Below are 42,881 nucleotides of genomic sequence, written 5' to 3'. Positions count from 1 at the left end.
GAGCGGTAGTTCAGTTGGTTAGAATACCTGCCTGTCACGCAGGGGGTCGCGGGTTCGAGTCCCGTCCGTTCCGCCACTTATTAAGAGCCCTGAGCATTAGCTCAGGGCTTTTTCTTTGCCTGTCATTTAATTATTGCTCAATTCGCAAAAATCCTCTGCATTTCTCGCTCTTTTTCTACAAAGCGCTGAAGGTCATAATCCCCTCAGTTAACGAACATAGTGATTAAAAAGAGGAATTCTATGACTATCCCTGCATTCGGTTTAGGTACTTTTCGCCTGAAAGACGACGTGGTTATCGCTTCTGTTAAAACGGCGCTTGAACTGGGCTACCGTGCTGTCGACACTGCGCAAATCTATGATAATGAAGCGGCTGTTGGACAGGCGATTGCTGAGAGCGGCGTACCGCGTAATGAGCTGTACATCACCACCAAGATCTGGATTGAAAACCTTAGCAAAGACAAGCTAATCCCAAGCCTGAAAGAGAGCCTGAAAAAACTGCGTACCGATTATGTCGATCTGACGCTGATCCACTGGCCATCTCCGGGTGATGCCGTGTCTGTCGAAGAATTTATGCAGGCATTGCTGGAAGCTAAAAAACAAGGGCTGACTCGCGAAATTGGCATTTCAAACTTCACCATTCCGTTGATGGAAAAGGCTATTGCCGCGGTGGGCGCAGACCATATCGCCACCAACCAGATTGAGCTATCTCCGTATCTGCAGAATCGTAAGGTGGTTGACTGGGCGAAAGCGCACGGTATCCACATCACCTCTTATATGACGCTGGCATACGGTAAGGCGCTGAAAGATGAAGTGATTGCGCGCATTGCGGCTAAACATAATGCGACCCCGGCGCAGGTTATTCTGGCATGGGCAATGGGTGAAGGTTACTCCGTGATCCCTTCATCCACCAGGCGTGAAAACCTGGCAAGCAACCTGCTGGCGCAGGACCTGCATCTGGATGCCGAAGATAGAGCAGCGATCGCGGCACTGGATTGCAACGACCGCCTGGTTAGTCCGGAAGGTCTGGCTCCTGCCTGGGATTAATTGCCTGACCCTTTGTACCCTTTAACCCTCTTTCACAGCTCCTTCGGGAGCTGTTTTTATATGTTCACTTAAGAAGTCGATAAATGCCCGGATCCGTGTACTGACGGCACGATCGCTGTAGTAAACGGCGCTGAAAGGCATTTCTACCGGCAGACGTTTATCGGCCAGCAGTTCCACCAGTTCTCCCCGCGCGATCTCTTTATCAATCATATAATCTGAAAGACATGCAATGCCGTTACCGCTCAGGCAAAGTTGTTTTAACGTTTCCCCGCTGTTGGAAGAAATCCCACATTCGATCTCATGGAGCTGCCCATCGCTACAGGCTATTGGCCAGGTATTGAGCGAGATGGGTTCAGAAAACCCCAGGCACAGATGCCGTTTTAACTCTTCAACGCTCTCAGGCTTGCCAAAGCGGGCAATATAGTCAGGTGAAGCGATAATCTTGCGATAACTGGTAAATAACGGACGCGCGCGCAGACTTGAATCTGTCAACGTGCCTGCGCGTATCGCAACATCCACTTTTCGTTCAATAAGATTAATGAACGTTTCTGAGGAGACAAGAGACAACGTTATTTCCGGATATCGTTCACGAAAAGGTTTAATCAGCGGCATCAGGAAATGCAGCATTACCGGCGTTGCCGCATCGATACGCAGTAAGCCGCGCGGGGTATTACGCGACTCCATGATTTCCGTTTCTGCGGCGGCCATTTCTTGCAGTATCTGCTGCACGCGCCTGAAGTATCGCTCTCCTTCTTCAGTCAGGCTCAGCTGTCGGGTCGTACGATTAAGCAGACTGACGCCGAGCTTCATCTCCAGCTTTTTAACTGCCCGGCTGACAGCGGAATTGGCCTGTCCAAGCTGCTCTGCCGCCCGGCTGAAGCTGCCGCTTTCCACGACAGCGACAAAAATTGCGAGTTCTTCGGAGGTGGCTTTCATTTTTGCTCCTGCAGCAAAATTAAATTGATATTTTGGCTATTTTTGTCATTAAAACATCCAGGCATACTGCGTGTCATCTGATTACTGCTGTTATGGAGTTATGTATGCCTCTCGCTTTATTTGCACTGACAATAAGTGCTTTCGCTATCGGTACGACTGAGTTTGTGATTGTCGGCCTGGTGCCGACCATTGCTCAACAACTGGCTATCTCGTTACCTTCCGCCGGAATGCTGGTTTCAATCTATGCGCTGGGTGTGGCTATTGGCGCGCCGGTGCTAACCGCGCTGACCGGACGCCTGCCGCGTAAACAGTTACTGGTCGCGCTGATGGTCTTGTTTACGGCGGGGAATTTGCTGGCATGGCAGGCACCGGGCTATATGACATTAATCGTCGCCCGTCTGCTGACGGGCCTGGCGCACGGCGTGTTCTTCTCGATTGGATCTACCATCGCGACAAGTCTGGTGCCAAAAGAGAAAGCGGCTTCTGCTATCGCTATTATGTTTGGTGGTTTAACGGTAGCTCTGGTCACGGGCGTGCCGCTGGGGACATTTATCGGTCAGCATTTTGGCTGGCGTGAGACCTTCCTTGCGGTATCACTGTTAGGGGTGATTGCGCTGATAAGTAGTCAACTGTTGATCCCGGCCAATATTCCCGGTAGGGCGGCCGCCAGCATTCGTGACCAGGTGAAAGTACTGACTCATCCTCGTCTGTTGCTGATTTACGCCGTTACGGCGCTGGGCTACGGCGGGGTATTCACGGCATTCACCTTCCTGGCGCCGATGATGCAGGATCTGGCGGGATTCTCCCCGGCAGCGGTAAGCTGGATCCTACTGGGGTATGGCGTATCTGTGGCTATCGGCAATATCTGGGGCGGTAAACTGGCGGATAAGCATGGTGCCGTGCCGGCGCTGAAATTCATTTTCGCCGCGCTGTTTGTTCTGCTGATGGTCTTCCAGGTGACGGCCTCCACGCAGTATGCCGCGCTGGCTACCATTCTGGTGATGGGGATCTTTGCCTTCGGTAACGTACCGGGGTTGCAGGTCTACGTGGTACAGAAAGCGGAACAATTTACGCCCAATGCCGTTGATGTGGCGTCAGGTCTGAACATTGCGGCGTTTAACATTGGTATTGCGCTGGGCTCCGTGATTGGCGGGCTAACGGTGGCGCATTACGGTTTGGCGCAGACGCCGTGGATTGGCGCCCTCATTGTTCTGGTGGCTTTCCTGCTGATGGGTGTCAGCGGACGTCTTGATAAACCTGTACGCATTGCTCTGGAGTAAATTATTGATGTAAGCGCCTACTTACAAAACAAACTGCAATTGTTCGTTGAAAGTGAGTGCTAAAATCCCTATAACAGAAGAACCAGTCCGGTTGAGGACTGGTTGACGTTACAGAGGTTTGAAAGTCAAAAGTGCGAAAAAACACCTATGCGATGCGCTATGTTGCCGGACAGCCCGCCGAGCGGATTTTGCCGCCAGGGTCGTTTGCGAGCATTGGACAGGCATTGCCCGCCGGGGAACCGCTAAGCAGTGAAGAGCGGATCCGTATCCTCGTGTGGAATATATTCAAGCAGCAGCGAGCCGAATGGTTATCGGTGCTGAAGAACTACGGCAAAGATGCGCATCTGGTCCTGTTGCAGGAGGCACAGACGACGCCTGAACTGGTACAGTTTGCCACCGCTAACTATCTTGCCGCCGATCAGGTTCCCGCTTTTGTATTACCTCAGCACCCGTCTGGCGTCATGACGCTTTCTGCCGCCCATCCTGTTTACTGCTGCCCTTTACGGGAAAGAGAGCCGATTTTACGTTTGGCGAAATCAGCCCTGGTGACGGTATATCCCTTGCCGGATACCCGTTTATTAATGGTAGTAAATGTTCATGCGGTAAATTTTAGTCTGGGCGTGGACGTATACAGTAAGCAGTTACTTCCGATCGGCGACCAGATTGCGCACCATAGCGGCCCTGTCATTATGGCGGGGGATTTTAATGCCTGGAGCCGTCCACGTATGAAGGCGTTGTACCGCTTTGCACGTGAGATGTCGCTGCGCCAGGTGCGTTTCACTGACGATCAGCGCCGTCGTGCGTTTGGACGACCGCTGGATTTTGTTTTTTATCGTGGGTTAAACGTGAATGAAGCCTCCGTACTGGTGACGCGCGCTTCCGATCACAATCCGCTACTCGTTGAATTCAGTCCCGGCAAACCTGAGCAATAAAGGTGCGTCAGGTCTGCCGTGGGGCAGGCCTCTTCGGGTGCTGCCCTCTATTTTTCTCATAACAGAAGGGCACTACCATGACAACGCATTCCCATCATGACAATGTTGAAAAGCAGTTTGGTTCACAGGCGAACGCCTATTTACATAGCGCCGTTCACGCAGCGGGTCGTGACTTAGCGCGGCTGGCGCAAAGGTTGTCTGATTTTTCCCACGCGAACGTACTGGATATGGGATGTGGGGCTGGACACGCGAGTTTTGTCGCTGCGCAACATGCCAACTCGGTCGTGGCATACGATTTATCCGCCAGCATGCTTGAGGTTGTCGCTGGAGCGGCGGAAGAAAGACATTTAAGTAATATTACTCTCCGGCAAGGCTATGCCGAAAAACTGCCCTTTGAAGACGCATCGTTTGAGGTGGTGATTAGCCGCTATTCCGCGCACCACTGGCACGACGTTGGTCAGGCATTGCGTGAGGTTAATCGTGTCTTAAAACCCGGCGGCGTGCTGATTATCATGGATGTCATGTCGCCTGGACATCCTGTACGCGATATCTGGCTGCAAACGGTGGAGGCGTTACGCGACACGTCGCATGTCCGTAACTATTCCAGTGGCGAATGGCTGGCGATGGTCAATAACGCGATGCTGGTAACGAATACCGTGATAACCGATCGTTTATCGCTGGAGTTTTGCTCATGGGTAACGCGGATGCGTACGCCAGCGCCGTTGGTTGAGGCGATTCGATTATATCAGGCGAGCGCCCCGGTAGAGGTGAAGCGTTATTTTGAGTTGCAGGATGACGGTTCGTTTAGCAGCGATACTATCATGCTGGAAGCGCATAAAGCGGTATAACAATTTAAAAGGCGCCGGGGGAAGCGGCGCCTTTTGGCTTTTTCGTCGGACAATATCAGGAGTCTGGCGTGCTATTGTCCTTCACAAACAACGTAAGCTGATCGCCCGGTTGTAGATTATCCGTATCATGGTTCCAGCGCATCACATCTTTGATATTCACCCCGTGACGTCTGGCGATACTGGAAAGCGAATCGCCTTTACGGACACGATAGGTAATGCTATCGCTATTGTTTGCCAGTCGTTGCGCGCTGCTGCCAGCGCCCACTGTCAGGCTTTGCCCGATTTTCAGGCGCGAACCACGCAGATTGTTCCACTGCTGCAAGTCCTTCGTGCTTACGCCAAGCCGCGAAGCAATACCGGAAAGCGTATCGCCAGAGCGCACCTTATAGCTACGGCTATTCAACGGCGTATTGTCGGCGATCAGTTGGGACTGAACGGCGTCAATCTCACCGGAAGCCAGCGACTCACGCAACTGCTCGGCATGCTTTTTGGGCACCATAACATATTGCGGGCCGCTTACGCCTAAGGTAGAGCCTTTTACACCGGCATTAAACGTCTTCAGCTTGCTGATAGACATACCCGCCATATCCGCAACCTGGGCCATTTCAACTGGACTGTTTAAACGAACTCGTGCCAGCGCTCGGCTTTCATCTGTTGTTGGCAGACGTACGCCGTAGCGTTTGCTGTTTTTGAGAATTTCACTCAATGCCAGCATCTTAGGTACGTAGAGTTTCGTTTCTCTGGGCAAAGAAAGCGACCAGAAATCCGTCGGTTTTCCACGCGCTTTGTTTGCTTTAATTGCCCGCATAACACGGCCTTCGCCGCTGTTATACGCTGCAACGGTTAACAGCCAGTCGCCGTCAAACATTTTGTTCAGACGCTGCATCATGTCTAACGCGGCGGTCGTAGAGGCTACAACATCGCGACGCGCGTCATAATTACGGGTCTGCTTTAAACCATAATTGCGCCCTGTGCTCGGTATGATCTGCCAGATGCCTGCGGCATTGGCGCCAGACGTTGCGTGAGGATCAAAAGCGCTCTCCACTATGGGTAGTAGTACCAGCTCCATAGGCATGTTACGTTTCTTAACCTGCCCCGCTATCCAGTACATATACGGCTCTGCCCGTAAAGTTACATCGTGGAGATAGCTCTTATTGCGTAAATACTTCTGTTTCTGTTCGCGAATCCGGCTGTTTTCCGGAATTCCCATCTTTAGCTCGTCGCCAATGAAAGCCCACAAGTCCTGATCTGGCGCGATAGACGTTCCGTCGTCCATCCATCGTGCCTGACTCGTAAACTTTCCTGCTTCCCCTTGACCAGCTGCAGAAAGGCTCTGTGCGTGCTGTTGGACGTTGCCAGTGTTCTGAGACGTCTGGCACCCCACAAGCAGGACAGAGGCGAGTAATATCGCTTTTGCCTTCATGTGTGTGTCAATAGTTGCTTAAAAGACGACCGATCATAACGGCGAAGTTAGCGAATGACAAGTAAGAATTATCAGAACGTGTCTTTCTTTGACCTTAACCATGCAAAACGCGCTTCTGGTTGTTGCAATATTGTTTCTTTGTTTATTTCGTTAATTAAATCAATATCTTCAGTTCTTAAAAAAAGATTAATCTTACGCTCATTTTTAAGAATAACGGGTAATGTCATTTGTTTTTTTACACGTAACTCTTTAACTTTACGATAATATTCATTTATGAACGAATCGTGCGGAAGTATGCTCAATGCGAACTTAATGTTAGCTAAAGTGTATTCGTGAGCGCAGCAAATGAGCGTGTCGTCAGGCAGAGAATTAATTTTCATAAGTGACTGATACATCTGTGATGGCGTGCCTTCAAACAGTCGACCACAGCCGCCAGAGAACAGCGTGTCGCCGCAGAATAAGTAAGGATGGCTAAAGTAACAGACGTGTCCTAACGTGTGGCCCGGCGTGGCAAAAAGAGTAAATTTCTCGCCTAAAACGCGAATAGTATCGCCATCGCCAACAAGATGGGTTGCTCCCTTGTCTTGTGTTTCCGCCGGTCCATAAACCGTCATTTGCGGGAAGTGTTGCAACAGCTCTTTGACTCCGCCAACATGGTCGTGATGGTGATGCGTCAGAAAAATCGCCTCCGGCATCCACTTATGTTCAGCAATGGCCTTTAAGACGGGTGCCGCTTCGCCGGGATCAACAATCACACAGCGGCCTTCATCATTGGTCAGCACCCAGATGTAATTGTCCTGAAACGCGGGAATACTGTTAAGATTCATATATTACCTCTCAAATAATTAGCGGAAGGTTGCGATGAAACCGGCAAGGCTCTCTCAAACTGTCGTTGCGCCCGGATGTTGGGGTGAGTTGCCCTGGGGCAATTACTACCGTGAGGCGCTGGAACAGCAGCTAAATCCGTGGTTTGCAAAAATGTATGGTTTCCATTTGCTTAAAATCGGTAATTTAAGCGCAGAAATCAATTCCGAAGCGTGCGCGGTCTCTCATCAAGTGAATGTTTCATCGCAGGGCTCACCGATGCAGGTTCTGGCCGATCCGCTACACCTTCCTTTTGCAGATAAATCCGTCGATGTTTGTCTGCTGGCGCATACTTTGCCGTGGTGTACCGACCCGCACCGTTTATTGCGGGAAGCCGACCGCGTATTGATTGATGACGGTTGGCTGGTCATCAGTGGATTTAACCCGCTGAGTTTGATGGGGTTACGTAAACTGGTACCTGTTTTACGTAAAACACCGCCCTATAATAGTCGGATGTTTACCCTTATGCGGCAACTGGACTGGCTGTCTTTACTCAATTTCGAAGTGCTACATTATAGCCGTTTTCATGTCTTACCCTGGAAAAAGCAGGGGGGGCGGCTTTTAAATACGCATATCCCGGCGCTGGGCTGTTTACAGCTCATTGTGGCCCGTAAGCGGACCATCCCGCTTACGCTTAATCCGCTGCGACATAATAAAAGTAAAACCCCTATCCGCCAGACCGTTGGCGCCACCCGGCAATATCGCAAACCGGATGGCTAAGCCTCCGCCTGGTAGCCACTATCTTCCTGCGTGGGGTTCATTGCCGCGGCGCGCGCCAGTTCATCACAACGCTCGTTTTCGGGATGGCCTGCATGGCCTTTGACCCATACCCATTTGATCTGATGCTGACCTAACGCAGCATCGAGACGTTTCCACAGATCGACATTTTTTACGGGTTTCTTTTCCGCTGTTTTCCAGCCGCGTTTCTTCCAGTTATGAATCCATTGGGTAATTCCTTGCCGCACATATTGGCTGTCGGTGCTCAATGTCACTTCGCAATGTTCTTTTAACGCTTCAAGCGCGACGATCGCCGCCATCAGTTCCATACGGTTATTGGTGGTCAGCGTGTAACCTTCACTAAACGTTTTTTCATGACCGCGATAGCGTAAGATAGCGCCATAACCACCAGGCCCTGGATTCCCCAGGCAAGAGCCATCGGTGAAAATTTCTACCTGTTTAAGCATCTCTGGTAGACTTCCTGTAATTGAAATCGATAACAAAACGCAAGTCTGACATAAATGACCGATATGAGCACTGCAATTACACGACAGATTGTCCTCGATACCGAAACCACCGGTATGAACCAGATAGGCGCGCACTATGAAGGTCACAAGATTATTGAGATCGGTGCGGTTGAGGTGATAAACCGTCGTCTGACCGGTAATAACTTCCACGTTTACCTGAAGCCGGATCGGCTGGTGGATCCGGAAGCGTTTGGCGTACACGGCATCGCCGATGAGTTTCTGCTGGATAAGCCGGTTTTTGCTGATGTGGTCGATGAGTTTCTCGATTATATCCGCGGCGCGGAGCTGGTCATCCATAACGCATCGTTCGATATCGGCTTTATGGATTATGAGTTTGGTCTGCTTAAACGCGATATTCCTAAAACCAATACTTTCTGCAAAGTTACCGACAGCCTGGCGTTGGCGCGGAAAATGTTCCCCGGCAAGCGTAACAGCCTTGATGCGCTGTGTTCGCGTTATGAGATAGATAATAGCAAACGTACTTTGCACGGCGCATTGCTCGATGCCCAGATCCTTGCTGAAGTGTATCTGGCGATGACGGGCGGGCAAACGTCCATGACGTTTGCGATGGAAGGAGAGACGCAACGGCAGCAAGGTGAAGAGACCATTCAGCGAATCGTTCGCCAGGCCAGCCGGTTACGGGTCGTTTTCGCCTCTGATGAAGAGCTGGCTGCGCATGAATCGCGGCTTGATCTGGTGCAGAAAAAGGGCGGAAGTTGCCTTTGGCGGGCGTAATTTATTCCTTTTTAGGCTATAAAAATCATCCTTCGGGCGATTTTTGCAGCAACTGATTCAAAAGGTGAGAAAAAGCGTTGACGGGCGACACCGCAAACCGTAATATTCGCCTCGTTCCCAGCGGGAACATAACGGAGCGGTAGTTCAGTTGGTTAGAATACCTGCCTGTCACGCAGGGGGTCGCGGGTTCGAGTCCCGTCCGTTCCGCCAGATACAAATCTCAGGGTGTTTTTATACATCCTGTGAAGTAAAAAAAACCGTATCACTGTAAAAGGGATACGGTTTTTTTTCGTCTTCAAGAAGTTTCACCGCCTATCGTGGAATCTGACGCAAATGGGCCTACACCTGGATGACGAGCAGGATATTACAGCCACTTCTTTCACTGCCATGGTTATTTTGATCCCACTGACATTTAAGGCGCGGCCTCATGGCGGTGCTTAACCGGGATCGGGACATGTTCTGCGCAGAAGCAGACTGCGTAATGTTGATGTCACTCAGATAATCACGGACAACCGCCAGACATGCGTATCATCATTCCAGGGCATCCCACTTCTCCAGTAACTCCACCGGGATCTCATTGATCACCTCCGAGAACCGTTTTCCCACCAGTCTTTCAGCCTGGCGTAACAGTGGGATGGTCGGGCTGCTGGGTTCACTGCTCTCAAACCAGCGACGAATGCACCGCAGGCGTTCCAGCGCATCATTACGATCGCGAATTGGCCCCGGTTCAGCATTGTGTGGGAGGGATATATCGGGGGGCGCGTTGACAGGCGGCACATCCTCTGCCCGTGCCGGAACGGCATTATCCATAACCGTGCCTGCGGGGGCTGGCGCTGGCGACGGAGGGATTTCCGGCGTGGTTGTCTGTACCACGTCAGGCAGCAGCGCCAACAACTGCCGCAGGCGTGAAAAATCTGGAGCCAGATCGCCTAATGTCTCACGCGCCCACACTTGCAGGCGTTCTGCGCTTTCTTGCGCTTCGCGAAACGCCGCCAGCGGTAATGCCCCACGGGCTTCGAGGTCGGCCAGTTGCTGGCGGACGGATTCGGGAGCCAGCGCATCAGCCGGGCGGGGAGCGGATAACGCGCGCTCGACATCCCGTACCTGCAGGCGCAGGGCGGCACTGTTTGACAGCGTAATACCGCGAATGTCTGCCATCACGCCTTCGTGATCCAGCAGCGCCGCCAGGGCATTACTGCGCGCCAGCGCCGCATCTTCAATAGACTCTGCGGATGCGCCTTCGCCGGTAAGCAGCTGCGGATGGAGTGCATCAGACCAGATTACGCTCAGTTCTGCCAGTTGCGTGAGCATTTCCGCCAGTCCCTGTGCGCCAGCCTGCTGGATGCGACTGCGCAGCAGCAGGATCAACACCCGGATATCCTTACTGCGCGTGAGCAGACGGCGCGCATCACGCTCAATTTCCGGCCAGTTCACGGCTTCCGGCGTACTGACAAAATCACCATATTGCGCCTCCGCCTGGGGGGCGGCGCGGCTGAACAGCAGCAGGTACTCCGGATCGTACTCCGGATCGGGGCCGCAGGGTTGTTCCGCGCTTACTGGTTTAGTCAGGCACATATCCATATCATTACTCTCAGTGGGTTAAGCCGTGTTCAGGTTCAAAAATCATGCCGGTCACCGGACGGTCATGCATCGCTTTACCTGCCCAGGCCGTCCAGCCAAGCCGCTGCGCGCCGCCGATCACCGCAGGCGGTGCGGCATGGGGCTTCAACTGCAGCTCAATTTCCCAGCAATATTCAAAACCGATGAACGTACGCACCAGTTCTGTCAGCACGGGCAGATTGTTGCCGCCGGGCAGAAAACGCAGGTAATCCTCCAGCGTGAGCGGGCCGATAATTAGCCGGAATTTGTACTGCATATCCGGTACGGCCTGGCCGATAAGCGCCCCGTTGCCCAGCACCGAGGACTGCGCGGGCGTGCCCAGATGGGTGATTTCATCGTCCGCCACCGTTATCCAGTGCAGGGCGAACTCTTTTACCGCAAAAGGCACGCTGAAATAGTGCGCCAGCGTGGCGGCCAGCCCGTCAGGATTGCGCGATTCGCGTACCAGATGGGCGGAGGCCGCCAGGCGAACATGATCTGACAGCGGGCTTTCGGCGCTTTCCCGTAGATCCTGCCCGCTGAGACTGGCGATATAAAACGCAAAACGGTCGTGTTCCGGTTTGTCCAGCCCGCCACCAGCGGACTGGGCGCTGCGCCATGCCTGCCAGAACTGCGTCAGCCAGCGGTGGTGAAAAATATTGGAAAAATGAACCAGCGTCGGATCGTGACGGCTCTCTGAGCGGTTCAGTGCCAGCTCGGTATAGTGCAGAGGCAACGGGCCGTTTGGCCCCCATAGTCCGAGGCTGTACAGGCTCAGGTGCAGGCGTCCATCCTGCCAGCTGACCTGGGCGATTTCCCGTGGCGCAAAGGTCATCGTCGGCGTCTGTCCCAGACGGAATTTTTCCATCCGTGGCTGCCAGATACTGCCTGCCGGAGTATCACAGAGCTGGGCATCCACGCGCCGCATCAGGTTCAGGAATCCGTAACGCCAGGGGGTTTTCTGCGCCTGGTCGAGAGCGCCGGTCATACGCTCCCCCGTTGCCCGGTTCTGACCGGCCAGGTCATGACATGCCCGCGTTGCATCGAGTGCAGCGTCATCTGCGAGAAGGTATTAATGGAAACATGGCGGGCAATATAGTGTTCCAGCACCAGACCGAACAGGTAAGGACTGATACCGGAAAACCCTTCTTCGTCCACGGTCAGTTCGCAACTGACGCCCCGGCCATAGACCAACAGGCCGGAGCCGGGCAGGCGGCGGGTCACCGGGGTGGTTTTGCAGCCAATCAGGCTGCGCACCTGGCGCGACTGCGGGCTGTCGTGAGCCGGAATAAACAGATTCAGCAGATCGCGCAGCGCCTGGCCGCCGGTGCGGTGATCCAGATCGGCCAGCGGCAGATAATTAAACGACAACTGCCGGATCAGCCGCCAGGCCATTTCGCGTTCAGCCAGCGGCGGCTGCGGCGGGCGCGGTGGTCTGATAAGACCCACGCCCGCCACCGGAATCGCCGCATCTACGGTCAGATCATCCCGGCCATTACGTGGAATAAGGCAGGGCAGATCGCGGTTAGTCACCATTGCCGTGACGGTGATATGGCGCAGATTTTCCGGGTAGGGCGCTTCATGCTGATCAACCAGCGACAGGAAGACTTCCGAGCCGGTATAGGGGGTTCGGGTGCCATAGCGGCGGGCGTTTTCTGACGAGCGGCGCGGCTCACGACGCAGTGAAAAATAACGCCCGTGGTTGCCTTCGTCATTATTACGGGTGTGATACAGCGGACGAAAAATCATCTTCCGTGTGGTTTCCGCTTCCAGGCCTTCGACTTCCTGAACAGAAAACACCTCGTAATCCAGCGGACGGGTACGATCCACCACCAGATGCTGTTCCGTCATGCTGTGAGTGACTTCAATCCGGGTGGTAGTGCGAGGAAACAGGTTGATCACCGGCGTACAGAACAGGCTGAACTGTGCAGCGTCCGTCTGATGAATCAGCCAGTCCGGCGGCAGGCGGTTAAGCAGTATGACAATTTCCGCCACATTGCCCTGCACCTTTTGTAGACCGGCAGACAATCCGGTCGGGGTGAAGAAGTAAAACCGTTCCGGACAGGCGAAAAATTCATGCAGCAGATTATGGCCGTGAAACACGTTCCAGGCGAGCGGCAGCAGCCCCTGCCCTGGCTCCAGCCCTTCGTGCGCCACCGGGTGTTGAAGATTCACATTCAGTTCGCCGTCAAAGTGACCGGGTTCTCCGGCCAGTGTGGCGACGGCGCTGGTATGCAGCAGCTCAAACAGGTGTGACGCAATGCGTTCTTCGCCGCAGAGGTAAAAGGGCAGCCGTGCCGGACCGGCCAGCTCGCTGAAAGTCAGTTCCCCGAAGGTTCGCAGGGTGATGCGCAATGCCCCGGCGACATGAATATTAGGCGGCAGATAGCGGTGCAGGGCGGGCATATCCGGCGGCGCGGCGGTCAGGCGTACCTCCTCAATGGACAGCGGCCACAGCGTGACGTCCTGGCTGCTGCGAAACTGGCAGGCGGTATTTTCGCCTTCCGGGATGGGGGAAATGAACGCGGTATCGCGCGGTACGGTGACCCCTTTCGCCAGGTCGCCTTCCTGCGTATCGGGATACAGCTTTACCACTGCCATCGATGGCGTGGGGGTGACGTAATTGGGGCTGACGACTTCCAGTAACCGCTGTGTGAAGCGGGGAAACTCGGCGTCAATTTTTAGCTGAGTACGGGCGCTCAGAAAGCTGAACGCCTCGATCATGCGTTCCACATACGGGTCGGCAATATCGGTTCCCTGCATCCCCAGCCGGGCGGCAATTTTGGGATGGAGGGTGGCGAACTCAGCACCGGTCTCCCGCAGGTAGCTCAGTTCGCGGTTGTAATACTCCAGTAGCCGTGGATCCATGAATAATGCCCTGTATTAAAAGAACGTAATGCGGCTCAGCTCCATATCCAGCGCGCTGCGTACCAGAAACTCCGTGGGATACGGCTGCGTCAGAATTTGTCCGCGAATTTCAAACTGTAGCGTGTTATAGCTACCCTGCCGGGTTTTATCGAGCAATGGCGTGACCCTGAGTGTGGCGGCGTTCAGCCGGGGTTCGAAACGAATAATGGCGCGCCGAATCGCCTCGCTGATATCGTCCCACTTATGCTCATACATAAAGCTGCCCGCCAGCGGCGGCAGGCCATAGTTGAGCACTGACGCCGCCGCCTGCGGATAGCGCCGGGCGTCGATGTCACCCTCGTGGCTAATGGTATTGAGCAAAAAGGAGAGATCCCGACGAATGATCTCCTTCAGTTGTACCGGCGTGACGCTGATATCCCGGTCAATTTTCTGATACGGGGCATTGTCACACAGCCGATCAAATAGGGTGGGCAGCAGATGGTTAGCGGGTGTAAAACGGGACGTGCTCATGCGCCATCGTTTTCCTGAGCATGAAAGGTACAATGGGCCATGTCCAGCAGGCTGATATCGCCGTGGCTGGTCAGCCACACTTTCTGCCCCAGCGCCCGCACGGTGGTTTCGCCGGGGCCATCCTGCCAGGCGGTTTCCCGGCACAGACGCAGGGCGTCAGATGCACTTTCCGAACCGCTGTAACGGGTAAAGAGCCAGGCGCCGTGCGTATCGCCATTCACCAGGGTGATATTAACGGGTTTCCACAGCAGATCGGTCAGGCGCGCCGGTTGCGGCGATTCCAGCGAGCATATTTGCGAAAACGGCAGCCAGATATACACGCCGCCGGTGACCAGCTCAAGTACCGGGCCAAGGCGGGAATCGCTGTCGCTCGCCCAGTCAAATGCGCCGCCGTTCCACTGCCCGCCCGTGTCTGTTATGGCTTCCAGTGCGGTATTACGGTGTTTATCAACCTCACCGGTATCGTCATGACAGGCGAGTGCCGCCAGCAGTGACTCCACCCAAACGGGCTGCGGCAGAAGGAAACCGGGTCGTTGTTCACCCTGAAAAACGGTGCGGCGGAACATTTCGCAGCGAACCAGCTCCCGGTACAGCCGGGCCTCCTGGGTATAATTGGCCTCCATCCTGGCGCATAGCTGAAGCTGGTGTAGCGCCCGCGACCAGTCTCCGGCCACACACAGCAACTGAAACAGGCTGTGGCGGCAGAGCGCTTTCGCCGGATTTTCCCGAACCTGCTGCTCCGCCATCTGAATCCCCTCCGCAATAGAGTATTCCTGTATCAGCGCGGACAGGGTAGCAGGAAGCGTGTCAGTTTTTTTCATGGGCGGTATTTCCATTTTTCTGTGTCGGAGTGATTCGGTAGTGGCTGTCGATGCCAATAATACGATGCTCGCGGCGGGTCAGATCGGGCAGTATCTCGCTATGTGCGGTTTTCCCCGCCAGTTCCGGTGAGAGCAGTTGCAGGATATCGGGCATTGATTCCATCGCCAGCCAGTGCATTTCACCCTCACCGGTCGTGTCCAGCGTATCCAGAATGGCATCAATACCGGGCGCGCCTGCCACCATATCCTGTAACGTGTCGGTGTCGCCCTTTTTATCGTATAACGACGTCAAATCCTGGGTGACAGCGTCTTCATTTCGGGGAAACGGTTTAGCACGGAGGGGCTTTTCCTGCCCGGAGGGCTGCAATGCCTGCTGATATTCCTGGTAAAGCTGGTGTAGCGTGCTATCCGCTTCATGGCCGGTGTAAGAGGGCACGGTTTCCCGGACGGGAATAATATCGAACGGGTTCTGCGGATTGAGCTGTTGTTGTTTAAACCAGTCCAGATCCAGGTACTCAGCAACGGATTCAGATGACTGAACCAACAGAGGAAACGAAACATCGGGACGGGGCTCATCATTGGTGCGGGCAAGGCACCAGGATGACAGACCCCATTCAATCGTATCTCCATCATTCAGCCGCATACGGTGATGAGGTTCCATCACCTGCTCATTGACGGCACAGCACAGTTCATCAGAGTGATTAACAATCCACCACGCCTCTTCGTGGCGAACAAGACTGAGCGCGATATCGTCTTTCCCATGTTGCTCAAAAAGCGGAATGTAGGGGGCGGCGGCAGTAAATACGATGTATGTCCCAGCGGGATACTGTGCGTTATCCGTTATACCCTGCGACTGTATTTTCCGTAATTCCCACATGTCTTGTTTCATTATGTCCCTTAAATGTATTTATTTTTCTGGAGGAAACGTTTAGGGAGTTTTAATTCATAAATAATTTTAACTAAATCCATAGGGGGCATTATTGATGACACCCTTTTTATTATTTTCGTCGTGAATGAATTGTTGTATGCATAGATGTCTTTTTTGAAATATTATTTCTTTTAATTCTGCAATTGCGATTTTTATCTTGCTGTTCATTGATTATTTAATATTAACGGCTTAGTTGCTAATTAGTCCCTGATCTGTATCATTGTTTTGTTTCGATATTTTTTTCGAGGCTATCAATAAAGAATTGTTTATATATTTATATGCATTAATGCATTATTTTTATGAATTTTTATGTCACAAGGCATAACACATGGAAACTCCTGTTTCACGCAGTGCGTTGTATGGAAAACTGGCCGGCCCACTATTCCGGTCGCTGGAATCGGCAACGGCATTTTGCAAACTACGCTCTAATCCCTGGGTTGAGCTGACTCACTGGCTGCACCAGTTAACACAGCAGCCCGATAACGATATTCTCCACGTTCTTCGGCATTACCAGATCCCTCTTTCTGATGTGGAGAAAGCGTTACTCCGGCAACTGGATATGCTGCCCGCCGGGGCCAGCGCCATTAGTGATTTTTCTCACCATATCGATCTCAGCGTTGAAAAGGCCTGGATGCTGGCGAGCGTCCGTTACGGCGATAACAAAATTCGCAGCGGCTGGTTGCTGCTGGCCTTGTTGACCACGCCAGAACTGCGTCGGGTACTGAGCAGTATCTGCGCGCCGCTGGCCACGCTTCCGGTTGATGAACTGACGGAAATACTGCCCTCGTTGATCGAAACATCGCCGGAAGCGCAGGAGCGCCCTTATGACGGCTCCGGCCTGGCATCAGCCATTCCCGGTGAAAGCAGTCAGGCGATTCCCAACGGCGGGCAGGACGGTAAATCCGCGCTGGCGAAATACTGTCAGGACATGACGGCACAGGCGCGCGACGGCAAAATCGACCCGGTGACGGGGCGTGAGCATGAAATCCGCACCATGACGGATATTCTGCTGCGCCGTCGCCAGAATAATCCACTACTGACTGGTGAGGCGGGCGTCGGAAAGACGGCGGTCGTCGAAGGTTTTGCCCTCGCGATTGCGCAGGGGGAAGTGCCGCCCGCGCTGCGGGAAGTACGGCTGCTGGCGCTGGACGTTGGCGCTCTGTTGGCCGGAGCCAGCATGAAAGGCGAGTTTGAATCGCGTCTGAAAGGGTTACTGGAAGAGGCCGGGCGCTCGCCGCAGCCGGTTATTCTGTTTGTCGATGAAGTTCACACTCTGGTGGGCGCGGGCGGCGCATCCGGCACGGGCGATGCCGCTAACCTGCTGAAACCGGCGCTGGCGCGCGGCACCCTGCGGACTATCGGTGCCACCACCTGGAGCGAATACAAGCGCCATATTGAGAAAGATCCGGCGCTGACCCGTCGTTTTCAGGTGTTGCAGATTGCCGAACCGGAAGAGATCCCCGCAATGGAAATGGTGCGTGGTCTGGTGGATACGCTGGAAAAACACCATAACGTACTGATTCTGGATGAGGCGGTACGTGCGGCGGTACAGCTTTCTCACCGCTACATTCCCGCCCGGCAGTTGCCGGATAAGGCCATCAGCCTGCTGGATACCGCCGCGGCCCGCGTGGCGCTGACGCTGCACACGCCGCCTGCCAGCGTACAGTTCCTGCGCCAGCAGCTAAAAGCGGCGGAAATGGAACGGTCGCTGTTGCAGAAGCAGGAAAAAATGGGGATTCAGTCAGATGAGCGGCGCGATGCGCTGACGGCGCGAATTTTCTCGCTCAACGATGAACTGACTGCATCCGAATCCCGCTGGCAGCGGGAGCTGGAACTGGTACATACGTTGCAGGAACTGCGTGTCGCAGAGTCTGATGCTGATGACAAAACCACGCTGCAACAGGCCGAAACGGCGCTAAGGGAGTGGCAGGGTGACGCGCCGGTGGTGTTCCCGGAAGTCAGCGCGGCGGTGGTCGCGGCGATTGTCGCCGACTGGACCGGTATTCCTGCCGGGCGCATGGTGAAAGATGAGGCCAGCCAGGTGCTGGAACTGCCTGCCCGACTGGCGCAACGTGTTACCGGGCAAGACGGCGCGCTGGCGCAGATTGGTGAACGTATTCAGACCGCCAGGGCGGGACTGGGCGATCCACGCAAACCGGTGGGCGTGTTTATGCTGGCCGGGCCGTCCGGTGTCGGTAAAACCGAAACCGCGCTGGCGCTGGCGGAGGCTATCTACGGCGGTGAGCAGAACCTGGTAACCATCAATATGAGCGAGTTCCAGGAGGCTCACACCGTTTCCACGCTGAAAGGCGCGCCGCCCGGCTATGTGGGCTATGGCGAGGGTGGTGTGCTGACGGAAGCGGTGCGTCGCCACCCCTGGAGCGTAGTGCTGCTCGACGAGATCGAAAAAGCGCACCATGACGTCCATGAACTCTTCTATCAGGTGTTTGACAAGGGCGGGATGGAGGACGGTGAGGGAACACATGTCGATTTCAAAAACACCACGCTATTACTCACCACCAACGTGGGTTCCGACCTCATCAGCCAGATGTGTGAAGATCCGGCCTTAATACCCGATGCTACGGGGCTTAAAGAGGCGCTAATGCCGGAATTGCGCAAGCATTTCCCGGCGGCATTTCTGGGCCGCGTGACGGTGATCCCTTACCTGCCACTGGACGAAACGTCGCGTGGCGTGATTGCCCGTCTGCACCTTGACCGGCTGGTGGCGAGGATGAGTGAACAGCACGGCGTGACGCTGACGTATAGCGAGGAACTGGTCGCACATATAGTGGCGTGCTGTCCAATGCATGAAACGGGCGCGCGGTTGCTGATTGGCTACATCGAACAGCACATTCTGCCACAACTGTCGCGCTACTGGTTGCAGGCCATGACGGAAAAAGCCGCTATCAGGCAAATTGATATCGGCGTTAATGGTGATGAGCAGATTGTTTTTGAGACAACCTCGCAGGAGGGAATATGCCAAAAGAGTTAAGTGGTACGCAGTGGGTTTATGGCGTGACTAAGTTTGTCGGCGGAAATACAGATAAACCCCACTGGTCAATTGATGGGCATTAAATATGACATTACGTTACCCGGCGTTATTGACTCCTTTGCTAATGATGTTCGCTTTCAGTGTTCATGGCGAACCGCCTTTACCACAGGATGTGCAGCATTTTCTGAGCAATGCAGAGATGTGCCAGCATCTGGCCGGCGAATGGGACAGTTCTTTACCGGAAGAGGATAAAAAAGACATAGAAAAGGGCATTAATACTTGGTGCCCTCCGGCGAAAAAAGCACTTCCTGGGTTACGGGAAAAGTACAAAGAAAACAAAGAGATTATAAAAAAACTCTCTGAGTATGATTTTTAAACTGTGCCGTTGCACCGCTGTCCGGGCGGTCGTCGGTAGATTGATAAGGAAATGAAAGAGTATGGCTATCAACAATAGCGCGCAGAAATTCATCGCGCGCAACCGCGCGCCGCGCGTGCAGATTGAATATGACGTAGAGATTTACGGCTCTGAGAAAAAAATCGAGCTGCCGTTCGTGATGGCGGTGCTGGCCGATCTGGCTGGGAAACCGCGTGAAGAACTGCCGCCGGTGATGGATCGCAAATTCCTCGATATTGATATTGATAACTTCAATGAGCGCATGAAAGCCATTGCGCCGCGCGTGGCGTTCGCTGTGCCGAATACGCTGACGGGTGAAGGTCAGTTGATGGTCGATATCACGCTGGAAAATATGGACGACTTTTCGCCGGCACAGATTGCCCGCAAGGTGGACGCCCTGAACCAGTTACTGGAAGCCCGCACTCAACTGGCGAACCTCCAGACCTACATGGATGGCAAGGCCGGGGCGGAAAATCTGGTCAATAAACTGTTGCAGGACCCGACTCTGCTGAAAACGCTGGCGAATGCGCCGAAACCGGCCGCTACCCAGCAAGGTGTGTCAGCGGATAATGAATCAGCGGAATAACGTCGAATTTTTAAGGAATTTTCATGGCAAACAGTAATATGCAGGCAACCGACGCGGTTGCTCAGGATACCGTCTCCGCATCCGGTGAATTTGATGCGTTGCTGAATCAGGCCTTCCGACCCAAGACTACCCAGGCGGCAAAAGCCGTGGAAGCCGCGGTGCAGACGCTGGCGCAACAGGCGCTGGCGAACACGATCACCGTCAGCGATGACGCCTATAAAAGCATCAGCGCTATTATTGCGCAGATCGACTTTAAGCTGACCGAACAGATCAAACTGATCCTGCAACATCCCGACTGGCAGAAGCTGGAATCCTCCTGGCGCGGTATGGAGCATCTGGTTTACAACACCGAGACCGACGAAAAGCTGAAAATCCGCTTCATGAATCTGTCAAAAGATGAATTGCGGCGCAACATGAAGCGTTACAAGGGCATCGCCTGGGATCAAAGCCCGATGTTCAAGAAACTGTATGAAGCCGAATACGGCCAGTTAGGCGGCGAACCTTATGGCTGTATCATTGCGGATTACTACTTCGACCATACACCGCCCGATGTGGATCTGCTCGGCTCTATCGCCAAAGTCGCCGCGTCGGCCCATGCGCCGTTTATTGCCGGGGCTTCCCCCTCGGTACTGCAAATGGACTCCTGGCAGGAACTCGCGAATCCCCGCGACCTGACCAAAATCGTCACCCAGAACCTGGAATATGCGCCGTGGAACTCGCTGCGGGCCAGCGAAGACTCCCGTTATATTGGCCTGACGATGCCGCGTTTTCTTGCCCGCCTGCCGTATGGCGCAAAAACCAACCCGGTGGACGAGTTTGATTTTGAAGAAGATGCGGATGGTTCTGACCATACCAAATACGTCTGGAGCAACGCGGCCTACGCGATGGGCGTAAACATCAACCGTTCCTTCAAACACTACGGCTGGTGTACGTTGATTCGCGGTGTGGAATCAGGCGGTGCGGTGGAAAATCTTCCCTGCCATACCTTCCCGACTGACGATGGCGGCGTGGACATGAAATGCCCGACCGAAATTGCCATCTCTGACCGCCGCGAGGCTGAACTGGCGAAAAACGGTTTTATCCCGTTGATCCACCGTAAAAACTCAGACTATGCCGCCTTTATCGGCGCACAATCGCTGCAAAAACCACAGGAATACTACGATCCGGACGCGACGGCCAACGCCAACCTGTCCGCCCGTCTGCCGTACCTGTTCGCCTGCTCGCGCTTCGCGCACTTCCTCAAATGTATCGTCCGCGACAAAATCGGTTCCTTTAAAGAGCGCGAGGATATGCAGCGCTGGCTAAATGAATGGATTATGAATTATGTCGACGCCGATCCGGTGAACTCCTCGCAAGAAACTAAAGCCCGTCGTCCGCTGGCTGCCGCTGAAGTAGTGGTGGAAGAGGTGGAAGGCAATCCAGGTTATTACGACGCGAAATTCTTCCTGCGTCCGCATTTCCAGCTTGAAGGGCTGACGGGATCGCTGCGCCTGGTGACAAAACTGCCGTCAGTGAAGCAGGGCAATGCCTGATATATATTTTGTGAATGTTTAAGCGAGTGAAGTCAGAGAAGATAGAGAATATAAAGAGGGATATGAAGAAAAGAATTTCGTCTCGCCCACGGTCTCGTAAAGGTGGGGTACGTAATGATGACACATATCCGAATGCCAGTAACAATGCCGAAGCTTTTTATATCATTGAGTAGGAAATACATATTATGACCATAAGCCCAACTTTTCATCTGTTACCTGGTATTGTTCTGCTCTTTTCACAATATGCTGTAGCCTGGGAAGTCAGTTGCCCGGCTGTTATTGATACTCAGTCTTCTGCTGTGAGCCTGAAGTCTGATGTCCCAGCGCCGTGGCAGCTTTCTCCCCGATATATGTCGCGTTTATGGTTAAGTAGTATTGGGGTAACGCAGGGTAAACCTGAAAACCTGATGGATCTCAAACCAGAGACTAAAAAAGTAAACGGTGAAAATTGGTCTGTATGGGAAACAGAACGTGTTAGCGATAAAGAAACCGATCGCTATTGGGTTTCGTGTATTTATGGTCATGAACAGATATGGTTGACGCAACCAATACCTGCTTCTTCTACTCGCTGTAAGACTCGTAATTTTGAGGGATCGCCAGAAGACCAGTCTGTATCTTTTATCTGTAATTAGCGATTTGAGACGTGAAAATTTCAGTACAGGTTATGGTTTTTATTATCGGAAGTTATGAAGCATTATTTATATGCATTAAATAATGCAAATTCATAAAATAACCAAATACATTATCGGTACCGGAAAAATATACAGTCCTCTGTTCTCCTGAAGTTATTGGAGAAGGATTCTGTACGGCAATGATTTATCTATAAACAAAAAGATATAGATAAAATCAGATTAATTTTAAGTAAAACTTAATAAGGATATAAAAATGGCTTATGACATTTTTTTGAAAATTGACGGCATTGACGGCGAGTCAATGGATGACAAACACAAAAATGAAATTGAAGTACTGAGCTGGCGCTGGAATATTCATCAGGAATCCACCATGCACGCCGGTAGCGGCCTCGGCTCCGGTAAGGTCTCCGTCACCAACCTGGATTTTGATCACTATATCGACCGCGCCAGCCCGAACCTGTTCAAATACTGCGCCTCCGGCAAGCACATTCCGCAGGCCATTCTGGTTATGCGTAAGGCTGGCGGCAATCCGCTGGAGTACCTCAAGTATACCTTCACCGACCTGATTGTCGCCGTGGTTTCCCCGAGCGGCAGCCACGATGGTGAAATCGCCTCCCGTGAAACGGTGGAGCTTTCTTTCAGCACCGTGAAACAGGAGTACGTGGTGCAGAACCAGCAGGGCGGCAGCGGCGGCACCATCACCGCAGGCTACGACTTCAAGGCCAACAAAGAAATTTAACGGTTGTTTTTCCGGCCAGATTTATATCTGGCCGGATTTATTGTTTTGATTTTAAAGGAATTTACAGTGAATAAATGGCGTAACCCCACTCGGCGGTTATGTGCGGTAGCTATGCCTTTTGTACTGCTCCTGCTTTCCGGATGCGGCAGTAGCGATGCGTTACCTGACCCCTAATCGCAGCGGCCTGGCCTGAGCGTGAAAGCGTTTTACAAGGTGAATTCTGACAATCAGAAGAAAGCGGCGTCCATGAAGATACGTGTTGAGAATTAATGAGCTACACAGAATTTTTAGAGGGTAAGCAAAATGAACAGACCTTCATTCAATGAAGCGTGGCTAGCTTTTAGGAAGGTGAATCATTCCGTCGCTGATGTGGGTAGCATTATTGGTGGAAACGTTGGGAAAAATATAACTGGTGGTTATTTTCAAAATGCCTGTCCTATTCGAATGAGCTATGTTTTGAATGCGACAGGATTCCCAATAGCCCGTAACTCCCCGTATGCAAAGGTTAGTGGTGCCGATAATAAATTCTATATTTATCGCGTGAATGATATGATTGATCATCTTACTCATAACATGGGCAAGCCTGATCTTATTGTTAATAATCCGAAACAGAGTGACTTTATAGGGAAGAAAGGAATTATCGTAGTAAAAGGGCATGGCTGGAGCAATGCCAGAGGACACGTTACATTATGGAATGGCAGTATCTGTTCAGATCAGTGCCACTTATTAAATGACCCAGATAATGGACCATTTGTTCCTGAAGTTGGGACTCTGTGGATACTGCCGTGAAATGGTTAATATTAGTTACTTTCAGCATAAGTGGAATGCTGGTATGGCAGCCATCCTTTGCACAAGAAGCATTGACCACACGATATTCACAGTCGGAACTCTTAAAAAATTGGGCGCTGAGTCATTGTCTGGCATTAGTATACAAAGATGATGTCGTTAAAAACGATGCCAGAGCTACGGCCAGTGCTTACCTTGAATATGGTAAACAATCTGTGGAGATTTACCATGAAATTGATGAGATTGCGAAAAAATATTCAGGGTTGAAATATAACGGCTCGATATCATCAGATTTTAATACCATGAAGTGCATAGATTTTATCCACGACAGGGAATTAAATGAATTAATTAAAAGGCGTGTCGAGAAGTAAAATTCAAAGATATTAAAAGCATACATTCTCTTGCTCTGATGAATTTATGGGTAAGAAAGAGCTGTACAGGAATAGTTAATCTGTTCACCTAATAAAGCAGACAAATCAGGACGTTATTTAGGTAGTTAAAAGGATAGTAGATATGTCTTATGATATTTTTCTGAAAATTGACGGCATCGACGGTGAGTCGATGGATGACAAACACAAAAATGAAATTGAAGTACTGAGCTGGCGCTGGAATATCCATCAGGAATCCACCATGCACGCCGGTAGCGGCCTCGGTTCCGGTAAAGTATCTGTTACTCATCTTTCATTTGAACATTACATCGATCGCGCCAGCCCGAACCTGTTCAAATACTGCTCTTCCGGCAAGCACATTCCGCAGGCCATTCTGGCTATGCGTAAGGCTGGCGGCAATCCGCTGGAGTACCTCAAGTACACCTTCACAGATCTGATTATTGCAATGGTATCGCCCAGCGGAAGCCAGGGAGGGGAAATTGCGTCTCGCGAATCAATTGAACTCTCTTTCAGCACCGTGAAGCAGGAATACGTGGTGCAGAACCAGCAGGGTGGCAGCGGCGGCACCATTACCGCAGGCTACGACTTCAAGGCCAACAAAGAAATTTAACGGTTGTTTTCCGGGCAGATTTATGTCTGGTCGGATTTATTATTTTGATTTTAAAGGAATTTACAGTGAATAAATGGCGTAACCCCACTGGGTGGTTATGTGCGGTAGCTATGCCTTTTGTACTGCTCCTGCTTTCCGGATGCGGCAGTAGCGATGCGTTACCTGACCTCGAATCACAGCGACTCGACCTGAGCGTGAAAGCCTCCGATAAGGTGAATCCTGACAATCAGAAGAAGGCCGCGCCCATTGAGATTCGTGTTTATGAACTAAAAAATGACGCCGCTTTCACGACAGCCGATTACTGGTCGCTCCATGACAACGACAAATCCGTCCTTACCGACGATTTAGTGCGTCGCGACAGCTTTATTTTGCGTCCCGGCGAAGAGAAAAAACTGCGTCGCCCGCTGAATGCGCAGACCACGGCAATCGGCGTACTGGCCGGATACCGTAACCTGGCCAAATCGGTCTGGCGGGTAACCTACAAAATCCCGGAAGCCCCGGAAAAAGCCTGGTACAGCAGCTTCGTACCGGGGAAAGGAAAAGTGCAGTTGGAGGCGGAACTGGAACAAAGCGCCATTGTAATTACGGAACGGGATAAATGAATTATGAGCTGGAATGACCGCGTAGTCTGGAGTGAAGGACAGTTTTTACTGCCGCAGATGTTTCAGCAGCAAGAGCGTTATCTGGAACACGTCATGCATTACCGCAGCCTGCCGCTGACCCCCTTTTTCTGGGGATTCAGCCACTACAATATTGATGGCGAAGCGCTGAACATCGGTAAACTGATACTGAAAGAGGCATCAGGGATTTTTCCTGACGGCACGCCGTTTAACGCACCGGACCATACCCCGCTGCCGCCGCCGCTGACCATCCTGCCGGAGCACCTGAACCAGCAGATTTGTCTGGCGGTACCGGTTCGCGCGCCGAACAGCGAAGAAACTACGTTTGACAATAACCCGGAATCACTGGCGCGTTTCTCGGTACATGAACACGACATCCGCGACGCCAACTCGCTGGGACGTGGCGCGCAGTTATTACAGCTCAGTCACCTGCGCCTGCGGGTGCTGCCGGAAAAAGCGGTGACGGGCGCCTGGATTGGCCTGCCGCTGACCCGCATCACCGGGCTGAACCCTGACGGGCGGATAGATATCGACCACGACCTGATCCCGCCCATCATTAATTATCAGGCCAGTTCACTGATGTGTACCTGGCTGTCGTGGATCAACGATCTCATCCGGATGCGGGCCGATTCGCTGGCGGAACGGCTGACAGGCAGCGACAACCACGGCCATGAAGCAGCGGAGGTCTCCGATTACCTGCTGCTGCAAATTCTCAATCGCTTTGAGCCGCTGTTGACCCACCTGGCGAAAACGCCGCTGGCCCCGGAAGTGTTGTATCGCTACCTGTCCGAACTGGCCGGGGAACTCTCCACCTATGTGCGTCCACAAACGCGACGGCCCGCTGAATACAAAGAGTACAAACACCTGACGCCCTATGCCGGGTTGAAATCGCTGGTTGATGAGGTGCAGTTCCTGCTGAATGCGGTACTGATCCGGGGCGCGCAGCGCATCGAACTGAAAGAGGGGACTTACGGCATCCTGAATGCGGTGGTGGCTCCTTCCGATCTTGCCGATTTCAGCACGCTGGTACTGGCGATAAAGGCTTCAATGCCGACCGATGTGCTACTGCAACATTTTGCCGCCCAGACCAAAATCGGGCCATCCGATCGCCTGCCGGAACTGATCCGCTCGCATCTGCCGGGGCTGGCTTTGCAGGTTCTGCCTGTACCACCGCGCCAAATCCCGTTTCAGGCCGGATACATCTATTACGACATCCGCCGCGAGGGAGCATTGTGGGAACACATTGCCCGTTACGGCGGGATGGCCATGCATACCGCCGGGGAATTTCCGGGGCTGGAGACAGAACTGTGGGGAGTGCGCGATAAATGACAGACAGTACCCTGACGCCGCCAGCGGCGGACATGATGTCCTTTTTGTCCACCACACCGGAGCATAAGGACAGTGAATATGAAACGCCGGTACACACCAGCCAGCGCACGGAACTCAATGTCATCGTTGAAGACGGTCCGGACAGCAAACTCCGGCTGGCTGAAATCAGCGCGGCGGCTAACCCGTTGCTCGCCGCTGCCCGGCCTTTATTGTGCGCTCTCGCAGCCATGCCCGCTAAACTGGATGCGGCCCTGGTAGAGCCTTATCGTAATCTGTTGGTACGCGAGATGCATCTGTACCAGACATTATGCGATCAGGCGAACCTGCGGCGCGAGCACGTACTGGCGGTACGTTACTGCCTGTGTACGGCGCTTGATGAAGCCGCCAATAACACAACCTGGGGACGGCGCGGCATCTGGGCCGGAAAAAGCCTGCTGGTAACATTTCATGGTGAAAGCGAAGGCGGGATAAAACTTTTCCAGATCATCGGGCGTCTGGCGGCCAGCTTCCAGGAGCATGGCAACGTACTGGAGGTTATCTACCACCTGCTGGGGTTGGGATTTGAAGGCCGCTACAGCGTGCAGCCAGACGGGCGTAAGCAACTGGACAATATTCGCCAGCAACTGCTGACACAGCTTTCACAGCGTCGCGATCCGGTTATGCCCGCGCTCTCGCCTGACTTTCAGGGGGCGATAAGCGGACGACTGCGGCGGATGCGCCGGGTGCCGGTCTGGCTGAGCGCCGGGATAGCCCTGTTGGCGATGCTGACGCTGTTTGGCCTTTACAGCCACCGGATGGATGTGCAGACCGTCACCGTACAACAGCATATTGATGCGATTGGTATAAAACTGCCGCCGCCGCCCGTGCCGGTTCATAAGCTGCGGCTGAAAATCCTGCTGGCAAACGAAATCGCCCGTGGCCTGCTGACCGTGGACGAAGATGACCAGCACAGTAGGGTGGTCTTCCGTGGCGACGCCATGTTTGTGCCGGGACAGAAAACGGTGAGTGACGCAATCCGGCCAGTGATTAACAAAGCGGCGCGGGAAATCGCCCGCGTGGGCGGCGCAGTCACTGTAACGGGTCACACTGACAGCCAGCCCATTCATTCGGCTGAATTCCCATCCAACCTGGTGCTGTCGGAAAAACGGGCGGCGGAAGTTGCGGCGTTGCTGACCTCCGGCGGCGTACCTGCCGGACGGGTACATATCGTCGGCAAGGGCGATACGGTGCCGGTGGCGGATAACGGCAGTAAAGCCGGGCGGGCGAAAAACCGTCGGGTGGAAATTCTGGTAGTGGAGTGAATGAATGATGAAAAAATCAACCTATGATGTGTCTCATCATTCGGCAGTATGTGGCGTGACGGGGGATTATTATCGGATCTCAGCGACATATCACATAAAACGATCTATCCGTGTTTTTTTGATCATTTTATGTTGTTTATTACCCGGTGGCGTTTTTGCCGGGTCCCTGATTAACGCAGGATTCATTTCCCCCGATAATGTCAACCTCAGTATACGGGATTTTCTGGGATTTTATGCCAGTGATAACTTACAGGAAAAAGATAATACACTGATGTATGTGTTGGGGGTAGCGGATGCCACAGAAGGTAAGACGTGGTGTGGATATGGTCAGGTTGACAGTATAACAATAAACCATACTGTGCTGGCCTGGCTTGATCGGTACTCTGTGAAAAAGCCTGATGCAAGAGCTTCGGTGCTGATAGAGGAAGCATTAGTTAAAAATTTCCCCTGTCAGGGGACTGAACCCTCCGTAAAAATTGCTTCCCGGTCATCTCCTGTGTTATCCCTGACGCCGGATGCGCTTAATCTTTCAGGTAATGACTTTTTTAAATTTTGGGTATCTGGTAATCAACTGGATAAACTCAGGGCGGGTATCTATCTGCTTGGCGTGGAGGATGCAACGGAGAAAAAACTATGGTGTGGATACGATTTATTTAAGACGCTAACATTAAATGAAATTGTCTATGTTTTTCTTAAAAATAAAACACATAAAGAACTTAATTCTCGCGCGGCTGAGCTTATCATAAATAAATTAATAGAGTATCCCTGTAATATATAAAATCATTCAAGTTGCATCAAGGCGGCAAGGGAGTGAATCCCCAGGAACGTACATTAGTTCGTGACTGGGGTGAGCGAGGAAAGCCAACGCACATGCAGCCTGAAGTATGACAGGTATACCCTGTGATAATGTTATCGCTGCCAGTTCAGATAAGTATTGGTGGTAAAGTCTTGGTGGTAAGGGATTGATATGTTTAAGATAATGGTCTGTCTGTTGGTGGGTATTCCTGCCATTTCTTATGCGCACGATTATGGGTGTGCTACGGTTGGAGCATCAATGGAGTCATCATTATTTGATGCCATAAAAAATGACCTGAATATAGATGTCGCTACTATTATAAAGGATAAAACAAAGGTAGAGATTCTTGATATCTCACCTGTATCTAAGGTCTATGCAGAATCTCTGGCCAGGATGGATTATGAAAAAGATAAGGCCAAAAATAAAGTGGCAATATTAGATAAAAAATCCTATTTCGATAGTTATTATGAAAATCAGGTTAAATCTATCGTGGCAAAATATACCTATATTAACAAAGATAAAGAAAAAGATATTTTCATTGCATCCAGCTTCATGAATGCTGATGAGTGTTCTGTAAGATTTAATGGTTATATTACTTTATCCAGGGAATTTTAAAATATTGATTATTGGGTGGCGAGTCGAAATATAATGCAAAAATTTCTTAGTCTGCTTTTTTCCCGGCGCGCGCTGGCGATTGTGGGCGTTCTGGTTCTGGCGCTGCTGGTCTGGTTTGTCGGGCCGCTGGTGTCATTTGATACCCTGCGCCCGCTGGCCTCCGTGGGTAGCCGGGTAGTAACCATTGCCCTGTTGCTGATGCTGCTGGTACTGTGGCTGGTCAACTGGTCGATGAGTATCATCGGCATCAGTGTCCTGTGCCTGGCGATTGGCTTCGTCACACCGCTGCTGGCCCTGGGCGATGTCCATCCGTTTGCACCGCTGTGGGTCCGCCTGACATTAATTGGTTTCATCCTGCTGATGTACGCGCTGTACGGCCTGTACCGGCTGTGGCGTGCGCTGCGTATGGATGAACAACTGCTGCGTCGCTTCCTGCATCCGCGCGGGGAAGAGGTACCGGTGGCAGGCGAGATCAAAGCCGACCTGCGCACCGTCAACCATATTGTTACGCAGGCCATCCGGCAGCTGCGGCAGTTGCGGGTGGATATGCCTGGCTGGCGTAAAATCTTCGAGGGAAAACGCTTTCTGTATGAGCTGCCGTGGTTCATGGTGGTCGGCAGTCCCGGCGACGGCAAAACCACGGCCCTGCTGAACACCGGATTGCAGTTCCCGCTGGCGGAGCAAATGGAGCAGACCTCGCGTATCCTGACAGTACCGGGTGGCGGCACGCTACACTGCGACTGGTGGTTTACCAACGAAGCGGTGTTGATTGATACCGCCGGACGCTACGCCCGCCACGATGACGGCGGCGAAGCGAGCGCCGCGCAGCGTAACGCCGGAGAGTGGCAGGGCTTTCTCGGTCTGCTGCGTAAACATCGCCCCGGCGCGCCGCTTAACGGCGTGATCCTGACGCTAAACGTGGCGGATTTAACCGCACAGTCACCGGCGGAACGCCTGGCGGCCTGCGCCGCTCTGCGGGCGCGACTGGCAGAACTGCGCGAGACCCTGGGGATTCGCTTTCCGGTTTATCTGGTGGTCACCAAAATGGATTTGTTGCCGGGGTTCAGCGAGTATTTTCGCACGCTGACCAGCCATCTTCGCGCACAAATCTGGGGCTTCACGTTGCCGTACAGCCGCAGGCGAAAAACGGGCGACCCGCAGGCGCTGCATGCCGCCTGCGCGCAGGAGCTGGCGCGCCTGACGCTGCGGCTGGATCAGGGACTGGATACCCGGTTACAGGAAGAGTACGACCTTAAAAGCCGCCAGCGGCTGTATACCTTCCCGCGTGAGTTCGCCGCCCTCGGCGAGCCGTTGCTGGAGGCTATTGAACAGATCTTCCTCGATTCAAAATTCGATGCCACGCAACTGAATAACACGCTGCGCGGGGTGTTTTTCACCAGTGCCGCGCAGGCGCAGGCCGACGCCGTGGCCGACCAGTTGAGTATCTGGCAGCGCTTTGTCCGGGCGATAAAAACCGCCCGTGGCGAATCCTCCGCCTCTCTCCCACACGCTCTGCCGGACGGCAACCGCAGCTACTTTCTGCATGACCTGCTGACACAGTTTATTTTCCGTGAAGCGCACCTGGTGGAGCCAAACCTCCAGTGGGCCTGGCGTTACCGCCTGCTGCGCCTCGGCGGGCACCTGCTGGTACTGGTGCTGGCATTCCTGTTGTGGCAGGGGATGCAGACCAGCCAGCAGACCAACGGCGACTATCTGAATGAAATCAGCGCCCGCGCGACCCGGCTGGATGGTGAAGTGAAAGCCTACACCGGTAAACCGGCGATGGCTCCCGTCCCGGCACTGCTGGACAGCGCAAGGGAACTGTCCGCCTGGCCGGAACTGGACCCGGACGCGCCGCCGCTGACCTGGCGCTACGGCCTGTACAGCGTACCGCCGGTAACCGACAGCGTGGCGTCGCTGTACAACCGCCTGCTGGATCAACTGCTGCTGCCGCCGCTGGTGAAACGGATGGAGTATGTGCTGGCGGACGCCATTGCCCGTCAGGACAGTAAAGCTGCGTATGATGCCCTGCGCATCTATCTGCTACTGAATCTGGATAAAGATCACGAAGATAAATACAACGCGGCGGAGATCCAGTCGTGGGTGATTAACGATCTGGGAAACAGCGACAGCGTGGCCGGGTTCGGCGGGCGCGCCGCCGTGCTGACGCATATCGAAGCGCTGTTTGACGGCAGCCGGGTGGTGCATTCACCGTATGAGAAAGATGAGGCGCTGATCCGCCAGGCGCGGGCATTCCTCGACGGTCACACCAGTACCGAGCGTATCTATGCGCGGGCGCTGGCGGCGATGGAGAGCGAAGCGCCGCAGGAGTTCACGCTGGTACGCGCTGTGGGCGCGGATGCGGGAACGGTGTTTGTGCGTAGCAACGGCGCGCCGCTGGATCGGGGCGTGCCGGGTATTTTTACCCGTGAAGGTTACCGGGAGCTGTTCGACAAACGATTACCGGAATTTGTGGCGGCGGCGACGGCGAACGATGGCTGGGTGATGGGCCGGGAGAGTACGCCAAAAAAGCTGACTGACAGCCTGCGCAGCCAGATACCGGGGCAGGAGCAGTCTGTCGCCCGCGAAGTCCGCCGTTTGTACCTGACGGAATATGCCCGCCGCTGGCAGGATTTTCTGGACAGTATCCATAGTATCAACAGTGCCGGGGAAGAGGGCAGTTCCGGCCTGGCCTATGATTTACAGGTGCTGCGCACCCTGGCATCGCCGGACTCACCGCTGATGCGGCTGGGAAAAGCGGTGGTGGAGCAGACCACGCTGGTGCCGCCGCCGGACCCGCAGGCCAGACAGAAACAACTGGCGCAGCGCGCATCCGGTAACGCGGGGAAAGTGGTACAGACGGCAAAACTGTTCCAGGATATTCACCCGGAAGAGCGGCTGGAAAAAACGCTGGTGGATGATCGTTTCGCCGCGCTGCGCGAGGTCATTGCCGGGCGGGCGGACGGCGGACAGAGCGGTGGTGGGACGATGCAGATCGCTTCGCTGCTGACCATGCTCAACGAGTATTACACCCAACTGACCATTGCTGATAGCGCGCTGGCGGCGGGGACGTTGCCAGCGCGCATTACTGCCGCAGACAAGTTGCAACTGGAGGCGGCGAAACTGCCTGCGCCGCTGAAAAACATCCTGCTGGATCTGACGAAGCAGGGAACGCGCAAAATCAACGCCGGGACCGGCGACGTGCTGAACACCCAGATGGAGGCGATGATGGGCGACGACTGCCGTGACGCCATCGACGGGCGCTATCCGTTCGCCGACAGCCCGCAGGAGGTCAGCGCCGAGGACTTTAACCGCATCTTCGCCAGCGGCGGCGTACTGGATGCTTTCTGGAGCAAACAACTGGCTCCGCTGGCGGACACCGCCAGCGACCCGTGGCGCTACAAACCGACCGAAGGCAACATGACGTTGCAGGGGCCGGATTTAACGCCGTTTCAGCAGGCGAAGCAGATTCGCAGCGTGTTTTTTAACAGCGAGGGCGGGAAAAAATTTTCCTGGTCGATGCAGATTAGCGTGGTGGATATGGACCCGGCCATCACGGAACTGGTGATTGATATCGACGGTCAGGTGCTGCGCTACGCCCATGGTCCGGACCGGCCCCTGAAAGTGACGTGGCCGGGACCGCGCAACGGCTCGATGTCGGAAATCACCGCCAGCCCGCGTATCCGCCAGGACACCTCAACGCTACTGACCGGCGGGCCGTGGGCGCTGTTTCATCTGCTGGACGCCGGAATGGTACAGGAAACGGCGGTGCGGGGGCGTCAACTGGTGGAATATGATTTTGACGGTCGCCGGGTGGTGCTGGAAATCACCGCCGGGCGGGATTTTAACCCGGTCAGCCGGGAGCTGTTGCAGAACTTCAGTTGCCCGGCGAGGGCGCTGTAATGCGCCGGCCAGCGGTGGTATCAGCCCCGGCGATGTTCGGCAGGCTGCCGGACCAGCGCGACTATGTGCGCTGGCGGGTGGGCGCTGAAGAGGGACGAATATGGCAGGACTGGCTGAACCGCCAGACGTGGGTGGGCAGCGGGCGGCATATCGTGTTGCCGGAAGGCCAGACGACCGATGAAGAGCGTGACGGCTGGATGCACCTGTCGCCGCGTGGCGAACATGATATGCCCGCGCCGGAACACCATCCGCTGCCGTGGAGCTTTGTGATGTCGCCGGGATTTTTGCCGATGGGTGGGACGACTGACTGGCTGACCGGAGTGCTGATGGCGTCACGGGATAGCGTGGGACGCCCGTGGCCGCTGGTGATTTACCAGCGCTGCGGTCGGGAGTGGCTGGACGAGAGTTTGCAGGAGACGCAGGGCTGGCTGTACTGGCTGGCGAGGCTGGCGGCGCAGCATATCACGCTGGACACGATGCGGCGCGGGCGGCTGACGGAGCAGGTGGACCAGCTATGGGCGATGTGGCAGCCGGGGCCGTGGTGGGCGCAGTGGCTGCGCGGGTTACGACGTACATCGCAGCGCAGCCGGGAATTGACCGGGCTGCCGGATGAAGCACCGGTAGTAGAACTGCCGGGCGTGCGTTATCTGCCGTGGCCGGGCTGGCCGGGTAAGACGCTGGGGCAGGCAACACCGGGGCAAGGCTGGTTCTGGCAGCAGAACAGTGAAGGGCGGTATGTGGATGCGCTGCGACTGGCGGATAAATAATGAACATGGGGGTTTTAAAAACACCTGCTAAGGAATGAAGAAATGGGTAATTATGATAAAGCGTGTAATAACGTGGGTGCGGTAAGATTTGTCCAGGAGCACATGAAGGTTTGTGAGATAATTGCAAAAGAGCTTGACGTACCGGTAGAGAATATACTGGGTCTTGCTGCTGCCGAAAGTCAATATGGTACAGGTCGTATTGCCAGGGAATATAATAATTACTTTTCTCTCCAGGCTCCTGCATCATTTCAGTCAGGTCGGGTTCATCCAAAGGATAGTAACAAAACTTGGGTGGCTATTTTTCTTCGTTTTCAGTTTGTGCGCGATCTTTTGCTGTCAAGTATGGTGACGCTGCTCGGGGGGAAAAAGATGCTCTGGCCTTCTCTGAAGCTCTGGTAGCTGCTGGGTTTAATTCAGGATCTCATATTACTGGTGGTACGGATAATTACGCCAGGATAACTGCTGGAATAATTATTATGGTCGGTCGGAGAATAGCATGCCCCGTAAAATAATGCTTGTTTTTTTTCTCTTTATATCTGAGTTCTGTTATGCCCAAGTGGTTGTATCTGAATTTAATTTGTCAGATATAAATCGCGGTGGAATGACGAAAGCACAGGCAGAAAAACTACTCATTATTGCACTTAAATATCAAAAATATGATTTATCGCTGGATGGCGTTTTTGTTGACGGTGATTTGCAGGATAAACACGGAAACCCTCCCCATCCGGGATATTATGATTTTAGCCTTGGTTATGATACACCGACTGCCGGAGCAATCGATTATTGGGAACTGTTTTCAGTAAGTTCTCAAACTGGTGATATATGGGAAATAAATAAATGTGAGAGAATTATATTTCCGCAGTTGCAAAAAATACAACAAGAAATAATGAAAAAAACTGGCGCGACATTTGCCAGTGAAGTGGTACAGCGCCGGGGGCTGGGCTGTACAGATGAATAGCGGGATAGTTGGATCTACCGGGCATACGTTACCTGCCAGGGCAAGGCTGGTTCTGGCAGCAGAACAGTGAAGGGCGGTATGTGGATGCGCTGCGACTGGTGGATGAAAAAAATAGAGGTCAGATGCTGTGAAAAAGTACGCTGTAGAGGTTCTGTTTATGTCTGCCTGTGCAGGAATGTTCCTGCCCGTATTTGCCTGGGGCGGAACAGATGTAAACATTGATAACCCGCTGGCGGAGTGTGTGGATATCCATCCCGTTCATCGTCAGGAAATGGATAACCTTACCATTCTGAAAACAACGGTCACACTGAAAAAAAGCACCGGTGAATGTGGCTGTTTCTCAGCATTAATCAGCTACACCAGCTTACTGGCGCAGGATGTTGAGGGTTACGGACGCGGAAGTGCATATTCCCTTCAGGAGGGGAATATCTCACTGGCGAAGATGCAGGGACGTTATCCTTTCAGCTTTGTATTATCGGTGGATAACCAGTCTGTACGGGATCAGAAGCTGGCGCTAATGATACGTTGTACACCACCGCTGTAATACACAGAATAGTCAGGGAGAAGATGATGGCAGTAAGACTGACTTTTGACGGGCAAAAGCTGACATGGCCTGGTATCGGGATATTTAAGGCGACCACGGGGTTACCGGATTTACAGTGGCCAGATAAACAGTGTGTGCCGGATGCGGCGATACCGGAAGGGAATTATAAATTGTTTATTCAGTTTCAGGGGGAGGCACCGATAAGAAATGCTGCGGATTGTGATCTGGGACCATCATGGGGCTGGAGTACCATTCCGCGAGGCCAGGCTGCCGGAACATGTGAGATATACTGGGCGAACTGGGGATATAACCGTATCCGGCTGGAATCAGCGGATGAGAAGACCCGAAAAGCCTGTGGGGGCAAGCGGGGTGGTTTTTATATCCATGATTCCACCAAAGGTTACAGTCATGGTTGTATTGAAGTGGAACCGGTGTTTTTCCGTATTCTGAAACAGGAGACGGAAAAAGAAAATGGTGAAAAGACATTTACGGTTAATGTTAAGTATGTTTCTGGTCAGCAAACGAATGGTGGAACAAAACAATAATACCGTTAAAACCGGATGAAATTATCGTGTCTGGACGTGCTGTGGTTGACAATCATTACAATGGTGGCCAGATAAGTAACGAGCACCAATGATAAAGTATATGACTGGCGGTGTGCTGGTTATTAATCAAATTTTTATAAAATGCAATGCGAATCTGGTAAGCGTAATAAAAATAAAATCATAATATTGTTATATTCATTTCCTTATTTATGTAATTCAGTATTTATGTTATGTGCTAATTTTTGTGTTTTTATTTTCATGGCTCTTGTCAGCAATATACCCTGTTCTTCTGGTAAATATTTAAATATAACAGGCTGGTTGCATTATAAAGTGCGGGGCACTGTTTCCTGACGGTGAGTCTATTTATTTTAATCCGGTATTAAAGGAGTCACTACCATGAGTTTTGTATCCACAAATAATAAATCCGGTATAGGAGGGCTGACGACAACCACGCCGCCGATAACCGGAGAAAGTGGCGGTGTCACCGCAGATTCAGTCGCCGGAAGCGTGGCAGATGCGGCGGAAGCCGCCGTGGAACAGGCTGCGGGATCGCTGTTTGGCGCATTGCCGGAGCCATCAGGACTGGTGAAAGCCGCGGTAGCAGCGGCGCAGGCTGCCGCCGCCGCAGGTATGGCGCAGGATGCGGTATCGGCCATCGTCTCTGCTGTTGCAGGCGGGCCGGGGGCGCATAATGTGACGGTCAGCGGCAGCGCCGTACCGCCGGGCGCATTACTGTTCGCCAGCCTGGACGGCGGCGAAACATTAAGTGAACTGTTCAGCTATGTGGTACAGCTAAAAACGCCCGACACCCTGAATCTGGGCTATGTCTCCCCGGCGGCCAACCTGCCGCTCAAACCGATGGTGGGCAAAGATCTGTGCGTCAACATCGAACTGGATGGTGGCGGTAAACGACATATCAGCGGGCTGGTCACGGCGGCGCGGGTGGTGGGCCATGAAGGGCGTTCGGTTACCTATGAGCTGCGTATGGAGCCGTGGCTGAAACTGCTGACCCATACCAGCGACTACAAAGCATTCCAGAATAAAACCGTGGTGGATATTCTGGATGAAGTGCTGGCGGAATACCCCTACCCGGTGGAAAAGCGGCTGGTGGAAAGCTACCCGGTACGCACCTGGCAGGTGCAGTACGGTGAAACTGATTTTGATTTTCTTCAGCGACTGATGCAGGAGTGGGGCATCTACTGGTGGTTTGAGCACAGCGAGGACAGCCACACGCTGGTGCTGGCGGATGCCATCAGCGCCCACAAAGCATGTCCGGACTCGCCGCTGGTCGAGTGGCACCAGGAAGGGCTGAAGCTGGATAAGGAGTTTATCCACACTATCACGGCAAACGAGAGTCTGCGGACTGGCCAGTGGGTGCTGGATGATTTCGATTTTACGAAGCCACGTTCATTGCTGGCAAACACGGTGGCAAACCCGCGTGAAACCGGTCATGCCACCTACGAGCATTATGAGTGGCCGGGAGACTACTTCGACAAGAGTGAAGGCGAGATGCTGACGCGCATTCGTATGGAAGCGCAGCGCAGCCCCGGCAGCCGGGCTGGCGGAGTGGGGAATATCCGCACCCTCATGACTGGCCACACCTTTACGTTGATGAATCATCCGACGGCAGAGGTCAACCAGGAGTACCTGCTGGTACAGACCACGCTGTTTTTACGGGACAATGCGCAGCACAGCGGGCAAAACCAGCATTTTACCTATGTCACCACGTTTGAACTGCACCCCACCCGCGAGGTGTACCGCCCGCAGCGAACCATCAGCAAACCCCACACCAAAGGGCCGCAGAGCGCCATTGTCACCGGCCCGGCGGGGCAGGAAATCTGGACGGATCAATACGGGCGGGTAAAGGTGCAGTTTGGCTGGGACCGTTACGGCAAACGGGATGAAAACAGCTCCTGCTGGATACGCGTCAGCTACCCATGGGCGGGCAAAGGCTTCGGGATGATCCAGATCCCGCGTATCGGCCAGGAAGTGCTGGTGGATTTCAAAAACGGCGATCCGGATCTGCCGATCATCGTGGGGCGTACCTACAACCAGGACACCATGCCGCCGTGGGGACTGCCGGGCGCGGCAACACAGAGCGGGATATACAGCCACACTATCGGCGGCGGACCGACCAATGCCAACGCCCTGCGTTTTGAAGATAAACCCGGTAGTGAAGAGGTCTGGCTACATGCTGAAAAAGATCAGCGTATTGAAGTTAATAATAATGAAAGTCACTGGGTGGGGAATAATCGGGTTAAGGTCATTGATCAGTCAGAAATAGCCACTATTGGCGCTGTCCGCGATCATAAAGTTCAGTATGACGATACCTCTCTGGCCGGAGGAAATAAAACCATTCAGACGGTAAAAGAGTTATATCTGGCAGCGGGTGATTCTATTACTCTGAGTTGTGGTGACACCGTTCTGTACATGAGCAGTAAGGGGGAATTTTACGTAACCTGTAAAACGTTCAATATTACTGCAACAGATGCCGATGGTCAGATTAATACTATAAAAGGGCAGCTGGATTTAAATATGGATAAAAGAGAACCCAAAGTGGGAACATTTGGTGAGTCAGAAAAAACAGCAATGGCAGCAGTAATTAAGGAAACTTTTCCACCCAAAGAATAGTTTTTATTTTAGTGCCGGACTTATCAACACTTTCAGACCAAAAAGGATTTTATATAATCATGACGAACTATTATATCAACGAAGCCATCTTGAGTTTCTCCGGTAATATATCCCAGGACAGCACCCTCAATATGATCCGCCTGAGCGATCCGGATGCGGCGCTGATTATCAGCCGCGGCAAAATGCAGGACGGTGATGAACTGGCGTCCCAGGTTGAACAACAGATGAAAAAACTGGAAAAGCAGGTTAAGGAACTGCGTTATACGCCAGCACAGGTTGTCCGGCTGGGTATTGACGGGAAAATGGAAGGGCTGGAAATACAGAGTCAGTTCATCCGGGGTAATGAGCATGTATATCAGTACCAGGCGGTATTTGTGCTACAGAGCAGCCGGGTAATGATGGCCCTGACCTATGCCCGCTCAACAGCGTTAACCGAAGCGGATAGGGGGCGCTGGGCGGATATCAAAAAGAATCTGCGTTTCAGGTTGGACCCGGAAAACACGGCAACCGGACAATAACACAGGGAGTGTGGTATGGGAGAAGCATTCTGGGCGGCAAGGGAAGGTGACGCGCTGCTGCATACGTCCTTTCTGGCAGATCTGGTGGGCAGTGCGCTGGAATTCGCCATCAATGCGGTTATTGATTTTGCGGCACTGGCTGTTGTGGCGCTGGCGACGGGGGCTACGGTGGCAACGCTGGGATGCAGCGCCGTATTACTTGTGGGGACCGTGGTCGGCGCGACGATGTTGCTGAGTGGCGCCGGGGAGAAAATCAGTAAAGCCTGTGAAGACATAGCCAACAGCCTTTTTCCGCCGAAAATTGAGGGATATATCCTGACCGGCTCAGGCGACACCCGGATTAACAGCAAACGGGCGGCGCGGGCGGCGGCAACGGCATTATCACGCCATGATGTGGAAACCCTGGACGCGCAGGCGCAGGCAGAGGCAGAAGAAGAAAAACGCAGGCAGGACGCCAAATCAATGTGGGATGTGGCCGGGGAATATCTGGATGCAGTAAAAGGCCGGGCAGAGAATATGGTTAAGGGCGTCGTTTCCGTGGTGAGCCGGATGGGATCAGCGGAAGGATGGGCCTCGCTGGGAAATGATGCTCTGACGGAGGCGGGCGATATGCTTTCCGACACGGGCCACTTTATTTCAGCGATGTGGCAGCCCACGGTGGCAACGGCATATCCGGGGTCTGACCCGAAACAGGATGATAAAATCGACTGCCACAAACATCCCTCTTCATTCACCCAGTTTATGGCGCAGAAACTGCAGGCGCTGACGGATGACCCGGTGGGGACGGTACTGGGGGCGATGAACACTTTCGATGTGCTGGAAACCGGTTTTCAGGCGGCAAGCGCGCTTATCGGCAGCGTGTCGAACCTGTTCAAAGGCGACGATGAGCCGCCCGCAGCAGAATATATCGCCGAAGGGACGCGGGATGTGCGTATCAACAGCCAGCCTGCGGCGCGCAGCGGGGTACGCTGTACCTGCGAGGCAAAAGTGGTGGATGAGCCTGAGAACGGCGTACATGTATCCGGTGATGTACGTATCGGCGGGCCGCTTCTGGTGGTACGGGATATCAAAAGCGGTAAGTCACAAATAACCCTGGTGACCACCATTGCGCTGACGTTCATGCAGCCCGGACGGGCGTCAGCTAAAAGTGCCTGCTTTATGATGGGATTGGGCATTAACATGATGGTTCAGAAGGCGGGGAGTGCGCTGAACCGCCCGGTAAACGCCGCCACCGGAGCCAAGTACCTGGCAGGCGATGATGACGTTGATTTCAGTCTGCCCGGCCACTTCCCGCTGGAGTGGCAGCGGACCTACAGCAGCCGTGATGAACGGACGGAGGGGATGTTCGGGCGGGGCTGGAGCGTGCTGTATGAAGTGTGCCTGGAGCGTACGCCGGACAAACCGGATGAAAACTGCATGACGTATGTATCCCCAATGGGACGGCGAATTGACCTGCAGGCGGTGGAGCCGGGGAGCGGTTTTTACAGCCCCGGCGAGGGGCTGGCGGTACGGCGCAGCGAACAGGGCCACTGGCTTATCAGCAGTGATGACGGCGTGTACAGGCTGTTTGAAGCGGACCCGTCCAGCCCACAGCGCCGGCGGCTGAAAATGCTGGGCGACCGCAACAGTAACTGCCAGCACCTGACCTACGACAACCACGGGCGTCTGGTGGAAATCAGCGGCGATCGGCAGCGCCCCTGCATCCGGCTGCACTATGAGCTGGCAGCGTACCCGCAGCGCGTGACGCGCATCTTCCGCCATTACCCGGAAGGGGAGCCGGAGCTGCTGCGGCGTTACCGCTACGATGAGGCGGGGCGGCTGAACGGGGTAGTGGACAACGCAGGTCAGTATCAGCGCGAGTTTGCGTACGACGACAACGACTGCATGACGATGCACCGGGAGCCGGGCGGCGAACGGTATTACTACACCTGGTCGTGGTTTGAAGGCCCGGACGATGCGGCGTGGCGGGTGACGGGCCATCATACGGACAGCGGCGAGCAGTACCGTCTGGACTGGAATCTGGCAGAACGTTCGCTGTGTGTGACGGATAGCCTGGGGCGCATGCGCTGCCACTGGTGGGATGCGCAGGGCCAGGTGACGGCGTACCGGGACGAGGCCGGGCAGATGACCACTTTCCGCTGGAGCGATGAAGAGCGGTTACTGCTGGGGATGACGGACGCGCAGGGCGGCAAATGGCGTTATGTCTATGACCGTCTCGGCCACCTGACGGAGACGCATGACCCGCTGGGCCGGGTGGAGCAGACGCAGTGGCATCCGGTGTGGCACCAGCCGGAAACGGAGGTGGATGCCGCGGGGGCGGCGTGGCGTTATGAGTATGATGAGCGGGGCAACCTGCAGGCGGTCATCGACCCGCTGCACCAGCGAACGGTATACGGGTATGACCGGCACGGCCAGGTGGTGCGGATAACCGACGCGCGGGGCGGAGATAAATACCTGCAGTGGAACGAAGACGGGCAGCTTATGCGCCACACGGACTGTTCTGGCTCGCAGACGGCATGGTTTTATGATGAACGCACGCGGCTGGAAAGGGTGACGGACGCGGAGAGTAACAGTACGCGTTACAGCTATGACGGCAACGGACATCTGACGGAGGTCATGTTCGCGGACGGGCGTACGGAGCGTTACCAGCCGGATGCGGCGGGACGGCTGGTGAAATACACCAGCCCGGCAGGGCAGATAACACGCTGGCAGCGGGACGGCCAGGGGCGGGTGCGCAGGCAGACGGATGCGACGGGTCGCAGAACGGCGTATGAGTACGACGCTTACGGGCGGCTGACCACGCTCACGAACGAGAACGGGGAAAGCTACCGGTTCCGGTACGATGTTCTGGACCGGGTGACGGAACAGACGGACCCCGGCGGCAGCCGCCGGGTATACGGGTATAACGCGCTGAATGCGGTGACGGCAGTGATATACGGCGGGGAGCGCGGGGGCGAAATCCGCCACGGTCTGGAGCGTGATGCGGCGGGGAGGCTGACGGCGAAAATCACGCCGGAGACGCGCACGAAATACCGGTACGACGCGGCGGACCGTCTGCTGGAAATCCGCCGCAGGCAGCATGATGCGGCGGAAGGCGGAGAGCCGGAAGTTATCCGGTTCAGCTACGACAGTGCGGGTAACCTGCTGAGCGAGGAGACGGCGCAGGGCGTGCTGCAGCACCGGTACGATGTTCAGGGCAACCGCACAGAAACGCAGATGCCGGACGGGCGGACGCTGCGGTACCTGTACTACGGGAGCGGCCATCTCCAGCAAATCAACCTGGGGCGTGATGTCATCAGCGAGTTCACGCGCGACCACCTGCACCGTGAGGTGCAGCGGAGCCAGGGGCGGCTGGACACGCGGCGGATGTACGACCGGACGGGCCGGTTAACGCGGAAACTGACCTGTAAAGGAATGCGCGGTGTGGTGCCGGAGACGTTTATTGACCGGGAATATGCGTACAGCGGCCAGGACGAGCTGCTGAAAAAGCGGCACAGCCGGCAGGGGGTGACGGATTATTTTTACGACACGACGGGGCGCATCACGGCGTGCCGGAATGAGGCATACCTGGACAGCTGGCAGTACGACGCGGCGGCGAACCTGCTGGACAGGCGGCAGGGAGAGACCGCGCAGGCGGGTGCAGGCAGCGTGGTGCCGTTCAA

The 42,881-nt window shown here is 54.0% G+C and carries 39 protein-coding genes, 1 tRNA gene and 3 pseudogenes; 33 read left to right on the top strand and 10 right to left on the bottom strand.

Annotated elements, in window-relative coordinates; all coding sequences use genetic code 11:
• Positions 1 to 240: 240 nt before the first annotated feature.
• Positions 241 to 1,044: a 2,5-didehydrogluconate reductase DkgB gene (dkgB, locus tag ACLJZ5_RS21315; RefSeq protein ID WP_024797301.1), complete on the top strand. Its 804-nt coding sequence runs from the start codon at positions 241 to 243 to the stop codon at positions 1,042 to 1,044.
• Between the two features lie 21 nt (positions 1,045 to 1,065).
• Here dkgB and yafC read toward each other — a convergent pair whose 3' ends face one another.
• Positions 1,066 to 1,980 carry a DNA-binding transcriptional regulator YafC gene (yafC, locus tag ACLJZ5_RS21310; protein WP_024797302.1) on the bottom strand — a complete coding sequence of 305 codons (915 nt, stop codon included), beginning with the start codon at positions 1,978 to 1,980 and terminating at the stop codon, positions 1,066 to 1,068.
• 104 nt (positions 1,981 to 2,084) lie between these two features.
• Here yafC and ACLJZ5_RS21305 point away from each other — a divergent pair, with 104 nt between their 5' ends.
• The 3 genes from ACLJZ5_RS21305 to ACLJZ5_RS21295 all read left to right on the top strand — a co-directional run bounded on the left by ACLJZ5_RS21305 (position 2,085) and on the right by ACLJZ5_RS21295 (position 5,040).
• Positions 2,085 to 3,260, top strand: coding sequence for an MFS transporter (locus ACLJZ5_RS21305; RefSeq protein ID WP_024797303.1), 1,176 nt, complete (start codon positions 2,085 to 2,087; stop codon positions 3,258 to 3,260).
• A gap of 131 nt (positions 3,261 to 3,391) precedes the next feature.
• A complete protein-coding gene (locus ACLJZ5_RS21300; protein ID WP_024797304.1) occupies positions 3,392 to 4,192 on the top strand; it encodes an endonuclease/exonuclease/phosphatase family protein in 801 nt (266 codons plus the stop codon).
• A gap of 77 nt (positions 4,193 to 4,269) precedes the next feature.
• Positions 4,270 to 5,040 (top strand): class I SAM-dependent methyltransferase, encoded by a 771-nt coding sequence (locus ACLJZ5_RS21295; protein WP_024797305.1) that lies wholly within the window; start codon positions 4,270 to 4,272, stop codon positions 5,038 to 5,040.
• Between the two features lie 55 nt (positions 5,041 to 5,095).
• Here ACLJZ5_RS21295 and mltD read toward each other — a convergent pair whose 3' ends face one another.
• Positions 5,096 to 6,463 carry a murein transglycosylase D gene (mltD, locus tag ACLJZ5_RS21290; RefSeq protein ID WP_000644706.1) on the bottom strand — a complete coding sequence of 456 codons (1,368 nt, stop codon included), beginning with the start codon at positions 6,461 to 6,463 and terminating at the stop codon, positions 5,096 to 5,098.
• A gap of 71 nt (positions 6,464 to 6,534) precedes the next feature.
• A complete protein-coding gene (gene gloB, locus ACLJZ5_RS21285; protein ID WP_001052773.1) occupies positions 6,535 to 7,290 on the bottom strand; it encodes a hydroxyacylglutathione hydrolase in 756 nt (251 codons plus the stop codon).
• Positions 7,291 to 7,324: 34 nt separating this feature from the next.
• Between gloB and ACLJZ5_RS21280 the strand changes: the two genes are divergently transcribed.
• Complete coding sequence (locus ACLJZ5_RS21280; RefSeq protein WP_000801238.1) at positions 7,325 to 8,047, top strand: class I SAM-dependent methyltransferase; 723 nt, start codon at positions 7,325 to 7,327, stop codon at positions 8,045 to 8,047.
• Here ACLJZ5_RS21280 and rnhA read toward each other — a convergent pair.
• Positions 8,044 to 8,511: a ribonuclease HI gene (gene rnhA / locus ACLJZ5_RS21275; protein ID WP_000917872.1), complete on the bottom strand. Its 468-nt coding sequence runs from the start codon at positions 8,509 to 8,511 to the stop codon at positions 8,044 to 8,046. The two genes, ACLJZ5_RS21280 and rnhA, sit on opposite strands and share 4 nt — an antisense overlap.
• 63 nt (positions 8,512 to 8,574) lie before the next feature.
• Between rnhA and dnaQ the strand changes: the two genes are divergently transcribed.
• Both dnaQ and ACLJZ5_RS21265 read left to right on the top strand, forming a co-directional pair.
• Positions 8,575 to 9,306 (top strand): DNA polymerase III subunit epsilon, encoded by a 732-nt coding sequence (dnaQ, locus tag ACLJZ5_RS21270; RefSeq protein WP_001562201.1) that lies wholly within the window; start codon positions 8,575 to 8,577, stop codon positions 9,304 to 9,306.
• A gap of 133 nt (positions 9,307 to 9,439) precedes the next feature.
• Positions 9,440 to 9,516 (top strand) — tRNA-Asp (locus tag ACLJZ5_RS21265).
• A 321-nt stretch (positions 9,517 to 9,837) separates the two neighbouring features.
• Here ACLJZ5_RS21265 and ACLJZ5_RS21260 read toward each other — a convergent pair.
• From ACLJZ5_RS21260 to tagK, 6 genes are read right to left on the bottom strand one after another with little or no spacing between them, the layout of a single operon-like run.
• On the bottom strand, positions 9,838 to 10,887 hold the full coding sequence (locus ACLJZ5_RS21260; protein WP_024797307.1) for an ImpA family type VI secretion system protein: 1,050 nt from the start codon (positions 10,885 to 10,887) through the stop codon (positions 9,838 to 9,840).
• A 10-nt stretch (positions 10,888 to 10,897) separates the two neighbouring features.
• Positions 10,898 to 11,893, bottom strand: a complete 996-nt coding sequence (tssG, locus tag ACLJZ5_RS21255; protein ID WP_024797308.1) for a type VI secretion system baseplate subunit TssG — start codon at positions 11,891 to 11,893, stop codon at positions 10,898 to 10,900.
• A complete protein-coding gene (gene tssF, locus ACLJZ5_RS21250) occupies positions 11,890 to 13,773 on the bottom strand; it encodes a type VI secretion system baseplate subunit TssF (RefSeq protein WP_024797309.1) in 1,884 nt (627 codons plus the stop codon). The genes tssG and tssF overlap by 4 nt, the downstream gene beginning before the upstream one ends.
• Before the next feature lie 15 nt (positions 13,774 to 13,788).
• On the bottom strand, positions 13,789 to 14,283 hold the full coding sequence (gene tssE, locus ACLJZ5_RS21245; protein ID WP_000108007.1) for a type VI secretion system baseplate subunit TssE: 495 nt from the start codon (positions 14,281 to 14,283) through the stop codon (positions 13,789 to 13,791).
• Positions 14,280 to 15,104, bottom strand: coding sequence for a type VI secretion system accessory protein TagJ (locus ACLJZ5_RS21240; protein ID WP_024797310.1), 825 nt, complete (start codon positions 15,102 to 15,104; stop codon positions 14,280 to 14,282). Before ACLJZ5_RS21240 ends, tssE begins: the two co-directional genes overlap by 4 nt.
• The gene (gene tagK, locus ACLJZ5_RS21235) at positions 15,091 to 15,993 is read right to left on the bottom strand and encodes a type VI secretion system-associated protein TagK (protein WP_024797311.1); all 903 of its coding nucleotides are present in this window, start codon (positions 15,991 to 15,993) and stop codon (positions 15,091 to 15,093) included. Before tagK ends, ACLJZ5_RS21240 begins: the two co-directional genes overlap by 14 nt.
• Positions 15,994 to 16,360: 367 nt before the next feature.
• Between tagK and tssH the strand changes: the two genes are divergently transcribed.
• The 26 genes and pseudogenes from tssH to ACLJZ5_RS21105 all read left to right on the top strand — a co-directional run.
• Positions 16,361 to 19,024, top strand: coding sequence for a type VI secretion system ATPase TssH (gene tssH, locus ACLJZ5_RS21230; RefSeq protein WP_024797312.1), 2,664 nt, complete (start codon positions 16,361 to 16,363; stop codon positions 19,022 to 19,024).
• A gap of 85 nt (positions 19,025 to 19,109) precedes the next feature.
• On the top strand, positions 19,110 to 19,400 hold the full coding sequence (locus ACLJZ5_RS21225; protein WP_000175471.1) for a hypothetical protein: 291 nt from the start codon (positions 19,110 to 19,112) through the stop codon (positions 19,398 to 19,400).
• A 61-nt stretch (positions 19,401 to 19,461) separates the two neighbouring features.
• Complete coding sequence (tssB, locus tag ACLJZ5_RS21220; RefSeq protein WP_023219935.1) at positions 19,462 to 20,004, top strand: type VI secretion system contractile sheath small subunit; 543 nt, start codon at positions 19,462 to 19,464, stop codon at positions 20,002 to 20,004.
• A gap of 23 nt (positions 20,005 to 20,027) precedes the next feature.
• Positions 20,028 to 21,536 carry a type VI secretion system contractile sheath large subunit gene (gene tssC / locus ACLJZ5_RS21215; protein WP_000013884.1) on the top strand — a complete coding sequence of 503 codons (1,509 nt, stop codon included), beginning with the start codon at positions 20,028 to 20,030 and terminating at the stop codon, positions 21,534 to 21,536.
• Positions 21,537 to 21,550: 14 nt separating this feature from the next.
• A complete protein-coding gene (locus ACLJZ5_RS21210; RefSeq protein ID WP_001584850.1) occupies positions 21,551 to 21,709 on the top strand; it encodes a BPSL0067 family protein in 159 nt (52 codons plus the stop codon).
• A 12-nt stretch (positions 21,710 to 21,721) separates the two neighbouring features.
• Positions 21,722 to 22,168: an STY0301 family protein gene (locus ACLJZ5_RS21205; RefSeq protein WP_001662106.1), complete on the top strand. Its 447-nt coding sequence runs from the start codon at positions 21,722 to 21,724 to the stop codon at positions 22,166 to 22,168.
• A gap of 253 nt (positions 22,169 to 22,421) precedes the next feature.
• A complete protein-coding gene (locus ACLJZ5_RS21200; protein WP_000312802.1) occupies positions 22,422 to 22,907 on the top strand; it encodes an Hcp family type VI secretion system effector in 486 nt (161 codons plus the stop codon).
• 66 nt (positions 22,908 to 22,973) lie between these two features.
• Positions 22,974 to 23,168 (top strand): annotated as a pseudogene (locus tag ACLJZ5_RS21195) (type VI secretion system lipoprotein TssJ); the annotation flags it as partial.
• 42 nt (positions 23,169 to 23,210) lie between these two features.
• A complete protein-coding gene (locus tag ACLJZ5_RS21190) occupies positions 23,211 to 23,696 on the top strand; it encodes a type VI secretion system amidase effector protein Tae4 (RefSeq protein ID WP_001081548.1) in 486 nt (161 codons plus the stop codon).
• Entirely contained in the window at positions 23,681 to 24,064 is a 384-nt protein-coding gene (locus ACLJZ5_RS21185) for a type VI secretion system amidase immunity protein Tai4 (RefSeq protein ID WP_077911860.1), read from the top strand. The genes ACLJZ5_RS21190 and ACLJZ5_RS21185 overlap by 16 nt, the downstream gene beginning before the upstream one ends.
• Positions 24,065 to 24,206: 142 nt before the next feature.
• Positions 24,207 to 24,692 (top strand): Hcp family type VI secretion system effector, encoded by a 486-nt coding sequence (locus tag ACLJZ5_RS21180; protein WP_024797313.1) that lies wholly within the window; start codon positions 24,207 to 24,209, stop codon positions 24,690 to 24,692.
• Between the two features lie 65 nt (positions 24,693 to 24,757).
• On the top strand, positions 24,758 to 25,294 hold the full coding sequence (tssJ, locus tag ACLJZ5_RS21175; RefSeq protein ID WP_024797314.1) for a type VI secretion system lipoprotein TssJ: 537 nt from the start codon (positions 24,758 to 24,760) through the stop codon (positions 25,292 to 25,294).
• Positions 25,295 to 25,297: 3 nt separating this feature from the next.
• A complete protein-coding gene (gene tssK / locus ACLJZ5_RS21170) occupies positions 25,298 to 26,641 on the top strand; it encodes a type VI secretion system baseplate subunit TssK (protein WP_024797315.1) in 1,344 nt (447 codons plus the stop codon).
• The gene (gene tssL / locus ACLJZ5_RS21165) at positions 26,638 to 27,942 is read left to right on the top strand and encodes a type VI secretion system protein TssL, long form (RefSeq protein ID WP_000132479.1); all 1,305 of its coding nucleotides are present in this window, start codon (positions 26,638 to 26,640) and stop codon (positions 27,940 to 27,942) included. Before tssK ends, tssL begins: the two co-directional genes overlap by 4 nt.
• Before the next feature lie 4 nt (positions 27,943 to 27,946).
• On the top strand, positions 27,947 to 28,720 hold the full coding sequence (locus ACLJZ5_RS21160) for a Rap1a/Tai family immunity protein (RefSeq protein WP_023138338.1): 774 nt from the start codon (positions 27,947 to 27,949) through the stop codon (positions 28,718 to 28,720).
• Positions 28,721 to 28,921: 201 nt separating this feature from the next.
• Positions 28,922 to 29,353 (top strand): Shiga-like toxin A subunit SciR, encoded by a 432-nt coding sequence (gene sciR / locus ACLJZ5_RS21155; RefSeq protein ID WP_023166851.1) that lies wholly within the window; start codon positions 28,922 to 28,924, stop codon positions 29,351 to 29,353.
• Between the two features lie 33 nt (positions 29,354 to 29,386).
• On the top strand, positions 29,387 to 33,256 hold the full coding sequence (gene icmF / locus ACLJZ5_RS21150; protein WP_024797316.1) for a Type VI secretion protein IcmF: 3,870 nt from the start codon (positions 29,387 to 29,389) through the stop codon (positions 33,254 to 33,256).
• On the top strand, positions 33,256 to 34,023 hold the full coding sequence (locus tag ACLJZ5_RS21145; RefSeq protein ID WP_024797317.1) for a TagF domain-containing protein: 768 nt from the start codon (positions 33,256 to 33,258) through the stop codon (positions 34,021 to 34,023). Before icmF ends, ACLJZ5_RS21145 begins: the two co-directional genes overlap by 1 nt.
• 42 nt (positions 34,024 to 34,065) lie before the next feature.
• A pseudogene (locus ACLJZ5_RS21140) lies at positions 34,066 to 34,535 on the top strand (glucosaminidase domain-containing protein).
• A complete protein-coding gene (locus ACLJZ5_RS21135) occupies positions 34,520 to 34,981 on the top strand; it encodes a hypothetical protein (RefSeq protein ID WP_024797318.1) in 462 nt (153 codons plus the stop codon). Before ACLJZ5_RS21140 ends, ACLJZ5_RS21135 begins: the two are co-directional and overlap by 16 nt.
• Positions 34,982 to 34,989: 8 nt before the next feature.
• Positions 34,990 to 35,112 (top strand): annotated as a pseudogene (locus ACLJZ5_RS21130) (cytoplasmic protein); the annotation flags it as partial.
• Positions 35,109 to 35,525, top strand: a complete 417-nt coding sequence (locus ACLJZ5_RS21125; RefSeq protein ID WP_000759645.1) for a DUF2195 family protein — start codon at positions 35,109 to 35,111, stop codon at positions 35,523 to 35,525. The pseudogene ACLJZ5_RS21130 and the gene ACLJZ5_RS21125, both read left to right, overlap by 4 nt.
• A 23-nt stretch (positions 35,526 to 35,548) precedes the next feature.
• Positions 35,549 to 36,070 carry a DUF2778 domain-containing protein gene (locus ACLJZ5_RS21120; protein WP_000968384.1) on the top strand — a complete coding sequence of 174 codons (522 nt, stop codon included), beginning with the start codon at positions 35,549 to 35,551 and terminating at the stop codon, positions 36,068 to 36,070.
• A 396-nt stretch (positions 36,071 to 36,466) separates the two neighbouring features.
• A complete protein-coding gene (locus tag ACLJZ5_RS21115; protein ID WP_024797319.1) occupies positions 36,467 to 38,701 on the top strand; it encodes a type VI secretion system Vgr family protein in 2,235 nt (744 codons plus the stop codon).
• 59 nt (positions 38,702 to 38,760) lie between these two features.
• Positions 38,761 to 39,219 carry a DcrB-related protein gene (locus ACLJZ5_RS21110; RefSeq protein ID WP_000186513.1) on the top strand — a complete coding sequence of 153 codons (459 nt, stop codon included), beginning with the start codon at positions 38,761 to 38,763 and terminating at the stop codon, positions 39,217 to 39,219.
• A 15-nt stretch (positions 39,220 to 39,234) separates the two neighbouring features.
• Positions 39,235 to 42,881 (top strand): DUF6531 domain-containing protein (locus tag ACLJZ5_RS21105; RefSeq protein ID WP_410959018.1); only part of this gene is annotated, 3,647 nt, incomplete at its 3' end.

Source organism: Salmonella sp. 5800, from assembly GCF_046558195.1.
GTDB classification, from domain to species: domain Bacteria; phylum Pseudomonadota; class Gammaproteobacteria; order Enterobacterales; family Enterobacteriaceae; genus Salmonella; species Salmonella enterica.
This window is presented reverse-complemented; position numbering and strand designations above follow the sequence as displayed.

Excerpts from the sequence above, each read along its gene's own strand:
- dkgB (WP_024797301.1), top strand. The coding sequence starts at position 241 with ATGACTATCCCTGCATTCGGTTTAGGTACTTTTCGCCTGAAAGACGAC.
- yafC (WP_024797302.1), bottom strand. The coding sequence starts at position 1,980 with ATGAAAGCCACCTCCGAAGAACTCGCAATTTTTGTCGCTGTCGTGGAA.
- ACLJZ5_RS21305 (WP_024797303.1), top strand. The coding sequence starts at position 2,085 with ATGCCTCTCGCTTTATTTGCACTGACAATAAGTGCTTTCGCTATCGGT.
- ACLJZ5_RS21295 (WP_024797305.1), top strand. The coding sequence starts at position 4,270 with ATGACAACGCATTCCCATCATGACAATGTTGAAAAGCAGTTTGGTTCA.
- mltD (WP_000644706.1), bottom strand. The coding sequence starts at position 6,463 with ATGAAGGCAAAAGCGATATTACTCGCCTCTGTCCTGCTTGTGGGGTGC.
- gloB (WP_001052773.1), bottom strand. The coding sequence starts at position 7,290 with ATGAATCTTAACAGTATTCCCGCGTTTCAGGACAATTACATCTGGGTG.
- ACLJZ5_RS21280 (WP_000801238.1), top strand. The coding sequence starts at position 7,325 with ATGAAACCGGCAAGGCTCTCTCAAACTGTCGTTGCGCCCGGATGTTGG.
- rnhA (WP_000917872.1), bottom strand. The coding sequence starts at position 8,511 with ATGCTTAAACAGGTAGAAATTTTCACCGATGGCTCTTGCCTGGGGAAT.
- dnaQ (WP_001562201.1), top strand. The coding sequence starts at position 8,575 with ATGAGCACTGCAATTACACGACAGATTGTCCTCGATACCGAAACCACC.
- ACLJZ5_RS21260 (WP_024797307.1), bottom strand. The coding sequence starts at position 10,887 with ATGGATATGTGCCTGACTAAACCAGTAAGCGCGGAACAACCCTGCGGC.
- tssG (WP_024797308.1), bottom strand. The coding sequence starts at position 11,893 with ATGACCGGCGCTCTCGACCAGGCGCAGAAAACCCCCTGGCGTTACGGA.
- tssF (WP_024797309.1), bottom strand. The coding sequence starts at position 13,773 with ATGGATCCACGGCTACTGGAGTATTACAACCGCGAACTGAGCTACCTG.
- tssE (WP_000108007.1), bottom strand. The coding sequence starts at position 14,283 with ATGAGCACGTCCCGTTTTACACCCGCTAACCATCTGCTGCCCACCCTA.
- ACLJZ5_RS21240 (WP_024797310.1), bottom strand. The coding sequence starts at position 15,104 with ATGAAAAAAACTGACACGCTTCCTGCTACCCTGTCCGCGCTGATACAG.
- tagK (WP_024797311.1), bottom strand. The coding sequence starts at position 15,993 with ATGAAACAAGACATGTGGGAATTACGGAAAATACAGTCGCAGGGTATA.
- tssH (WP_024797312.1), top strand. The coding sequence starts at position 16,361 with ATGGAAACTCCTGTTTCACGCAGTGCGTTGTATGGAAAACTGGCCGGC.
- ACLJZ5_RS21225 (WP_000175471.1), top strand. The coding sequence starts at position 19,110 with ATGACATTACGTTACCCGGCGTTATTGACTCCTTTGCTAATGATGTTC.
- tssB (WP_023219935.1), top strand. The coding sequence starts at position 19,462 with ATGGCTATCAACAATAGCGCGCAGAAATTCATCGCGCGCAACCGCGCG.
- tssC (WP_000013884.1), top strand. The coding sequence starts at position 20,028 with ATGGCAAACAGTAATATGCAGGCAACCGACGCGGTTGCTCAGGATACC.
- ACLJZ5_RS21210 (WP_001584850.1), top strand. The coding sequence starts at position 21,551 with ATGTTTAAGCGAGTGAAGTCAGAGAAGATAGAGAATATAAAGAGGGAT.
- ACLJZ5_RS21205 (WP_001662106.1), top strand. The coding sequence starts at position 21,722 with ATGACCATAAGCCCAACTTTTCATCTGTTACCTGGTATTGTTCTGCTC.
- ACLJZ5_RS21200 (WP_000312802.1), top strand. The coding sequence starts at position 22,422 with ATGGCTTATGACATTTTTTTGAAAATTGACGGCATTGACGGCGAGTCA.
- ACLJZ5_RS21190 (WP_001081548.1), top strand. The coding sequence starts at position 23,211 with ATGAACAGACCTTCATTCAATGAAGCGTGGCTAGCTTTTAGGAAGGTG.
- ACLJZ5_RS21180 (WP_024797313.1), top strand. The coding sequence starts at position 24,207 with ATGTCTTATGATATTTTTCTGAAAATTGACGGCATCGACGGTGAGTCG.
- tssK (WP_024797315.1), top strand. The coding sequence starts at position 25,298 with ATGAGCTGGAATGACCGCGTAGTCTGGAGTGAAGGACAGTTTTTACTG.
- tssL (WP_000132479.1), top strand. The coding sequence starts at position 26,638 with ATGACAGACAGTACCCTGACGCCGCCAGCGGCGGACATGATGTCCTTT.
- ACLJZ5_RS21160 (WP_023138338.1), top strand. The coding sequence starts at position 27,947 with ATGATGAAAAAATCAACCTATGATGTGTCTCATCATTCGGCAGTATGT.
- sciR (WP_023166851.1), top strand. The coding sequence starts at position 28,922 with ATGGTCTGTCTGTTGGTGGGTATTCCTGCCATTTCTTATGCGCACGAT.
- icmF (WP_024797316.1), top strand. The coding sequence starts at position 29,387 with ATGCAAAAATTTCTTAGTCTGCTTTTTTCCCGGCGCGCGCTGGCGATT.
- ACLJZ5_RS21145 (WP_024797317.1), top strand. The coding sequence starts at position 33,256 with ATGCGCCGGCCAGCGGTGGTATCAGCCCCGGCGATGTTCGGCAGGCTG.
- ACLJZ5_RS21135 (WP_024797318.1), top strand. The coding sequence starts at position 34,520 with ATGCCCCGTAAAATAATGCTTGTTTTTTTTCTCTTTATATCTGAGTTC.
- ACLJZ5_RS21120 (WP_000968384.1), top strand. The coding sequence starts at position 35,549 with ATGATGGCAGTAAGACTGACTTTTGACGGGCAAAAGCTGACATGGCCT.
- ACLJZ5_RS21115 (WP_024797319.1), top strand. The coding sequence starts at position 36,467 with ATGAGTTTTGTATCCACAAATAATAAATCCGGTATAGGAGGGCTGACG.
- ACLJZ5_RS21110 (WP_000186513.1), top strand. The coding sequence starts at position 38,761 with ATGACGAACTATTATATCAACGAAGCCATCTTGAGTTTCTCCGGTAAT.